Annotated in this window: 47 protein-coding genes, 1 tRNA gene and 7 pseudogenes (1 of these 55 running past the window's edge); 27 read left to right on the top strand and 28 right to left on the bottom strand. The window is 34.5% G+C overall.

The genetic code is table 11. The annotated features are described in order from the left end of the window. On the bottom strand, positions 1-1,003 hold the 5' end (the start) of the coding sequence (gene pheT / locus GO684_RS00265) for a phenylalanine--tRNA ligase subunit beta (protein ID WP_175938082.1). Its footprint begins 1,376 nt before the window's first position; the window shows 1,003 of its 2,379 coding nt (coding positions 1-1,003); its start codon is at positions 1,001-1,003; the stop codon falls past the left edge of the window. A gap of 128 nt (positions 1,004-1,131) precedes the next feature. Further along, positions 1,132-2,084: pseudogene (locus GO684_RS00260) on the bottom strand (IS630 family transposase). Between the two features lie 640 nt (positions 2,085-2,724). On the opposite strand from GO684_RS00260, the gene GO684_RS00255 reads away from it, so the two are divergent. The 7 genes from GO684_RS00255 (at position 2,725) to GO684_RS00230 (ending at position 7,175) form a co-directional block, all read left to right on the top strand. Continuing rightward, a complete protein-coding gene (locus GO684_RS00255; protein ID WP_175938081.1) occupies positions 2,725-3,450 on the top strand; it encodes a F0F1 ATP synthase subunit A in 726 nt (241 codons plus the stop codon). Between the two features lie 59 nt (positions 3,451-3,509). Then, positions 3,510-3,737, top strand: coding sequence for a F0F1 ATP synthase subunit C (locus tag GO684_RS00250; RefSeq protein WP_175838195.1), 228 nt, complete (start codon positions 3,510-3,512; stop codon positions 3,735-3,737). 3 nt (positions 3,738-3,740) lie between these two features. Then, positions 3,741-4,220 (top strand): F0F1 ATP synthase subunit B family protein, encoded by a 480-nt coding sequence (locus GO684_RS00245; RefSeq protein ID WP_175938080.1) that lies wholly within the window; start codon positions 3,741-3,743, stop codon positions 4,218-4,220. Positions 4,221-4,228: 8 nt separating this feature from the next. After that, positions 4,229-4,705, top strand: a complete 477-nt coding sequence (locus GO684_RS00240) for a hypothetical protein (RefSeq protein WP_175938079.1) — start codon at positions 4,229-4,231, stop codon at positions 4,703-4,705. Positions 4,706-5,150: 445 nt separating this feature from the next. Then, a complete protein-coding gene (locus GO684_RS05455; protein WP_255419628.1) occupies positions 5,151-5,282 on the top strand; it encodes a hypothetical protein in 132 nt (43 codons plus the stop codon). Between the two features lie 416 nt (positions 5,283-5,698). Beyond that, the gene (locus GO684_RS04975; protein ID WP_246228155.1) at positions 5,699-5,941 is read left to right on the top strand and encodes a hypothetical protein; all 243 of its coding nucleotides are present in this window, start codon (positions 5,699-5,701) and stop codon (positions 5,939-5,941) included. A 226-nt stretch (positions 5,942-6,167) separates the two neighbouring features. After that, complete coding sequence (locus GO684_RS00230) at positions 6,168-7,175, top strand: COX15/CtaA family protein (protein ID WP_175938078.1); 1,008 nt, start codon at positions 6,168-6,170, stop codon at positions 7,173-7,175. On the opposite strand, the gene GO684_RS00225 is transcribed toward GO684_RS00230, so the two are convergent. Both GO684_RS00225 and GO684_RS00220 read right to left on the bottom strand, forming a co-directional pair. Further along, on the bottom strand, positions 7,158-9,137 hold the full coding sequence (locus GO684_RS00225; RefSeq protein ID WP_175938077.1) for an ATP-binding protein: 1,980 nt from the start codon (positions 9,135-9,137) through the stop codon (positions 7,158-7,160). The genes GO684_RS00230 and GO684_RS00225 overlap by 18 nt on opposite strands. A 71-nt stretch (positions 9,138-9,208) precedes the next feature. Next, the gene (locus tag GO684_RS00220) at positions 9,209-9,946 is read right to left on the bottom strand and encodes a hypothetical protein (RefSeq protein ID WP_175938076.1); all 738 of its coding nucleotides are present in this window, start codon (positions 9,944-9,946) and stop codon (positions 9,209-9,211) included. Between the two features lie 157 nt (positions 9,947-10,103). On the opposite strand from GO684_RS00220, the gene gltX reads away from it, so the two are divergent. Further along, the gene (gene gltX, locus GO684_RS00215) at positions 10,104-11,465 is read left to right on the top strand and encodes a glutamate--tRNA ligase (protein ID WP_175938075.1); all 1,362 of its coding nucleotides are present in this window, start codon (positions 10,104-10,106) and stop codon (positions 11,463-11,465) included. Between the two features lie 353 nt (positions 11,466-11,818). On the opposite strand, the gene GO684_RS00210 is transcribed toward gltX, so the two are convergent. After that, positions 11,819-12,970, bottom strand: a complete 1,152-nt coding sequence (locus GO684_RS00210) for a class I SAM-dependent methyltransferase (protein WP_175938074.1) — start codon at positions 12,968-12,970, stop codon at positions 11,819-11,821. Between the two features lie 81 nt (positions 12,971-13,051). Here GO684_RS00210 and GO684_RS00205 point away from each other — a divergent pair, with 81 nt between their 5' ends. Together GO684_RS00205 and GO684_RS00200 are read left to right on the top strand one after the other, a co-directional pair. Beyond that, positions 13,052-13,435, top strand: a complete 384-nt coding sequence (locus tag GO684_RS00205) for a hypothetical protein (RefSeq protein ID WP_175938073.1) — start codon at positions 13,052-13,054, stop codon at positions 13,433-13,435. Beyond that, on the top strand, positions 13,436-13,720 hold the full coding sequence (locus GO684_RS00200; RefSeq protein WP_175938072.1) for a DUF2610 domain-containing protein: 285 nt from the start codon (positions 13,436-13,438) through the stop codon (positions 13,718-13,720). A 6-nt stretch (positions 13,721-13,726) separates the two neighbouring features. On the opposite strand, the gene dapD is transcribed toward GO684_RS00200, so the two are convergent. Then, positions 13,727-14,557, bottom strand: coding sequence for a 2,3,4,5-tetrahydropyridine-2,6-dicarboxylate N-succinyltransferase (dapD, locus tag GO684_RS00195; protein ID WP_175938071.1), 831 nt, complete (start codon positions 14,555-14,557; stop codon positions 13,727-13,729). Positions 14,558-15,206: 649 nt separating this feature from the next. Here dapD and sdhA point away from each other — a divergent pair. Beyond that, positions 15,207-17,012 carry a succinate dehydrogenase flavoprotein subunit gene (sdhA, locus tag GO684_RS00190; RefSeq protein ID WP_175938070.1) on the top strand — a complete coding sequence of 602 codons (1,806 nt, stop codon included), beginning with the start codon at positions 15,207-15,209 and terminating at the stop codon, positions 17,010-17,012. Here the strand turns inward: sdhA and GO684_RS00185 are convergent. Beyond that, on the bottom strand, positions 16,984-20,034 hold the full coding sequence (locus GO684_RS00185) for an ankyrin repeat domain-containing protein (protein ID WP_175938069.1): 3,051 nt from the start codon (positions 20,032-20,034) through the stop codon (positions 16,984-16,986). The genes sdhA and GO684_RS00185 overlap by 29 nt on opposite strands. 441 nt (positions 20,035-20,475) lie before the next feature. Here GO684_RS00185 and GO684_RS00180 point away from each other — a divergent pair, with 441 nt between their 5' ends. Next, on the top strand, positions 20,476-21,807 hold the full coding sequence (locus tag GO684_RS00180) for a dihydroorotase (RefSeq protein ID WP_175938068.1): 1,332 nt from the start codon (positions 20,476-20,478) through the stop codon (positions 21,805-21,807). An 11-nt stretch (positions 21,808-21,818) separates the two neighbouring features. On the opposite strand, the pseudogene GO684_RS00175 reads toward GO684_RS00180, so the two are convergent. Both GO684_RS00175 and GO684_RS00170 read right to left on the bottom strand, forming a co-directional pair. Then, a pseudogene (locus GO684_RS00175) lies at positions 21,819-21,929 on the bottom strand (PDDEXK nuclease domain-containing protein); the annotation flags it as partial. A gap of 47 nt (positions 21,930-21,976) precedes the next feature. Beyond that, a pseudogene (locus tag GO684_RS00170) lies at positions 21,977-22,953 on the bottom strand (IS630 family transposase). Between the two features lie 1,409 nt (positions 22,954-24,362). Here GO684_RS00170 and GO684_RS00165 point away from each other — a divergent pair. The 4 genes from GO684_RS00165 to GO684_RS00150 all read left to right on the top strand — a co-directional run bounded on the left by GO684_RS00165 (position 24,363) and on the right by GO684_RS00150 (position 27,321). Beyond that, the gene (locus GO684_RS00165) at positions 24,363-25,802 is read left to right on the top strand and encodes a hypothetical protein (RefSeq protein ID WP_175938133.1); all 1,440 of its coding nucleotides are present in this window, start codon (positions 24,363-24,365) and stop codon (positions 25,800-25,802) included. 4 nt (positions 25,803-25,806) lie between these two features. Next, positions 25,807-26,415 (top strand): hypothetical protein, encoded by a 609-nt coding sequence (locus tag GO684_RS00160; protein WP_175938067.1) that lies wholly within the window; start codon positions 25,807-25,809, stop codon positions 26,413-26,415. 4 nt (positions 26,416-26,419) lie between these two features. Then, complete coding sequence (locus tag GO684_RS00155; RefSeq protein WP_175938066.1) at positions 26,420-27,235, top strand: hypothetical protein; 816 nt, start codon at positions 26,420-26,422, stop codon at positions 27,233-27,235. A 12-nt stretch (positions 27,236-27,247) separates the two neighbouring features. Then, positions 27,248-27,321 (top strand) — tRNA-Arg (locus GO684_RS00150). 276 nt (positions 27,322-27,597) lie between these two features. Here GO684_RS00150 and GO684_RS00145 read toward each other — a convergent pair. From GO684_RS00145 to GO684_RS00140, 3 genes are all read right to left on the bottom strand, one after another. Beyond that, positions 27,598-27,750: a hypothetical protein gene (locus GO684_RS00145; RefSeq protein WP_175938065.1), complete on the bottom strand. Its 153-nt coding sequence runs from the start codon at positions 27,748-27,750 to the stop codon at positions 27,598-27,600. A gap of 100 nt (positions 27,751-27,850) precedes the next feature. After that, a complete protein-coding gene (locus GO684_RS05450; RefSeq protein ID WP_255419627.1) occupies positions 27,851-27,979 on the bottom strand; it encodes a hypothetical protein in 129 nt (42 codons plus the stop codon). Positions 27,980-28,088: 109 nt separating this feature from the next. Continuing rightward, the gene (locus GO684_RS00140; protein WP_175938064.1) at positions 28,089-28,319 is read right to left on the bottom strand and encodes a hypothetical protein; all 231 of its coding nucleotides are present in this window, start codon (positions 28,317-28,319) and stop codon (positions 28,089-28,091) included. Between the two features lie 9 nt (positions 28,320-28,328). Here GO684_RS00140 and ssb point away from each other — a divergent pair, with 9 nt between their 5' ends. Together ssb and dapA are read left to right on the top strand one after the other, a co-directional pair. Continuing rightward, on the top strand, positions 28,329-28,811 hold the full coding sequence (gene ssb / locus GO684_RS00135) for a single-stranded DNA-binding protein (RefSeq protein WP_175938063.1): 483 nt from the start codon (positions 28,329-28,331) through the stop codon (positions 28,809-28,811). A gap of 9 nt (positions 28,812-28,820) precedes the next feature. After that, on the top strand, positions 28,821-29,723 hold the full coding sequence (gene dapA, locus GO684_RS00130) for a 4-hydroxy-tetrahydrodipicolinate synthase (RefSeq protein WP_175938062.1): 903 nt from the start codon (positions 28,821-28,823) through the stop codon (positions 29,721-29,723). Between the two features lie 81 nt (positions 29,724-29,804). On the opposite strand, the pseudogene GO684_RS00125 reads toward dapA, so the two are convergent. The 5 genes and pseudogenes from GO684_RS00125 to GO684_RS00100 form a co-directional block, all read right to left on the bottom strand. Continuing rightward, a pseudogene (locus GO684_RS00125) lies at positions 29,805-30,796 on the bottom strand (IS630 family transposase). 222 nt (positions 30,797-31,018) lie between these two features. Further along, positions 31,019-32,761: a type I secretion system permease/ATPase gene (locus GO684_RS00120; protein WP_175938061.1), complete on the bottom strand. Its 1,743-nt coding sequence runs from the start codon at positions 32,759-32,761 to the stop codon at positions 31,019-31,021. Between the two features lie 186 nt (positions 32,762-32,947). Continuing rightward, positions 32,948-33,955, bottom strand: coding sequence for a tRNA (adenosine(37)-N6)-threonylcarbamoyltransferase complex transferase subunit TsaD (tsaD, locus tag GO684_RS00115; RefSeq protein ID WP_175938060.1), 1,008 nt, complete (start codon positions 33,953-33,955; stop codon positions 32,948-32,950). A gap of 564 nt (positions 33,956-34,519) precedes the next feature. Next, positions 34,520-35,488 (bottom strand): annotated as a pseudogene (locus GO684_RS05860) (transposase). Between the two features lie 271 nt (positions 35,489-35,759). Beyond that, a complete protein-coding gene (locus tag GO684_RS00100; protein ID WP_175938058.1) occupies positions 35,760-35,984 on the bottom strand; it encodes a hypothetical protein in 225 nt (74 codons plus the stop codon). Positions 35,985-36,202: 218 nt separating this feature from the next. Here GO684_RS00100 and nuoE point away from each other — a divergent pair, with 218 nt between their 5' ends. The 3 genes from nuoE to GO684_RS00085 are packed head-to-tail and all read left to right on the top strand — an operon-like array spanning position 36,203 to position 39,496. Next, on the top strand, positions 36,203-36,706 hold the full coding sequence (gene nuoE, locus GO684_RS00095) for an NADH-quinone oxidoreductase subunit NuoE (RefSeq protein WP_175938057.1): 504 nt from the start codon (positions 36,203-36,205) through the stop codon (positions 36,704-36,706). Then, on the top strand, positions 36,707-37,918 hold the full coding sequence (gene tgt / locus GO684_RS00090) for a tRNA guanosine(34) transglycosylase Tgt (protein WP_175938056.1): 1,212 nt from the start codon (positions 36,707-36,709) through the stop codon (positions 37,916-37,918). A 57-nt stretch (positions 37,919-37,975) separates the two neighbouring features. Further along, positions 37,976-39,496, top strand: a complete 1,521-nt coding sequence (locus GO684_RS00085) for a proton-conducting transporter transmembrane domain-containing protein (RefSeq protein WP_175938055.1) — start codon at positions 37,976-37,978, stop codon at positions 39,494-39,496. Between the two features lie 27 nt (positions 39,497-39,523). On the opposite strand, the gene virB9 is transcribed toward GO684_RS00085, so the two are convergent. Then, the gene (virB9, locus tag GO684_RS00080; protein WP_175938054.1) at positions 39,524-40,309 is read right to left on the bottom strand and encodes a P-type conjugative transfer protein VirB9; all 786 of its coding nucleotides are present in this window, start codon (positions 40,307-40,309) and stop codon (positions 39,524-39,526) included. Between the two features lie 170 nt (positions 40,310-40,479). On the opposite strand from virB9, the pseudogene GO684_RS00075 reads away from it, so the two are divergent. The 6 genes and pseudogenes from GO684_RS00075 (at position 40,480) to GO684_RS05855 (ending at position 47,307) form a co-directional block, all read left to right on the top strand. Continuing rightward, positions 40,480-41,470, top strand: a pseudogene (locus tag GO684_RS00075) (transposase). Between the two features lie 326 nt (positions 41,471-41,796). Further along, a complete protein-coding gene (gene nusA / locus GO684_RS00070) occupies positions 41,797-43,359 on the top strand; it encodes a transcription termination factor NusA (protein ID WP_175938053.1) in 1,563 nt (520 codons plus the stop codon). A 1-nt stretch (position 43,360) separates the two neighbouring features. Further along, positions 43,361-45,682, top strand: coding sequence for a translation initiation factor IF-2 (infB, locus tag GO684_RS00065; RefSeq protein WP_175938052.1), 2,322 nt, complete (start codon positions 43,361-43,363; stop codon positions 45,680-45,682). A gap of 9 nt (positions 45,683-45,691) precedes the next feature. Beyond that, complete coding sequence (locus GO684_RS00060) at positions 45,692-46,021, top strand: ribosome-binding factor A (protein WP_175938051.1); 330 nt, start codon at positions 45,692-45,694, stop codon at positions 46,019-46,021. 18 nt (positions 46,022-46,039) lie between these two features. After that, on the top strand, positions 46,040-46,906 hold the full coding sequence (gene ubiA, locus GO684_RS00055) for a 4-hydroxybenzoate octaprenyltransferase (RefSeq protein ID WP_175938050.1): 867 nt from the start codon (positions 46,040-46,042) through the stop codon (positions 46,904-46,906). 224 nt (positions 46,907-47,130) lie between these two features. Then, entirely contained in the window at positions 47,131-47,307 is a 177-nt protein-coding gene (locus tag GO684_RS05855) for a hypothetical protein (protein WP_410543299.1), read from the top strand. A 390-nt stretch (positions 47,308-47,697) separates the two neighbouring features. On the opposite strand, the gene GO684_RS05850 is transcribed toward GO684_RS05855, so the two are convergent. The 10 genes and pseudogenes from GO684_RS05850 to GO684_RS00005 all read right to left on the bottom strand — a co-directional run bounded on the left by GO684_RS05850 (position 47,698) and on the right by GO684_RS00005 (position 57,081). Beyond that, positions 47,698-47,874 (bottom strand): hypothetical protein, encoded by a 177-nt coding sequence (locus GO684_RS05850; protein ID WP_410543298.1) that lies wholly within the window; start codon positions 47,872-47,874, stop codon positions 47,698-47,700. Positions 47,875-48,343: 469 nt separating this feature from the next. Further along, positions 48,344-49,345 (bottom strand): LD-carboxypeptidase, encoded by a 1,002-nt coding sequence (locus GO684_RS00045; protein WP_410543297.1) that lies wholly within the window; start codon positions 49,343-49,345, stop codon positions 48,344-48,346. Next, positions 49,345-49,962 (bottom strand): lipoyl(octanoyl) transferase LipB, encoded by a 618-nt coding sequence (lipB, locus tag GO684_RS00040; RefSeq protein WP_175938049.1) that lies wholly within the window; start codon positions 49,960-49,962, stop codon positions 49,345-49,347. The genes GO684_RS00045 and lipB overlap by 1 nt, the downstream gene beginning before the upstream one ends. Positions 49,963-50,267: 305 nt before the next feature. Beyond that, positions 50,268-51,186 (bottom strand): annotated as a pseudogene (locus GO684_RS00035) (transposase). 279 nt (positions 51,187-51,465) lie between these two features. After that, positions 51,466-52,716 (bottom strand): citrate synthase, encoded by a 1,251-nt coding sequence (locus tag GO684_RS00030; RefSeq protein WP_175938130.1) that lies wholly within the window; start codon positions 52,714-52,716, stop codon positions 51,466-51,468. Between the two features lie 65 nt (positions 52,717-52,781). Next, positions 52,782-53,051 (bottom strand): 30S ribosomal protein S20, encoded by a 270-nt coding sequence (rpsT, locus tag GO684_RS00025; RefSeq protein WP_175938048.1) that lies wholly within the window; start codon positions 53,049-53,051, stop codon positions 52,782-52,784. A gap of 62 nt (positions 53,052-53,113) precedes the next feature. Further along, complete coding sequence (locus GO684_RS00020; protein WP_218939020.1) at positions 53,114-53,689, bottom strand: lysophospholipid acyltransferase family protein; 576 nt, start codon at positions 53,687-53,689, stop codon at positions 53,114-53,116. A gap of 201 nt (positions 53,690-53,890) precedes the next feature. Then, a complete protein-coding gene (locus GO684_RS00015) occupies positions 53,891-54,877 on the bottom strand; it encodes a tyrosine-type recombinase/integrase (protein WP_175938046.1) in 987 nt (328 codons plus the stop codon). A 371-nt stretch (positions 54,878-55,248) separates the two neighbouring features. Then, positions 55,249-55,884, bottom strand: coding sequence for an HdaA/DnaA family protein (locus tag GO684_RS00010; protein WP_175938129.1), 636 nt, complete (start codon positions 55,882-55,884; stop codon positions 55,249-55,251). A 123-nt stretch (positions 55,885-56,007) separates the two neighbouring features. Then, positions 56,008-57,081 (bottom strand): AI-2E family transporter, encoded by a 1,074-nt coding sequence (locus GO684_RS00005; protein WP_175938045.1) that lies wholly within the window; start codon positions 57,079-57,081, stop codon positions 56,008-56,010. Positions 57,082-57,671: the final 590 nt, after the last annotated feature.

The following is a 57,671-nucleotide window of genomic DNA, read 5'->3' as shown; positions in this document are numbered from 1 at the left end:
TTTCAAGTGTACATCTACTACACTCACCACCTATAATTCCAGCAATTGCATGAATATTCTCATCATCAGAAATAACGCTTATATCATTGCTTAATAAGTACTCTTTACCATTTAAACCAGTAAATTTTTCTCCGTTGTTTGCTTTGCGTACTATGAGTTCTCCTTCTATTTTTTTTGCATCATATGCATGCATCGGGCGACCAAAGGACATCATAATATAGTTAGTAATATCAACTATTGCAGAAACGGAACGCATTCCTATGGACTCCAATCTATCTTTTAACCATCTTGGGCTCTCCTTATTTCTCACATTGGAAATGTATACTCCACTAATAAAGCTCTCGCCGTCGATGACCTTAACATTTATAGAAGAGCTCATTGTCATTCCAGACTGGAATCTATCTTGGACTCTCGCATCATGCGCTGGAATAGCATTAAAATGAGTTAAGGAACTTAATGTTCCAATTCCAGTTGCTGCTAAATCTCGAGCTATCCCATGCACGCCCAGACAATCTCCACGATTTGCAGTAACATTTATATCAATCACAGAATCACAATTGAAAAACTTATCCCCCACTTTATAATCGTCAGAAAGCTCAATTATTCCTTCACTTTTCTCTTGAGCCAGCGCAAGCTCAGAAGCAGAACAGAGCATTCCTTCACTTAGCACCCCTCGTATTTTCATGGTCTTAATTGTGAGATTACTCTCTGGCAATGTGCTGCCAAGAGATGCAAGTACAGTCTTTAAGCCTTCTTTAACGTTATTTGCTCCACAGACTATTTGTAGAGTTTTACTTCCATCATCTACTTTACACAGCTTCAACTTATCAGCATTTGGATGAGGCATTACTTCCAACACTCTCACAACAATAAACCCCGCCAATTTGGTATTGTTGACCACATCTTCTACTTCTAACCCTATATGAGTTAACTTATCAGTAATTTCTTCTAAACTAGCATCGGTTTCTAAGTGCTCTAGTAACCAAGATAACGTAAACCTCATGAATCCTTAAAGAAACAAAGAAGTTATTGTAATATAAAATGTAATGCTTTTAAAGTTTGTTGTAGTAAATAGCTTCTCTATTACAAGAAACAACAGAGAAGTTCATGCTAATTCCTATTATTAACAGGTCAATAAGCGACATAGCAGAGTTGTTCAATTGTGGAGCAAGAAAAAGAGGTAATACATTTGCACAAAGCGCACTCAAGTAAAGTAATTATATTATAAACTTATTACGCAAAATGTTCTGTCTCATATGTAACCAAAGTCTCTCAACAGGATTGAACTCGGACGAGCATGGTGGTAAACATATAACCTTAATACTTTTAGGTATCTTTAAATTTTTTGACTTACGCTAACTAGCACAATCCACGATAAGAAAGGCTTCTCGTATTCTTAAACATTAAGACACCTGTTCAAGGAATATATCCATACAATCAGTGTTGATATTCGGTGCAAATAAGCTAGAGCTCTCTTTCCATTTCTAGAATTAACTGCATTGTAGAGATAAAATTTTGTCCACCTAATTTTACTTTCCCGTGTTCTAACGCCCTTTTTAGATCACCTGTCCAACTTCAAATGTATGCTAAATAGCAATTCATCAAAGATAAATAACTCTTATCCAGGATGCTTACCAATAGTCTTACTAAGTTTTTTAACTCTTCCTGTATACCTTTATCCCATTCATTGGAATTGGTCTTGGTATAATATACAAAAACTTCATTTTTTGCATATTATAAATGTACTATAGACTTGCTAACATTTGAGCTAAATTTTCTCCTGGATTCTTATTCTCTTTTCTCTAATGGTAATATTAATACTTTCTTATATCCACACTTCAAGTTGCTCAAATTGACTCTCATTCAATCTAGTTTTTCTACGACGTTAAGGGTGAGTAAACAATTTTACTTCTCTTCTAAGTTTTAGGTGCTTTATCCATGCAATTAGTGCTGTCCTTGAACAGCAACATATTTTTGCTATAATTATAGCATTCAGTTTTTTTGTAACATATGCGTTATTTCACACTTTTTTCAGCACTTTTTTTTCCTATTCCACAACCTTTATCCAATAATTTTGATTTCAACGCAGTTTAAAAACCTGCTATTTTACTTATTTCAGTATGGCTTCCTTTTCACTATTGCTTATCCATTCCTCGTATAGCAATATTAATATAAGCAGAAAAAAAGCCTTGGTTAATATCTATTAAAAAACATTGGCATTTTTTACATTTTAAATACTTAATAAACACAACTTAGTTGCTTTTTAATGCGACTAAACCCCTAGTCGTAAATATTTAAAAAACTTACTAGGCAGAAAAAAGGCAAAAAATATCTGTATTGGATAGTATTTACTCTCCAATCCTGCTGCAAATTAGCATACTATGTTGCCCAAACACTCTATAAGCGCGTTTCAGCTTATGTAGCTAAAACCTAGAAATGTTGTGAAGACAAAAGTACACATAGTGCAAAAAATTAAACATAAGATGCTAATTATGCAATACCTCGTTATTTAATCCACACAGATTGAAGACAACTGAATACCTCAAATCTACGGCAAGACTTGTGCCAAGTAGTTTTCTTGAGTTACCCAAATGATAGTAGGCAAAAACTATATAGTTTATAAGAAGTCTAGTGTTACATGGTCCTGTACTATCTTAACTCTTGACTTCGTCCCACAGAATTAATACTTTATTTACTGTTACAGTCTAAATCTATAGGGTAAAAATGGAGTTAAATCCGCTAGAACAGTTTAAAATACATACAATAGTAGAATTACCCAAACTATTCGGGCATGATATAAATTTTACCAACTCATCCCTTTTTATGATGATTTCAGTAGTATCGGTCATACTTTTCTTGCTCTTGGGGGTAAGGCAAGGCGCAATAATACCAGGCTATTTGCAAGCTGCAGTCGAGTGCGTATATGATTTTGTTATTTCCATAATAGAAAATAACACTGGAAGCAAAGGCTTAAAGCACATTCCGTTGGTATTTACAGTATTTATTTTCACTTTATCGTGTAATTTAGTTGGTGTGCTTCCTTATAGTTTTACGGTTACAAGTCATATGATAGTTACTTTCGCTCTATCAATGATAGTTTTCACTTATACAACAGTTGTTGGATTCAAAGAAAGAGGAATAAAATTTCTACGCATACTGTTACCGGAAGGCATTCCATCATGGCTTGCACCCATGATAATTTTTATTAAGCTATTTGCTTACTTGGCAAGGCCTATAAGCTTATCAATAAGGCTTGCTGCAAACATGATTGCGGGTCATACAATTATTAAAGTAGTAGCAGGGTTTATTATGAATATGCATTTGACTCTAATCCCTGTGCCGTTTTTGTTTATAATTGCACTAATAGGATTCGAAGTGTTTGTTGCAATTCTACAAGCTTATATATTTACCATATTAATGTGCATATATTTGTCAGATACGGTAAAGTAATTGACTTTTCTCTAGAGAGTTTTATAATTAATACATAAAAAAATAGTTAAAGGTAACATATGGAGTTAGTAGCTTTAAAGTTTATAGCGATTGGTTTAAGCGTACTTGGCATACTGGGAGCAGGCCTTGGTGTAGCAAGTATATTTTCTACTATGCTAAGTGGGCTTGCAAGAAACCCTGAATCGGAAAGTAAAATGAAAATTTACGTTTATGTTGGTGCCGGTATGGTTGAATTTACGGGGTTGCTCGCGTTTGTTCTTGCAATGCTATTGATGTTTGTTGCTTAACATATGCCACAGCTTGATGCTTCAACTTTCTTTTCTCAAGTTTTTTGGTTTTTAATTTTTTTTTCTTTACTGTTCTTTGTAGTACGTTATTTATTTCTGCCAAAGTTAGATAGAATAATAAACACTAGAAGTAAAAGGATATTGAATTCTTTTAATAGTTCTATTCACCTTCTAATGCTCATAGAAAATCAGACTATTAAATATAACGCAGCTTTAAATCAAGCTAGGGCGCGAGCTAAAAAAGTCATAGATGATGCACTAGTCCAAGTAGAAAAGATGAGGGCTGACGCAAAGAATATATTGGAAGAGAAAGACAAAGAAATAAGTAAGCTCGTTGAAGAAAAAGTTGCAAAGTTCAAGTCTGAGCACACTGATGAGTTAAGGCAAATGGCTACTAATATCGCCTTGATTTATTACAATAAGTTAACTAATTCTGAAATTGAAGAGGAATTTGTTGCTAATTTGGTATCCAAAGAATTTTAGGAGTTTTCATGTCTACGTCACTGATTATTAGTCTTGCTTTTTTTGTAGGCTTTATCCTTTCATATAAGTTATTAAAGAAAGTAGTAAAAAATGCTCTTAACAATAAGCGCAACAAGAGCAAACTTACGAATGAAGAGATTGAAAAATTCAGAAGAGATATGTTGGAGTATTACAAGAAATCCTCTGAAAAATACAAAAAATTAGATGAGGAAGTTAATAAAATGATGAATGAAGCGTTCGATAAGGCTGATAGTATCATTAAACGCAATAGAAAGCAGCTAGATCAGACGTTAGATAACAATGCACGTTCTCACCTGAAGAAAGTTACTGACCAAGTTGAAAAAGCCATCGGAGATTTGCAAGCTAACACAGCAAACATAGCTGCAGATGCTGTAAAGAAAATAATGCAAGAACATAAGGATAATAAGCGCAGTAGTGAGGTCATATCTTCATTCTCACGCAACCTAAATAAAAAACTACATTAGGTTTAACAAGGAAAACTCTTTTACTATAAATTCTACATAGCGCCCTGGTAAAAATTAAACAACACTACTTTTTTCATGGTTGAATACACAAGTTGAGATATCAACTATTGGATCAAGACCCGCCACGGTGATAGCTATGTATTAATGAAAGCGAATGGCGAACAAATTTTCTTAACTCGCACCTTGGTACTTCAGAATTTGCAAGCAACTATTTATACTACAAAACCTGACTTTTTAGTCAAGAAAACTAAGCTAAGCTCAGTATTTTTCACTTTTTTCTTTGTTGCAGCTTCAATTTTAACACTAACAGAGAAATACATACATTTCGCTTTGATGTTAATATTTATAGTTTGATGTTCTAGTTATTTGTTCAAACTTATAATTACGGTTTTTAGCTTATGCGAAATCTCCAACCAAAAAATGGATTAGAGTAGATGAATAAAGTATGTTAATAGAACAATTGATTGAAAGCATCAAAAGTTTGGATCACTTAAGATCAAAATTAGATGTAAAGTTTCTTATAGAAGGCAATGATCAGGAAATACTTGCAGCTATAGAAAAACATACTCTGCTATAATATTTTGAAGCGATAAAAGTGCCTCATTCTTTGCCTAAAATAAAGGCCAAGTTATGCAATTACGCTACGAGTTTCATAAGAGAAAAGTATGTGGTGACATATGATACAAATTACAACTTAGATCCATTGCAGTTTTAAAAAACACTGACTGAATTTGACCAGAGTGACGATAAGTTAGCTCGCGCGCAAATAAGACTGAATTGCTATAATTACAATCACAACTTTCTGACAAAATCCTTTTCTTTAGAATATATGAATTGGCTCCAGTGCTTATTGCCTGGATTTCAAAAAATGAACATGATGATACCTTTGGGTAATAGCAGTAACCACTTTTCAGTAGAGATTTCAAGGAAAGCGCTTTTCTGTGGTGTTTATAACGTTAGTGAATGTGCTAACTTAGGTTTGAGATTGCATAAATGGGACATCAAACTAAAATTATTGATCCGGAAACATTGGAAGAATCACCAATTACCGTGCCTGCTTGGATTAAGCAACAAGCACGTTGGATCAAGGACTACATGCAAACTTATATTGTTCGTTTTAAAAATATGAAGTTACTTTATAAATATACTGTACTTAAAGGAATTTTGCTATCGAACTTTATTGTCAGCTCTGCAGCTCTTGATCTTTTACTACTCAGTTTTTATTGCTTTCATTGATATTAATTCAAGTTTCAAACGAATTATTTTCGTCTTACTTTGTAGTGGCACACACTACTAATCTGATTCTTTTAACAATAGTCATAAGCAGCAAAAGATGCCTTTTCATTTTTATATAGCATCGACATTTTTTCCTGTCTATAATCTGCTGCATAGTGTTGCAGCTTTTCTCGCCTGTGGGAATTTATTACTGGCTCTCAACAATGGAATAAACTCAGCATAATTTATGGAACAAAAGCGACCAAAATCCGTAGCTATTTGGCTATTTCTCTGCTCTACCATGATAATCCTCATGGTAGGAATCGGTGGATTCACTAGACTTTCAAACGCAGGACTATCTATAACAGAGTGGGACCCAATTACTGGAGCACTTCCACCACTTAACAAGCAAAACTGGTTACAAGAAAAATCGAAATATGAGGCTACACCTGAATACAAAGCATTTAACTATGGTATGAGCATGGAGGAGTTTCGCACTCTATATTTAATAGAGTATATACATAGATTAGCTGCAAGGCTAACTGGGTTGATTTTCATTCTACCATTTATATATTTTACACTAAAAAAAAGAATATCTAAAAAGATAGTAACAAGGTTATCTATAGCACTATTATTCGGAGTCTTGCAAGCTTTTGCTGGTTGGTATATGGTTAAAAGCGGCTTAGTAGCTAAACCACATGTGAGCCACTATATGCTTGCGCTTCACCTGCTGTTAGCATTAGTTATTTTTGCATTATTATTATATCAATTTTTTGATTATCAAATTAGGCTAAAGCAAACTAAACTTAAGATTAGTGGCAACACTATACCCTACACAGGAATAATCCTGATCATGATTGTGGTACAGATGATTTTTGGAGCGTTTGTTGCAGGATTAAATGCTGGTTTAATTTACAACACCTTTCCACTAATGGATGGGCACATTATCCCAAAAGATTTATTTTTCTTACGGCCCATATGGTTAAATATCTTTGAAAACAGAGGAACAGTGCAATTTATACACCGAGCACTAGCATTGTTAATCTTGGCTATGATAACAATACTCACAATAAAAAACACAAGTGTAAAACCGGTGTATGCTATGCTGCTTTCCGTCATTATCCAGATAATTTTAGGAGTGGTCACTTTGTTGTTGCACATACCAATAACTACTGCTATAGCTCACCAAATGTCCTCATTTATCTTATTTGGGTCAGGTTTATATTTTCTATGTTATTTAAGAAAGCAGAGCTAACACTACATCATCAATCTGTACATTTTTTCCTTCTTGAATGAGAACGTTTTTTATCACCATTTCTGCTTCAGCACATATGATATTTTCCATTTTCATTGCTTCCACAACAAATAAAGGTTGCCCTATTTCTACCTGATCTCCTACATCTACGTGTAATTTAACTAACAAACCGGATATTGGAGATTTTACGACATCTACTGAGGCTTTTTCTGCTTCGTTATTTAACATGAACTTACTCAACTCAGCCACATAAGGTTTAAATATACAGCACTCGGCTTGCATTCCTGCATGCCCTATAAAGTATTTGCTGCCTTTTTTTTCTACTTTAAATGTTACATTAGTATCATCATTAATTGTAATACATAGTAACCTATAACTTGATTTCCACTTACCACTTACAGAATACATGTCATGATTGTATATTGTCGTTAAAACATTACCTTGGTACCTTGCATTTACAAGATATTCATTGCCATTTATTCTAACCACGAACACTTCATTGATCAACTTACCGTAATACCTTTCCTTACCTTCTAAATGAACATATAACCCAGCAAAAATAAACATTTTAATATATTCTTCTGTAACAAAATCACCATGAAATCCACTTGGGTAGTATTCTGGAATGAATCTTGTATGGAGCTTTGCTGCAATAAAATTTGGATGGTGGAAGATGGATTCTAGAAATTCTATATTACTTGTTACCCCTCCTATATAGCACTCAGACAATGCTTTTTGCATTCTGCTGATTGCTTCTATTCTATCTTTTCCATATGTTATTACTTTTGCAATCATTGAATCATAGAACATGCTGATTTCTGAGCCTGCAGCGACTCCATCGTCTATTCTTACATAATCATTTTCATTTGGTTTATCATAGTATTTTATTCTTCCGCTAGAAGGGAAAAACCTCTTTGATGGATCTTCAGCACAAATTCTACTTTCTATTGCAGAACCGATCAGTCTAATATCGCCTTGACTGAACCTTAATTTCTCTCCACAAGAAGTTCGTATCATTTCTTCTACTATATCTATTCCAGTTACAAATTCTGTTACTGGATGCTCAACTTGTAATCTCGTATTTACTTCAAGAAAATAGAAGTTTTGATCTTTATCCACAACAAACTCAACTGTACCTACTGAAAAATAGCCAACTTGCTTTGCCAGGGAAATACATTGGGTATACATCTCTTGTTTTACTTTCTCGCTAATGAATGGTCCTGGCGTTTCTTCTATTACTTTCTGATTATTCCTTTGTACTGAGCACTCCCTTTCTCCAAGGCACACTACATTGCCATATTTATCTGCTATGATCTGTATTTCAATGTGTCTTGGTAGCTCTATATATTTCTCTATAAAGATACTACCATCCTTAAAGCTCTTCTCCGCCTCGTTCACTGCTGACGTGAATGCTAGTTCAATTTCCCTTTTGGAGTTTACAACTCGCATACCTTTGCCACCACCACCTGATACTGCTTTTAGCATAACAGGAAAACCAATCTCCTCCGCAACCTGAGCTGCGTGGACAGTATCATCAATCTTACCCATATATCCTGGCACTACATTGACCCCAGCCTTTCTTGCAATTTCTTTTGCTGTTATTTTGTTAGCTGTAACTTCTATTATTTCTGCACTTGGCCCAATGAAATCTATATTGTGTTTTTGCAGAGCACATGGAAAATCTGGATTTTCTGCTAAAAACCCGTAGCCTGGATGCACAGCTTGTGCACCTGTTTCAACTGCTACTTCGCATATTTTTTCAATATTTAAGTAACTAAGATAAGCAGGCGAAGGACCAATGTACCTTGACTCATCTGCCTGCCTTACATGCACAGAATTTACATCTGCATCTGAGTACACACATACACAGGATATACCCATTTTACGGGCAGTTTTAATAATCCTGCAAGAGATTTCCCCTCTGTTTGCTATTAAAATCTTACTGTACTTCTTTTCTGTCATCGTATAAGTACACTTTATTTAACTTAAGAAAGTAAATTCCTATATCACCGTCTACAAGTAACTTCCTTTCTTCACATATAGGTACCAGGTGCTACTATTTTTGCAGCATCCTTAGCACTAATATTTTCCATTAGAGTGTTCACATCATTTGAGTCATATATTTCGCCGAATACCTTAAACGACAAACACGCAACCCCACCAGAAGCTATTGTCGCTACTGAAGCTAGTGCAAGCTCTTGAGAGCACAAGTATAGAAAATATAAAGATAAACACAAGGCAATAATACACGCTATAGTCCCTACTATATATAAGCACAGGCAAAATTTCTTATTACATAAAAGGCTCTCTTTTATACCTGCGATTTTTCTTATGTCTTCTTTATCTTCCCTACCAACCATATCAAGGGGAGTCCTTTTTGTGGAATCAGTTAACGCACATCTACTACTTAACGCACTTCTAACGTAATTCTTGAATTTTTCTAGCTTTTCTGGATCATACTGCAATTTAGCCTTTTCCGAATTTAAGTGCTCAAATATTCCTTCTACTACTTTTGGCAGTATTTGCATCCTTGCTGCTATATGAAATGGGTTTATGTTACTTTCACTATATCCTAACAAACGAACATCATTTTTAATACTTTTTCTAAAAATAGATAAAAAAGCTTCAACATTTCTTGTCCTTGCGGCTAAATGCAAGAGATTATCTCCATTCGCTATTAATTTTGCTTTGTCGGATGGACCTGTATAACACCAATCAAGTGCATCTGTATTGCTTGAAAGCAGGCTTTTTATATATTCAAGTTCTCCCATAATCACCTCGCTATATTTAACCGATATTAAACTATACACTACAATTTATGAAGAACAAATACAATTAATCCTCCATGACAAATAATTTATAGTAATTCTAAATTGTTATAAACATGGATTTTAGCTATCATCGTTTACATTGCTATAATGAACAAATATGCCAAACATAGTTACTAGATTTGCTCCATCACCAACAGGGTTTCTGCACATTGGTGGGGCTCGTACTGCCTTATTTAATTGGCTCTATGCAAAGTACCATGGTGGCAGATTTTTGCTTAGAATTGAGGACACTGACAGGAAACGTTCAACACAGGAAGCGATTGACGCAATAATAAATGGGCTAAAATGGCTCGGTTTGAGCTATGACGGAGAAATAGTATACCAATCAAAAAGAATAGAACGGCACATCGAAGTTGCAAATCTTCTTGTTAAGAAAGGCAAGGCGTACCGCTGTTATTGCCCTGAAGGTGAGGTTGCAGAAAAGAAAGCAAAAGCGAGAAAGGAAGGGAAAATATATAAGCACAAGTGTATTAGTATGATACCAAATGCAAGGCCAGTTCTCCGCTTTAGTGTGCCAGATTCACAGGAGATCGTCGTCGATGATAAAATATACGGTCAAATTAAAGTAAATAGCGACCAACTTGATGATATAGTGATCTTACGCTCTGACAATACTCCAACATATATTTTTGCAGTGGTAGTTGACGACTATGATGCAGGAATAACTGATATAATACGTGGTTCTGACCACCTCGCTAATACTTTCAAGCAAGTGCTAATATATCAGGCTCTTGATTTCGATATTCCACGTTTTACGCATGTACCGCTAATTCACGGGGAAGATGGAAATAAGCTGTCCAAAAGACACGGTGCAACAAGCATTTGCGACTACGAAAAGATGGGAATATTGCCAAAAGCGATGCGTAATTACTTACTGAGACTTGGGTGGAGCCACGGCAATGATGAGATTATTGGCGATGAACAAGCAATAGAGTGGTTTAATTTAGAAAGCATTGGTCGTTCGCCTGCACGGCTTGATTCCAAAAAATTGGAGCATTTGAATAACCATTATATTAATAATATGAGCAATGAAGATATTCTAACTCTGATACTTAAAGAAAATACTCTAGCTGACAAAAAAAAGGACTATTTATTACAGGGATTAACAGAACTAAAAAAAAGAGTAAATTATCTAACAGAATTGCTGGATTTAGCTGAGTTTTATATAAAAGATCCACCTTTTAGTTTAAGTGAAGAAGCTGAGCAAGTTGTCAGATCTAACTTTGATATAATCAAGTTACTTGCGTCATTTCTTTCAAATATCGGAGATGAAAGCTGGAACAAGGACTTTCTGTCCTCTCAGATCAAGGAGTTTTCAAAATTATATGATATCAAAATGAGCGATGTTTACCACTCATTACGAGCCCCTATAACTGGGGTGATGGATGCACCAGGAATCATTGATATCATGATAATTCTTGGCAAAGATGAGTGTATAAGGAGATTGCAAGCAGTTTAAATGAAATATAGAGAAAATTTACTTAACAAACTTTTGCAGCCCCTTAATTATAGTATTAAAGGTATTCAGTTATCTTCAATTTGTGCAGGTCAAACGATGAAGTAGCCACGTCGTCGGTATCTTGTATTTAATTTTTTGCACTACGTATACTTCATGCCTTCACAACATTTCTAGGTATCTTACTCATATAAGCTGAAACGCATCTACAAGCGTTTAAGGCAGTATAGAACGCCAATTTGCAGGATTAGAGAATAAACAACTCCCACTACGTGGTTGTTTTACCTTTTTCCACTTTAACAAATTTCTTAAAACATTTATAGCTAAAGCAGTTTAGTGTAAAGGCAAACACAAGATTATAAATGCTGAATCAGCATTGCTTTAAAGAGAGTGCCCATGTTTTCAGTCAACCTTAAGAATTCACTAAAGATCCTATCCTTTTGTTCATCACTTGTATTTTCCATTAAAGCCTGGGTTCTTTCTCTTATACCAAAAAGATGTAAAAATTCTCTCTGAGTTAAAATTTCACAGTCTATGTATCTTAATGAATCTCTTAACGCTTGAAAATTTACAAGCGCAGTAATATCACTATTACCGACATTTTCAAGAAAATTAACATACTTATGTTGTTTTACCGATTGCAAAGTGCTTTTGTGAGAAGGATATACATAGCCATAATCTATGATCAAAGCAGCTCCCCCGTTATTCATTATCTTATCCTCAAGCGTTTTTAACACTTCAATCCCAGCTAAACATACTTCCACTACTGCATCATCAAAACCCTTTATCGTTCCAGTGCACGATACTGAAATCCAGTCTCTTGGTAATTTCATCGAAAATGTTGAATAGCGTGCCTGTTTATGATCAATTTTTCTGGATTCCAGTGTCATGCGCTGGAATGATAAAGAAAGAGCACTAGGATAACAAGAAAGGGGCACTGAGATAACAAGAAAGGGGCACTGAGATGATGTCCCATCATTCTGCTTTGTTACTCTATTTTCATACCACTCTCCATTACGATATACAAACTGATCTATCGGAAGAGCATCGAAGAATTCATTCGCTAGAAAAATGGTTGGTTGTTCCGGTAGATTATAGATATTTTCATGCCAACTGACTCCTAAACCCTTTAACTTTTCCTTTTGTATTTTCTGCAAAGCAGGACTTATCTCAATCAGATGAATGGCCATTGAACTAAAAAAGCCGCAGTGCTTTTTAGTGGTTCTTATTATATCATGAATGAGTGTTCCTCTACCCGGCCCAAGTTCGACTAGAGAAAACCTTGATGGCTTGCCCAACTTTTTCCACGTATGGATTACCCAAACTGCAATTATTTCACCAAATAATTGACTGATTTCAGGTGCTGTGATAAAATCACCACTTTTACCAAGCGGTAATTTATTCATGTAATAGCCATACTCTTTATGATATAGAGCGGCATTCATAAAATCACTGATGGATATTGATCCTTGGCTTTTATCAATTAATTCATGTATATAAGTAAGCATATTATTAATAAATATTTAACTATAGCGCGTCACACTATAAATATAGTAGAACATTTATATATAGTATAAATTTAAAAGCTTATGAATGATAGTGCTTCAATTATGGACGAACAAAACGTTACCCTTATGTTTCAAGATGATAGTATTGAATACAAGCTTAAAGAAATTGTCAATTTTGCAGAAAATAAGGTTATAAGCCCTGATGGGCTAACTTTACTAGAAGTATTTCAAGCGCTAGTCCAAATGTTAAATGGTGATCTAGAATTAGTAAAAAAAGTGCTAGCATACGCTAATACTATGGCAAAGCATGGAATGAAGATAGCAAAAGAGTCGCAACTGAACAAAGCTGATGTTCACCGAGTTTTGGAAAGCAAAAAAATTATTCTTCAAAGACAAGACTTTATGAAGAAATCGCCTCCTCTATCTGCTATAAAGCAGATCAAAAAGAAAAGCAGAGGTCTTTAGATGGCTGACTCTATAAGAAAATTTACTGTGCAGTGTGATTTCAAAGGACAAAGCTCACCTTTTGCAATATATATAGGGGATCCAAAAAGCAACACTCATCCAATACATCATCAAGATCTATGGCTTGTGAAAGAACGTGGAGGGAATATCCCTAATAAAGTCAAAGAAAGTCTGCAGAAGTTATATAAGTTATCTCAAGAAAATGGAATTCCCTTTTCAGAGTTATGCACCTATGCCATTACTATAGTTAATAATAATAACAAAAAAAGTAACAACAAGAAATGAGATAGTTTAATCTCTTAATATTTCATTAATGGAAGTCTTCAATCTTGTCTTTTTATCCACTTTTTTTACTATAATTGCACAATAGACTGAAATGTTATTTTTGGATAAAGTAGATCCTGGTACCACCACAGAATAAGGCGGCACTTCGCCGTAAAATACCTCATTAGTTTCCCTATCAATAATCTTTGTTGATGCTCCGATGAAAACTCCCATGCCCAAAACAGACCCTTCTCTTATTAGAACACCTTCAGCTATTTCGCTACGTGCGCCGATGAAGCAATTATCCTCTATAATAACTGGAGAAGCCTGAATAGGTTCTAAAACTCCACCGATTCCCACTCCTCCAGAAATATGGCAATTTTTCCCTACCTGTGCGCAGCTACCAATTGTTGACCAAGTGTCTATCATTGTACCAGAACTAATATATGCACCAACATTAATAAAACTTGGCATAAGAACAACGTTCGCACCTATGTAAGCAGATCGGCGAACAAAACATCCGGGAACTGCTCTAATTTTTGACTGGTGAAACTCTTTTTCATTCCATTTATCAAACTTATTATTGACTTTATCAAACCACCAACCGGTATAACCTAACATTTTGCTCTCTTCAGTAAGAAAATGTAATGATATTGCCTGCTTTATCCATGTATGCACTATCCACCCCCCATCTGACAGCCTTTCCGCTACTCTAATTTTGCCACTATCTAAGAGCTTAATTACTTCTCCAATTATTACTCTTGCTGCTCCCTTCACACTGCGATCGCTAAGTTCACTCCTATTTTCCCAAATATCCTCTATATCATTCTGTATTTTTTCTAGTTGCAAGTCTCCCATTTATTATATATTAATAATAAATTATAGCTTCGTATAACCCGAGTTTGTTACTGCTTCACGTACAAGTGCTGTGAAAATACAATGTAATAATTGCACTAAAATCTACTTAGTACTTCCCGAACAAATAGGTAAGTCTAGGAAAAAAGCAAAGTACACAAACTGTAATTACACATAACATGAATCTTACAAGAACTTGACAAGGTATACACTGCTAGTATGCAAGAAAAAAGAATTGATGGAAGGAACTTTTTACAAAACTTAATGTCTGCTACCTTAGCCTTTGCTATAGTAATAGGGTTATGCATCGCAATAGCTAATATTCTCAAAGAGATGAATAGAGTATATAAAACAACAAGCTATAAACTAGGATACAAAAAAAGCAAACTGATAGCCCAAATATAAAAAGGCTTGCTGCAAGTAAATTTTATTAAGACTATCTTTTTTTTATCTAATTTAAGATCTAGCCAAACAGGAGTCAACCACCAGGCGTCATCCAAATAGCTGATACTAAGACCCAGTTTCCATGACACAATTCCATCACACAAATTTTCCAGTTCTTTATTTAATAAGATTCATCGCATTTAGAAAACTTATATAGACTCTTTCCACTTTTGTGATACCATAAGCCTGTAGTCATGAATAAGCACATATGAATAAATCAGCGTATGAGATCATAGAACATGAATATGATATAGTGGTAGTGGGTGCAGGTGGAGCAGGGCTCAGGGCAACACTTGGAATGGCTGCTACTAATTTCTCAGTTGCCTGCATTTCTAAAATTTTTCCTACACGCAGTCATACAGTTGCGGCACAAGGTGGAATTAGTGCAGCCCTAGGTAATATTGCTGAAGATGATTGGCGCTGGCATGCGTATGACACAATAAAAGGCTCAGACTGGCTTGGTGATCAAGACGCAATAGAATATATGTGTAAAAATGCTGCTAAAGCTGTTATTGAACTTGAAAATTTCGGTGTACCTTTTTCTCGTACAGAAAGTGGTAAAATATATCAGCGTCCCTTTGGTGGAATGACAACTCACTTTGGCAAAGGAAAATCAGCCCAGCGTACTTGCGCAGCAGCAGACAAAACTGGGCACGCAATCCTTCACACTCTATATCAGCAGTGTCTTAAATTCAATGCTGAATTTTTTGTCGAATATTTTGTGATCGATTTAATCATGGATAACGAAACTGGAGCATGTTGTGGAGTTCTTGCTTGGTCGCTATGCGACGGCACATTACATAAATTTCGTGCACATTCGGTGGTATTAGCAACAGGTGGATATGGACGTGTTTATTTCTCTACGACAAGTGCACATACCTGCACAGGTGATGGTAATGGAATGGTAGTAAGAGCTGGATTACCACTTGAAGATATGGAGTTTGTGCAATTTCATCCAACAGGGACATATGGTTCAGGGTGCTTGATGACAGAAGGGTGCCGTGGTGAAGGCGGATATCTTGTTAATTCTCAAGGCGAAAGGTTTATGGAACGTTACGCGCCAAAAGCAAAGGATTTAGCTTCTCGTGACGTGGTAAGTCGTGCAATAACAATTGAAATCAGAGAGGGAAGAGGTGTAGGACCGAAAAAAGACCACATATACTTAACTATAGCACACCTCGATCCAGAAGTAATAAAACTAAGACTTCCAGGAATTAGCGAAACCGCAAGGACTTTTGCAGGAGTTGACGTTACTAAAGATCCGATACCTGTTATTCCAACTGTGCACTACAATATGGGCGGCATTCCAACTAATTACCATGGAGAAGTGATCACATTGAAGAAAGGCAAGGAAGAAGTAGTAGAAGGATTATTTGCAATCGGAGAAGCAGCGTGTGTCTCTGTGCATGGTGCAAATCGACTTGGTTCCAACTCGCTTCTTGATCTTGTAGTTTTTGGTAGAGCTGCAGCATTCAGAGCAAAAGAGAAACTAAAGCCTAACACACCACATAAAAGATTACACTCAACTTGTATAGATTGGATAGTAGATAGATTCAATAAGATACGGTTCGCTTCCGGAGGGCTTAGAGTATCGAAAATACGCAGCGAAATGCAGCACACTATGCAAAAATATGCATCAGTGTTCCGTGTTGCCGAGGTTTTAGAAGAAGGTAAAAAAGCTATAAAAGGAGTAGTAAAAATGATGCCTGATATCGCAGTTGAAGACCGCAGCATGGTATGGAACAGTAACTTAGTCGAAGCTTTGGAGCTTGCTAACATGATTCCACAAGCAGTTATTACTATGGAATGTGCAGCAAATCGCAAGGAAAGTAGAGGTGCCCATGCTCGTGAAGATTTTCCTGAACGTAACGACAAAAACTGGATGAAGCACACTATAGCATGGCTCGAGGAAAAGAAAGGGCAAATCAATATAAAAATTGATTACAAGAAAGTTGCTGAAGACACTCTGAGTGACGAGATTGATTTCATCGCGCCAGAGAAGAGGGTTTATTGATTTGCTTGTTGAAGCTTAACAACCCCTTAATAATTCGAAATATTGATATATTATATATTTCAGAACTAGGAAGGCTTTTAGTGCCTTTTGACTTGTCTGATGATTTTTGTGTTTCTTCTTTCTCTGAATTTTTGTGTTTATTTTCCACATTCTGTTGAGCAGCTCTTTTGGAAGCTTTGCCTTGTCCTATAGCTGGGTGATCATCTTTACTTTTAGGCACACTCTGTTCATCAGTGGCAAGTTCTTTCACAGACTTCTTAATACCACTAAACCCTAAAGTGAATATTATGCATAACACTCCAGTAATAGCTATAGTAGGCAACGCCGCTACGATTGCAATTTGCCCTTGGAAGCAAGAAAGTGTTACCATTGTAATAATAGTGGCTGCTACTGCAATTGCTAACAACATACTAGCTCTCCTGCAAGGATTAACACACTTCCGTACAATTTTGAAAGCACGTCCTATTTTTTTCATAGTGCTCTTCAATCTATCTGCAGCAGCCCCGCTTTGAGAATTAAACCATTTAGAAATGGTGCATACACCATATTTTGCTTCAAGCTTTTCTTTTAATTCTTTAGCTTTATCCCGTGCTTTTTGTGGTATCGTTTTATCATTCTTTGCATTTCGTAGAGCCAGATAGTACTTTTTAGTATGAAATTTCTCATCTTCTAACCATAAAGAATGAGGGTTAGCATTGTCTTTTAATAATATTGCACAAAATTTTGTTGTGTTGCCACCACCATACTTTCCGGAAGCAATTTTTTTATGTTGAGAAAGGTGTTCAAATTTTCCTTTCATTGCTCTCCTCTTCAACGCCTCTTGTATAAGAGTACTTTTGTCACCGGTGACTGCCTTAGCCTCACTTAATTCACTTCTGCTTGATATTAGATCCAAACATGCAACCTTTTGCTTGCCTTTAGATGACACAATATAGTGCAGAGCATCATTTCCCTCTTTATCCTGAACAGTAATATCAGCACCATTTTGTAGGAATAGTGCTAGAGTTCGATATCTACTAGTAGCGTTAAATTCTCTTTTAACTATATTTTGTATTTTATTTCCCAATGAAGATTTTTTACCCTTTTCCTGTATACGCTGAAGTACTTGATGAAGTGGCGTTTGTTTTGCTGTATTTTCAGTGTCCACAGCTTTTTTAAACTGTGTTTTAAGTTGCTCTTTTCCTTTCTCCTCGCTTACATTCAATACTATATTTAAAAATTCAAGCTTTTGTTCTTTTTTTGATTTTGCAACTATTAGATGTAAAGCATTGTTGTCACTTGCACCCTTAATACTAATATTCGCTCCTTTTCGTAATAGTTCTTTAAAAAGTTTCTCATTCTTATTTTTAATTGCTGAATGTAATAGATAATTATCATTACCATTTCGAGTATTTATAATATGCGCTACAATTTCTTTAATTTTTGTTTTTATCTCTAGTTCTAACTCAGGTTTCTTTACTGACTCTGCTAGCTTTTCCAGGAAACCAAGATAATATATCTTTTGCTTTTCACTTAAACTTTGTAGCGCTTCTTGAGGTAATTTTAACTGGTCTAGTTTAATCTCATGCTCTAACAATGTAACAGAAAACTTAAGTGTGTTGTCATCAGCCCGGATTATGTGAAGCCCATGTCTCCCTTTTGTTATCTTGTCAATAAGTGCCACCTGAAGAGGAGTTTTTTCACCCTGATTTTTACTATCAATAAGTCGTGCTAGATCTTCCTTAGAAATTACTTCCATTAGGATATTTAAAGATTTGCGTTTCTGTTCTTTCTTTAGCAGCGCAATAAGGTGTAAAATATTATTTCCATTTTCATCTTTTAGGTTAATATCCGCCCCTTTTTGCAGTAGCTTTTTAAAAAGTTCTTTATCACAATCGTCAATTGTCGAATGTAATAAATGATTACCATTAGCATCCGGGATATTTATAATACACGCTGTAACATCTTTAATTCTGTCTTCTATATTGATTCTCTGCTCTAATGTAGATTGCCTTACCGACTCTGCCAATTTTTCTAAGAGTTTAAAATGATATTTCCTGTGCTCTTTATCTAAGTTTTGTAACTCCTCTTTAGATAACTGCAAATCATTCACGTTAGCTCCTAGCTTAAACAAGCTTATAGCAGACTCTATCGTATGATCATCATATTGCGTAAACGGCCTTTTTAGAAATTTTCCAATTTTTTTAGGTATATTTTCAGAGCTATGCCTTCCCTTAGTTATCTTACTAAACAGCAATTTTTGTAATGGTGTTCGCCCTTCTCTAGGATTTATAGCCTTACTAAGCTTATCTTGAGATATTCTTCCTTTTTTCACTAAACTTAATATTAGATTTAAGCATGCAACTCTTTGCTTTCCTTGCGACAAAGCAATAACATAGTGTAAAGTGTTGTTATCGTCACCGTCTTTTGTGCTAATGTCTGCACCTTTTTGCACAAGTTTCTCAATTTGTTTCTTATTACCTAGTTTTGCTGCTTTCAGTAAATGATTATCAGTATTTTCATCTGCAAATACATCAAGAATTCTTTCCACATTTTCAGGCCCTTTATTATTGATTTGATGTCCACGATCGCTATCACTTCCACTACCTTCACTGTTCCTATGGTCATTTTGATTACGGGTAATACTATTAAAACAATATTTGCTATTACAAGTAATTTCAGAAATTACCTGTCCTATTTTCTCTTTTTTTATATAGTTTAATTCTTTCGATATTTTTCTACTCAATACCAGAAGAAAATACTGGACATAATACCTATAATACTTTTCTTGTTTCCCAAGTGATTCTTCCAATATAGTCAATACCTCAGGGCTAGCACCTTCCTTGAATAACCTTGTACACTTCTCGATGATTACATCTCGACCTCTTACCTTTTTACGCTTGTGCCCTTCTTTTTTTACCTTTCTCTCTACAGCGCCATACAATTGTTCATCCTTTTTATCCCGCTCTTGTTTTTCATTTCTATCTATACATTCACCTAATTTATCTGCATTAGTAGTTAGTGCAGTTATATCTATACCCATACTAAAACCCCACTATTAAAGCTATGTATCTTCTCAGCCATCAGCGCTGGAACCCTTTTCGCTTAAACTAAATAACCCATTGAATTAGACCTTTAAATTGAGCTAGATGTTGTATGTGTAGTCGAAATATAGGTAGAAAGGTTGAAAAATTAGTTTTTATTAGAAAACTTACCATTATGGTTAAACCCCACTTTAACATTTATCTACTATTTTAACCATTTAATCTTAAAAAATAATAAATATAGCTAAAATAGGTCAGGCACCTCCTGTAAAACATGACATTGCTATTAGCTCTCCGTCATACTGCTGCAGCATCTCACATGCTAACAGGTATAGACAACAAAATCGCCAGATCACTTTAGCTATAGTCTGCATCTTAATTTAGTTGTGCTTTATTAAAAAAAACTTTAGATTAATTCTATAATCAACACTCACAACTTAATGACTCAAACTTGGAATTTACTGCAAGCAGGGCAGAAGGAGAACTACAAGATAGCATATATAAATGCTCGTATTATTGACCCAGAAACTAAGCTTGATATAAATGGTTCACTACTGACTGAAGGAAATAAAATCATTGATTTTGGCGAATCATTACTTTCAAACGGGATACCAAGTGAAGTTGACGAGACAATAAACTGTAAAGGACTTGTTTTAATGCCAGGCCTTGTTGACATTCACGTGCATTTTCGCGAGCCAGGCCAGGAACACAAAGAAACTATATATACAGGCAGCAAATCTGCAGCCGCAGGAGGCATTACAACTGTAGTTTGTCAACCAAACACTACTCCAGCAATAGATAGTGTAATTTTGGCTAAGTATTTAAAATATAGAGCACTTGAAACTTCACATGTGAACATTGAATTTTATGCTAAAATCACTAGTTCAGAGAAAAAGCTAACTGAAATGGCACTTTTAAAAGAAGCAGGTGCAGTTGGGTTTACTGACGATGGCATGCCCGTCATGAATCCAATGATTATGAGACAGGCATTACTTTACTCAAGTATGCTGAATGTTCCTATTGCCCAACATGCCGAAGACCTAAATTTATCAGCAGGCGGCGCAATCAACGAAGGTAAAATTTCTGAAGCATTAGGAGTAAAGGGAATCTTAAGTGCATCAGAGTCAGTCATGGTAAGCCGTGATATACTGCTTATGAAAGACATAGAGAACGTACACTATCATATTTTACACATCTCTTCAAAAGACTCACTTAACGCTGTCAAACGTGCAAAAGATTTAGGGTTGAACGTCACATGCGAAGTAACCCCTCATCACTTCACTTTAACTGAAGACATGGTAAAACAACACGGAGCAATTGCAAAAATGAATCCGCCGCTTCGTACCGAAGAAGATCGTTTGGCTATGGTTGAAGGTTTAAAAACAGGTGTGGTTGACTGCATCGCAACCGACCATGCGCCACATGATCGTAGTTCTAAAGACCTGCCACTTGAGAGTGCCGCATTTGGTGTTGTAGGCCTCGAAACAATACTACCCCTTTCACTTGAACTTTACCACAATGGACAGATGGACCTATTTGATGTACTTGCAAAACTGACATACAAGCCTGCGGATATAATACACGTACCACGTGGTCGTATACAGAAGAACTTTGTCGCAGACCTAACTTTAGTTGATTTGAATCATGAGTGGGAAGTTAAAATTGACAGCTTTGCTAGCAAGTCAAAGAATTCTCCTTTTGGCGGGCGCAAAGTAAAAGGGCGCGTAGTACGCACTGTTGTGTCTGGCAAAACTGTGTATTCACAAAAATGATTTTCGTAGAATCACTTTTCCTTATCTGGAGTTTTTGATGACTTGGCTTCCAATTCTTCTATTGTTCGCAGAGCTGTCTTTATGTTTTTCGGTAAATTTTCAGTTATTTGATACTCTGCTAACCTACATTGATTTGGTTGTGCTTTGAAGAGCATATCCATACCAATTCTTATTGTTCGTGGGTCAAATAAGTAACATTGCAGAATTGTTTAATTGCGGAGTGAGAAATAGGGTAATAAATTTGCACAAAGAGCTCTCAAGAAAGCAATTGCATTATAGACTTTAGTTATATAAAATGTTCTGTTTTACAAGTCTTTCAACAGGACTAAGCTCGGGTGAGTATGGTGGTAGGTATATGTACCTTAAATTTTTTGACTTATACCAGCTAGTCAATCCATGACAAGAAAGGCTTCTCATGTTCTTAAATATTGCAACATTCGTTCAAAAAAATATTCATACAATCAGTGTTGACATTCGGTGCAAATAAGTTAGAACTCTCTCCATTTCAAGGATTAATTGCACTGTAGAGATAAAATTTTTCTACCTAATTTTACTTCAACTTATGCTCTAACGCCCTTTTTAAACTATCCGTGTCCAACTCTTGAATGTGTGCCAAACCATGATTCATAAAAGATGAATAACTCTTGTACAGGATACTCATCAACAGCCTCATTAAGTTTTTTTTAAACTCTTCCTGTCTACCTTTATCTTGTTCATCGCGAATTAGTTTAGTGTAATACGCGAAAACTTCATTTTTTGCATGTTACAGATGCACTGTAGACTTGCTGACATTCAAGCCAAATTTTTTCTGATTCTTATTCTCATTTCTTCAATGGTAATATTATGGTTTTCTTGTATCCATACTTCAACTTGTTCAAATTGAACCTGACTCAATTTAATTTTTCTACAACGTTGAGGGTGAGTAAACAATTCCTCTTCTCTTACAAATTTTAGATGCTTATCCATGCAGTTAGTGCTGCTTTTGAAATGCAACACATTTTCGCTACGCTGTTATACTGTACTTTTTCGCTGCAACTACAGCATTTAGTTTTTTTGTAACATATGTATTATTTCGCACTTCTCTCAGCACTTTTTTTTTACTGATCCCATAACTTTTTCATCCAATAATTTTGATTGCAACGCCATTTAAACTTCGCTATTTTACTCACTTTAGTATAGCTTCTCTTCCATGATTATCTATCTGTTCCTCATATAGTGAAAATTAGTAGCACTACCTCACGTTTCGAATTTTTATAAATCCGCTAAGTGCCACAATTATCGACTTAACCTTTGGCCCAAATGCGTCTGATGTAGCACCTTCTAGTAATCTGCTTCTTCCTTTTCCTGCATCTTCGACAACGGCTATGCCTTAGTTAATGTCCCATTACATAAGACTCAACTTTCAGGAGATCAACCTTTTGCTAAATACATGGTTCACCACACATTGTAATTTCTCCCCATATTTACAAGTATGAGGCAATTCTACTTTTATTACCTCATTTACGCACTCATTTTAGCAAGACAGTTACCCTTGCCCAATTTAATTGCAATATCCCTTTCGCTTTTTGCCTTACTCTTTTTTACTTTATCCAGCTTTCTGGGCTTAGTATTGATGAATTCTTAAATTTAAACCAAGCTTTTCCTTTATTTCCCATCTTCAAAGCCTTACTTCCTTAGCTTTGAGGCTTTAGACTTTTATTATCTCTCCAACCTTTCTATTCTGGTTTTAACTCCGCTATTTTCCACTTTAGGCTTTTACAGAGTTTTAAAAGATTCACCACATTATCTCACTTTTACCTTACCATTACCTTTGCACTACCTTATCTCTCTTACCTTACCACACCTCTAAACGGATATATGCATTAAGATGTTTTTTATTCTTCCTGCCTTTTACGTCTCTTGAAAACCTTGATCAAGAGGAACAGGCTTTTTACTCTATTATCTACTGGAAACAATTCACCTTTACTTTGACCTAGCAGAGGAGATAAAGGTAGTACGGCTGTAGGAGATGGCCAATAGAAGCAGGGTTGGTACCAGAGGCGTCTAAGAAGGCATTGTTCCCATCCGTGCGCTGACATCACTATCCAAAGCTATCACTGTTGCTTGTATGCTGACGTTATTGCATAAAGTTATCACACTATCATCTATAGCATTAAGGTATATTTTTTTCTTATCGCTTAACTAGAAAGCGCCAGAACCATAGGATAAAGAAATACCCTAGCTACAAGCCTAGATGTACATAGTGAAAAAGTAGAGATTAAATGCTTTAATAGAGATAAAACCGATGACGATACTTCAGAAGTACTTACTTCTTTTACCTCACATATTAATACAATATTGATAATAATCATGTTAATGGTTTATGTCAATTAAAATTGTAGAATAAATTTCCTTAATTTTGTTATATGGGTAGATTAACATCAGTAATAAGCTTGTTAAGAAATTATAATGCAAATAACGTTGCCGTGGAAATCTGTAACAATACTTCTCGATAACGTTTAACTAATTTCAATAAATTATCTTTTAAATTCTAGATGGATATACACTTTGTTAACATGTTTAGTTCAAAATCCAAAAGTAAGTTCATGCTTTCCATTGGAGAAGAAGGCACAATATTGCTGTATTTTAAAAATAACACCTTAAATAAAAGGTATTTTGTTAAGGACAAAAATGATAAAGCAGTGTTTGACTTAAATTCATGTCTTTCATCCGATAAAAAATCACCTTTATACTTGGTATTAAACCATGCAGATCAAAATTACTCGCTACAGTTCATTCCAAGAGTAAATAGAATTAGCGCTTATCTATCGGCAAAAACGAAGATGGAACATTTCACTCGCAATAATGGTATAAGCTCAGCTCTTCTAGTTGAAAAGCCAAACAAACTCAATCAAAACTGGTGTTACCTTCTTGTTTCATCTAAAGCAAAGCATTTAGTAGAATATTGGCTGAGTGTACTTATTAAAATAGGCTCTAACTTTAAGGGAATATTAATGTTTCCCATAGAAATAAATAACATAGCAAAAAAGGTTTTTTATAATGATCCTGATAATTGGAAAATTATAGTGGTCGCAACTAAAACTGGAGGCTATAGACAAGTAGTTTTTAAAGAAAATAAAATGGTATTTACACGCCTAGTTCCATTTACCAATGATAATTTACCAGGAATTATTGCTGGTGGAATATATCAGGAAGTGCAAAATACCATTCGACACTTAACTAAGTTTGGTTTTAAAAGAAACGACCCAATTGATCTTTGTATGGTAGTACAAGAAGATATTAAGGCTAGCTTATCAGTTATAAATTTTTTAGAGAAAAGTGTAAATATATTAACTCCATATGAGTTGGGCAGGTTATTAGGGTCAGAATTAGCTATCAGTGCAAAAGATAGTTTTTGTGATACTATAATTCTATTTCACAGTTCTAAGAATAAGCCAACAGCTGTTTTTTACACAAAAGAAACTAAAGAATTTTACTTATTAAATTACTTCTATCTGAACTCTCCTCGAATCTTTCTATATTTCGCCTTAATTCTAATTGCAATCAACATTCTTTGTTTGCTAAATTTGCATTCAAATTTTAATGTTGCTGCTAATCTATTAGCAAAAAAGGAGGCTTTAGATAATCAATTAGCAAAACTAAGTCAAAGCTACAACATGAAAAAAATAGATGAAGTTTACGACTTTATCAATATCAATAATATTCTATTAAAGATAGAGTATTCTCCCCTTACACAGGTTAAATATGCAGAAAAGTTGAAAGTACCAGATGCAAAGCTTCAATCGTTCGAGTGGAATTATAATGAGGCAAAAAATTACATTACCACGATTTTAAGGTTTAATTTGCAACCTGGTAAAAATGTTTCCTACCAATATAAGGAATTACAAAAAAAATTAAACAATAACTTTCATACCTATGATATTAGTATTTCTAGCTTGCCCGCTACTGAAGGGCAAAATATACCTATTAATGTTAAAATAGGAGAGGCTATGTAAGCTAATGAACGTTTTTCAGTTAAAAAGAAGAGTTGCAATTCAACTTATATTATATCTGTTATTATCTATTGGATTAATAGGATTACTAATGTATGCTATTATTTATAACAGACAAGTCTATAATAAAAACCAGAGTGCCATTGATGAAATACGTTCTATTAATTTGCAAATCACTGATGTTCAAAAAAGGAAAGTTGCTTTAGATAAAAACCTAGATTTATGGCAAAAAATTTCCTCTTCAAATTTACATAGTAGCAGATACATTGCAAATTTAAATTTTGAGCTTGGCAAATTATATAAAAAGTACTGCATATTAGAACCTGAAATATCAATCTCTATACCTGAGGAAATTGAACTATATAACAAAAGTGAACACATAAAAGTAATCAAGAGTAAAGTAACCCTAAATTTAAGTTCAATCAGCGATAAGCACATTTTTTTATTTTTACAATCTGTTCCAAGCTTGCCTGGCTATGTTATGATCAAATCTCTTGTCTTGAACAAAGAGAGAAATATTGATGCTGCAACTATGAATCAGATTTTAAATGGCAATATGATAGAAATAGTAAGCGCCAACATGGTCTTTGACTGGTATACTATACTAAGTAGATGAAATAATGAAAATAAAGCTGCTTTTTATTTTTACTCTACTTTTCCTCGATGCTAGTACATACTGTAGTTGTGGAGATATTATAGAAAGCATAGAAATCTGCAAAGAATATACTTGTCGACAATATATTGATAATGAAGACTTTATCGAGCATAAAATATTAGGATTAAACAGTAAAGATTTATGTGTATATACGGAAAAACAGGATAATGATGAAGTGATTTGCCACCATTCCAAGCATGGAATGATGATGGAGAAAAAATATCTTGAAAGCATTTTCAAAGTTGGCAATCAAGAAATCAATAATTTCACTGATATAGTAAAACTGCGTGCAAAGGAATGTTTTTTCACAAGTAATCAAAAGGCAAGCTATATAAATCACGATGATATAATAAAGGAAGCAGTAGAGAGTGAATTTGATATTTTACCACGATACAATGATATAAAAAGCATTTTCTTTGACAAGGAATCAGTCAATAAAATGGTTAGTGAAATGGAAAAATTTAACCTACGATCCTCAAGAGCTACACAAGAAGAGATATTAAGTAATTTCAACAGCAAGGTAGTAAACTTAGACTCAATTTTATACCTTTCCCCTGATACATGGAAAATATGGGTAAATAGAAAACTGTTTACGAACACTAAGGATTTAAAAGTCCACTCAGTAACCGAAAACTATGTAACTTTTATATGGATTGTAGATCAAAAAATGACAAAAAAACAACCCAATGATTCCAAAAATGTACACCTTGGACATGGGAACGTTATGTTCACACTTTATCCGAAACAAAAATTTGACTTAGATAACTTATCTATTAAATAATTTAATAGTTGCGCGCTTGTAGCTTAGCTGGATAGAGCATTGCCCTCCGGAGGCAAAGGTCGCGGGTTCGAATCCCCCCAAGCGCATTATAACTTGATCAAGAAAAAGCCTGCCTTCATAGAAGGCTTGAGCCACTCATGAAGTGTAGGATAGTATATCATGTCTGCAGCACATTACCACGCGTTTCTTACTTTTTCATATCAGTCCAACATAACAGGTAACTATGCAATAAAACCTGCTAGATTAACGGTTTGGTGACTTGCTACTACCGTCAGAACATAAAGAATGCCCTCACGGACTGGTTACATGATATTGGCTACACCTCACCCAACTTACTACCTGGAGTTTTTTTCTTGATTTAATTACTCCAATATGCCTCTTTTCCATTTCTCTATTACGTTTCTTTCCAATAAAGTAAGAATAGCTTTACTAGCTAATTTGCCACCAATGTTGTTACCATGTAAATTAAGTTCAGTAAGATTTAAAAGATTATCATTAGCTAAATCCTTTGTCATAAATTCTGTTCACACTTAGATCAAGCACAGTAAGCTATGCAAGCTCAGCTAACTTTTTTGCACCTTTAATCATTAATTCTTACATATTTTAAACTAAGTTTTACAATATGCTTATTGCTTTTAAAAAACTTACTAGCTTGTTTATATCGACTGTAGCACCCAACACTTTTAAAGCACTAGCTTCTACATATTGGTTAAAGTTTACTTTACCCTCCCATGATATATGCATATTAATAACTTAACTGGCACTTCAGTAACTGTCAACCACTTTATACAATGTTCAAAATCATATAAGGTTTACATGTAAAAGATAAGACCTAGCTTCACATACCTTTTCTTTAATCAGCTTTTTCTATTGACCAGTAAAATTTTTTCAGTTGCTCACTCCATAGTAACGGTATCTCATTCTTCCTGAAGTCTATCACTTTCAGATGACCTAGTTGGATCTCATCTAAAACATCTTCTTTTACTTTTGGTGCTAGATAATTTAAACGCAAGACGTGTAATGTACTTCTTATTAAATTTGACAATATTATTTTTACATAAGATAATATAAAGAGTTTATTCAAAGCACAATTATGTCCAACGGTACTGTAAACAAAGTCATATTAGTTGGTAATTTAGGAAGGGATCCTGAAATTAGAACTATGCAAAATGGAAAAGAGATGGCGAATTTTTCAATAGCTACATCTGAAGGTTGGATTGATAAACTTTCCGGCGTGCGCTCTGAAAAGACAGAATGGCATAATATTGTAATTTTTAGCGAAGGATTAGTAAAAATCGTAAAAGATTTTGCACGCAAAGGCAGTAAAGTTTACATTGAAGGCTCTTTGAAAACTAGAAAATGGACTGACCAAAATGGTAGTGAAAGATATATAACAGAAGTAGTACTACAGAATTTTAATGGTACTCTTATACTTTTAGACTCACGAAATAATGCACCAAGCTTTGACTATAAATCAAACGAATACAAGCAAGACGAAATAGATCAAAAAAATCAGTATGAAAATTTCGATAGTGAGGCAAAAGAAGAGCTAATCGACGATGAAATACCATTTTAATAACTGCAATTGAAACCATTATCTACATTTTTATGGACTGCTTGCATCACTCCCTTTAATTACAACGGAGATAGTATAGACTATTGCAGCTTACAGCACTTGCTGGCAATGCAAGCTAAAGCTAAAAATGGTGTAGTGCTGCTAGGTAGTACAGGTGAAGGTCTATCGCTCACTAATTCTGAAAAACGCACATTAGTTAAATTTGTATGTAAGCTGAAATTAAACACGAAAATCATAATTGGTGTGCCGGGAATAAATTTACATCAAACTCTTGAATGGCTTAACTTTTGCAAGGATATACCCATTCATGGTTACTTAATGACAACTCCCATTTACACAAAGCCTGGCGTTATAGGACAAACTTTATGGTTTGAAAAGCTGCTTGAAAAGGCTCACGTGCCAGCTATGTTTTATAACATCCCATCAAGAGCAGGAGTCAGCCTTCACACTGAAACTGTATGCAACTTATCTAGCCACGAAAGATTTTGGGCTATTAAAGACTCAAGCGGAACCGTTGATACTTTAATTAAGTATAAGAAAGTCGCACCAAATATCGAGGTTTTTTGCGGAGATGATGATATGATGCATGACATGGCTACCCACGGTACAGCCGGCCTAGTTTCCGTTGCTTCCAATGTCTGGCCACACGTAGCACATGAATATGTTAAGCAATGCCTTAATGGTAAGAGTCTTCATACAGATGTCTGGCAACAAGCTTGTAAAGCTCTATTTATTGCTAGCAACCCAATACCCACTAAAGCACTGCTACATGATATTGGACTTATAGAACATAGAACTGTCCGCCTACCACTCAGTACACAAGACTTACCTTCTGTTAATGAGATAAAAAAAGCAACTGAAATAATTCTAAATTTAGAAAAAGTCAATCATTTTTATCATCCTACCGCTTGACCGTAGGATTCAGTCTGGATTACAGCGTCACACACTGGAATGACACTATTTTCCGTCTACTCCTAATAAAATCCTCATTTGTTAGTAAGTAAAATAAGCAACATCGCAGAGTTGTTTAATTGCAGAGTGAGAAAGAGAGGTAATAAATTTGCACAAAGCGCCCTCAAACAATGCAATTGTATTATAGATTTTACCATGCAAAATGCTCTGTTTTATATATAACAAAAGTTTCTCAATAAGATTGAGCTCAGGTGAGTATGGTGGTGGGTTATAACCTCGATATTTTTAGGTACCTTTAAATTTTTTGACTTACACTAACTAGCATAACCCGTGACAAGAAAGGCTTCTTGTATTTCTAAATATTATGACATTTATTCAAGAAATATATTCATACAATCAGTGTTGACATTCAGTGCAACAAGCTGGAACCCTCTCCATTTCTAGGATCAACTGCACTGTAAAGATAAAAATTTTGTTTACCTAATTTTACTTTAACTTGTATTTTAATATCCTTTTTAAACCACTCGTGTCTAACTTTCGAATATATGCTAAACCGCCAATTCATCAAAGAAAAGCTCTTGTTCAGGAATACTTTCAATAGCCTCATTAAGTTTTCTTTTAAACTTTTCCTATCTACCTTTATCTTGTTCATTGTAAATTGGCCTTGACGTAATATATGAAAACTTCACTTTCTGCATATTGCAATATACTGTAGACTTCTGACGTTCAAGCTAAATTTTTCCTAGATTTTTATCCTCATTCCTTTAGTAGTAATATTAGCTTTTTTGTACCATGCTTCAACCAGTTCAAACTGGCTCTAATTCAATCTAGTTTTTCACCGTCAAGGGGGAGCAAATAATTTTTCCTTTCTTCCAAATTTTAGCGCTTCATCTATGTAGCTAGTGCTGTTTTTGAAACGCAACATATTCTTCTATAGCTGCTATACTGTGTTTTCTTGCTACAATTACAGTATCTAGTTTTTTTTGCAACACATGCATTATTTTATAATTCTTTTAGCATTCTTTTTGTTGATTTCACGACTTTTCATCCAATAATTTTGATTTCAACACTATTTAAACCCCGCTATTTTACTTGCTTCAGCATGGCCTCTTTCCCACTGTTGCCCACCTGTTCCTTATATAGTAGGAATTAGTATAACATGAAAACAAAATAGAGCTAAACTCTTTTTACAACGCCTATCTACCGTCTCTCACACCACTTGGCCGAATGGATACGAATACCTTAGTAAATAAGTGGATTATTAAGGTAAAAGAAAGTAACAAACACTGCTCTCATTAACTACTTGCCGAAGAACGCTTATCTTCTGCATCACCTAATGATGAAGCAACTAATTTACTCAAAATCTCATCTTTCGGTCCCATAGCATAAATAACACCGTCTGACATGAGTATTACTTTATCAACCACAGATAACAATGTTAGTTTGTGAGTTACGATAACGGTAGTTGTATTCTGCTTTCTTGCAACACTGATTGCATTAATTAAGCATGCTTCTCCATTGCTATCTAAGTTGGCATTTGGCTCATCGAGCACCAAAAGTTTTGTATTCCCATAAAAAGCTCTTGCAAGACCGAGCAGCTGTTTCTGCCCACCAGAAAGTGTTACTCCAAAACTCCCTATCGTTGTATCGTACCCATTTGGTAGACTTAGTATCAGTTCATGTATTCCTGTGATTTTTGCTGCTTTGACTATTTCTTCAGGATCTGGATCTAATCTCATGCGAGCAATATTGGCTTTAACACTGGTATTAAATAATTCAACATCTTGAGGTAAGTAACCAACATAATTACCGAAATTTTCTCGATTCCAAGTGTACACATCAGCGCCGTCCAGTCTTACTACGCCAGATATAGGTTTCCACACACCAACAGTTAGTTTTGCTATGGTTGACTTACCAGAAGCACTTGCACCAATAACACCAACTACATCGCCTGGTTCTATTACAAATGATATACCCTTTATTGTCGGTCTGCTGCTTCCATAAGGAGTAAAAAACACTCTATCAAATTCCAATTTTCCTGTAGGTTCTGGTAGAGCCATAGTTTGCTCTCTCTTTGGTGACGTTAATATAAGTCTTTGTAGCCTTTCATATGACATTCTTGCCTGATTTAAGAATTTCCAAGTATGAACCGCTGCATCAAATGGAGCTAATACTCTACCCATTAAAATCGAAGCAGCGATAATACTACCGGCAGTCTTATGAGCTGTAATCGCAAGTAATGCACCTGTTCCAATTACCGATATTTGCAGAGTTGAGCGTAAAAACTTGGTGATACCAGTAATTACATTAGAACGATTTTGTGCTTTGATTTGCATCGCCCGATTTCGGTCATTTCGTTTACACCAATCAGAGACTATGGATTCTGACATACCCATAGCTTCAACTACTTCTGCATTTCTCGTTGCAACGTCTATAGCGTTGATGTTACGTATAGTTTCTTCGTTAGTTTCTTGTAATATACGTTTAGTAGCAAGCTCATTCCATACTGCCATAGAGACTAATATAATAATTCCGGTAACAGCTATGAATCCCGTGGAAGCATGTATCATAAAGATCACAACAAGGTAAATTAAAGACCATGGAGTGTCAAATAGTGAAAATATTCCATTTCCTGTAATGAAATTTTTTATCAGTCCAAGATCTCGTATTGCTTCACCACTGGAAGTTGAGCTCTGCACTGATGTTAGCCTAATTGATCTTACTATCAGGTCTGGTGTTACAGCTTTATCAATCCAATCACCAATTTTTGCCATGGTTAAATATCGGCAAGTTTCAAGCATTGCAGAGCACGCAAACGCGGATAAAGTGATAATTGTCAGCATAGTTAGTGTTGATACGCTTCCGCTTGATAGCACTCGGTCGAGCACTTGAGAGGTGTAAAGTGGCAGAAATAACATTAACAAATTGATTCCTGAACTAAACCAAAAAATAAACCAAAATGTACCTTTGCATTTTTCTAAGCAGACATACAGTGCGCTTTGCCTCAATTCTTTTTTTATTGATGGAGTAATTTCCACAATTTCTTTCTCAATCTAATTCATGCACCGCATATAATTTTTATTATAAAAATATTAACAACGGTAGTTAGCTTATTCTAAGTTAATAGAATAAAATATTAACACATGTAAACAAGAAATATAAACGATAACAAAAAGAAATAAAATTGATATTTTCTGCATTACTTAACCTAGAGCTAAAAATTTTTAATAACTTTCCAATTCCCACCTTGGCCTTGGTGCAAAATTGAGGGAGTTTATGTAATCCTTCTGTAATATTTCAACTCCTGTCCACCCAACCATTACTGCATTATCTGTACATAAGTTACTTGGAGGAAAAAACATGTTTAAGTTTATGTGTTTTTTCAATTTTCCTCTCAGGAAACTATTTGCTGCAACCCCACCAGTAATCACAAAGTCTTTGATCTTAATATTTAAAGATTCAGCCATAATAACTGCATTTTTGACTCTATCCAATAATATTTCACTAATACACTCTTGAAACGAAGCGCATACATCGCACACGTCTTGTTCACTCATTTCAAGTTCCCGCACTAGGTTCTTTACTACAGTTTTGATCCCAGAAAATGAAAAATTGCATCCAGGACGTTTTTTCATTGCCCTTGGGAACCTAAACCTTGCGCCATTGCCCTTTTTAGCTAGCTTCTCAATTAATGGACCTCCTGGATAGCTTAATCCCAACATTCTAGCAACTTTATCAAATGCTTCACCTAACGAGTCATCAAGCGTTTCTCCAAGTTTAATATATTTACCTACATTCTGTGCAATTAAAAATTGGCAGTGACCACCTGATATTAACAGGACTAAAAACGGAAATTTGACTTCATATAGTAACCTAATAACCAATATATGCGCTTCTAGATGGTTAACAGCAATGAATGGTTTCTGTGTCACGTGTGCAATTGCTTTGGCCATCATTGTACCAACTATTAACCCACCTATAAGCCCTGGTCCTGACGTTGCCGCAGTCGCATCCAGATCACAAAAATTGAGGTTGGATTTTTCCATAGCGTTTCTTATCAGACTGCCTAGATGCTCCATATGAGCACGTGATGCTATCTCAGGAATTACACCGCCGTGTTTTTTGTGTTCTGCTTGAGAAAGAATTTCATGAGCAAGGATTTGCTTGTCACTATTTACAATCGCCACTGCAGTTTCATCACAGCTTGTTTCAACGGCCAAAATGGTTTTCATTTATATCTAGTTATGTACACTGAAACTATACTTTAAAACACTGCGAAAGTTAACTGTGTTCTACTCATACTAGTTCCCACTATACTAAGAAACGGACGGATAATAATTGAAAGGAAGCTTTACGTAAGTAAAACAACGAGGTTTAAATAGCATTGAAATCAAGATTATTGGATAAAAATGCTATAATTACAGCAAAAAAGTACAGTATAACAGCCTTAGCAAAATATGCTGCATTTTAAAAACAGCATCAACTACATAGATATAAAGTACCTAAAACTTGGAAGTAAAATTATTTACTCCCCTCAACGTCATAGAAAAACTAGATTGAATCAGAGTTAATTTGAATAAGTTAAAGTATGGATGCAAGAAAGGCCCAATCTTTTATTAAAGAAATGAGTAAGAATCCAGGAAAAATTTGACTTGAATGTCAGCAAGCTTATAGTACACTATAATACACAAAAATAAAGTTTCCACATATTACGCTAAGGCCAATTTATAAACAAGATAAAACGTAGATAGGAAGAATTAAAAAAACTTAATTGAAATTACTGGTAATGTCAGCTCTTATTTCCAGTGTGTCAAGTAAGTGACATTGCAGAGTTGTTTAATTGCGAAGCAAATTAAAGAGGGTCATAAGTTTGCATAAAGCACTCTCAAGCAAGATAATTGCATCATAGACTTTTACAAAATGTTCTGTTTTATATACAACCAAAATCTCTCAATAGGATTGAGCTCTAGTAAGCATGGTGGTAGGTATATAATCTCGATATTTTTAGTACCTTCAAATTTTTTGACTTATGCCAACTAGCATAACCCATGATAAGAAAGGCGTCTCGTATTTTTAAAATGATTGCAACACTTGTTCAAGAAATATATTCATATAATCAGTGTTGACATCAGGTACAAATACGCTAGAACTCTCTATATTTTTAGAATTACTCACTTTAATTTTACTTTAATCTGTGTTCTCACGCCCTTTTCAAATCACCCGTATCCAATTTTTAAACGTACGCCAAATCGCGATTCATTAAAGATGAACAACTCTTGTTCAGGATACTTACCAATAATCTAATTAAGTTTTTCTTAAACTCTTCTGCCCACCCTTATCCTGTCCATTGTGAATTGTTCTTGACATAATATGCAAAAACTCATTTTTTGCACACTACGGTGCACTATAGACTTGTGACATTCAAGCTAAATTTTCCTTAGATTCTTATTTTCAATGATAATATTAGGATTTCTTTGCATCCATACTTCAACTTGTTCAAATTGACTCTGATTTAATCTAGTTTTCTTATGACGTTGAAGGGAGCAAACAATCTTTCTTCTCTTCCAAATCTCAGGTGCTTTATTCATATAGTTAGTGCTGTTCTTGAAATGCAGCATACTTTACTACGGCTGTTATACTGTACTTTTTGTTGCAATTACAGCATTTAGTTTTTTTACAACATGTGTGCTATTTAGCACTTTCTTCAGCATTTCTTTTTCCGATTCCACAACTTTTTTATCCAATAATTTTGATTTCAGCGCCATCTAAACCTTGCTATCTTACTTACTTTAGTATTGCTTCTTTTCCATTAGCCTATCCGTTCCCTGCACAGCAGGAATTGGTATTAGAACACAGGTTAAAGTGAAATTAGGTAGACAAAATTTTTGTCTCTATAGTGCAGTTAATTCCAAAAATATTAGAGAGTTCTAACATACTTACACTGAATGTCAACATTGATTATATGAATACATCTCTTGAATAAATGTTGCAACACTTAAAAACACAAGAAGCTTTTCTTGTCATTGATTATACTAATTAGCATAAGCCAAAAAATTTAAAGGTACCTAAAAATATCGGGATTATACATCTACCACCATACGCACCTGAGCTCAATCTTATCGAGGACTTTAGTTGTATATAAAACATAATACTTTGCATAATAAAGTCTATAATACAATTGCTTCGCTTGAGAGTGCTTTGTGCAAACTTATTATCCCTCTTTCTCACTCCACAATTAAACAACTCTGCAATGTCATTCATTTAACCCACTAACAATGAGAATTAGTATAAGCAACATCATGACCTGCAAAATGAAATATAGAAAATGAGTAGAAACAAAGAGCTCATAGACTGGATAAATAAGTAATATCACTCTTGCAGATAGTATGATGCTATAGGACGCTATTTCTTAGAAAACCAGCAATTGCAATTGTTAGCTCTTCAAGTATAATCTATTGAGGTTTACATGAGTCTTGCAAATGAAAGAAAAAAAAGAAGAGCAGTTTAGTTTTACATTAGAGAACCTCAAGAAAGCAAAAAAATTTATAGAGGTGTACCCAAAAGGCAAGGAAGGCAGCGCTGTTATGCCCTTACTATATCTCGTTCAAGAGCAATGTGGATGGGTTCCTGAACCCGCTATGCGCTACGTTGCTAATATGCTACATATTCCACATATTCGTGTATATGAAGTGGCAAGTTTTTATGCCATGTATAATTTAAAACAGGTGGGTAAATATCTGATACAAGTTTGCAGGACAACTCCTTGCTGGTTATGCAGTAGTGAAGAAATTTTAAATACTCTTAAAAAGAAACTCGAAATTAACATAGGTGAGACTACTAAGGATAATCTGTTTACTCTAAAAGAAGTTGAGTGCCTTGGTGCGTGTGTTAATGCTCCTGTTGTGCAGGTCAACAATGATTTTTATGAAAACCTTACCCCTAAAAGGGTAGAAAACATTCTAGCAGAACTTTCTAATAAATAGATGAGGGAAAACTTTACATTCAAGATAATTAAACAATCAGACTCTGCAAGAACTGGAACAATTAAAACTCCAAATGGAAACATAGAAACACCAGCATTTATATTCTGTGCAACAAAAGCTGCAATTAAAGCTGCAGATATCGAAAGGATCAGTGAAGCAGGTACTCAAATAATACTTTCTAACACTTATCATCTAATGCTCCAACCAGGAGAAAATATTGTTGCAAAACTTGGTGGTCTACACAAGATGATGGGATGGAATGGGCCAATGCTAACTGACTCAGGTGGATATCAGACATTTAGTTTGGGACATGGATCAGTTTCTGAAGAGGTAAAGGGAATAGGAAAAAAACAAAAAACTCTGATTAAAATTGATGAGGATGGGGCGATTTTTCGTTCTTACATTAATGGTAAAACTTATTGTTTAACCCCTGAGAGATCTATACAAATTCAACAGAAATTAGGTGCAGATTTAATCCTAGTTTTAGATGAATGCACCCCATTTCACGTCAGCAAAGAATACACAAGAAAGTCAATGCTCATGAGCCTCAAGTGGGCTGAGCGTTCTTTAAATGAATTTGGAAGAGATGATAATGGCAAACAAGCACTGTATGGAATTAGCCAAGGTGGAGTGTACCAAGATTTGCGTAGAGAAAGTTGCAGTTTTATTAACAACTTACCATTTTTTGGTCAAGCAATAGGTGGGTCACTTGGTCAAAGCAAGGAACAGATGTACGATGTAGTTTCTTTTACTATAGAACACTTAAAAAAAGACAGGCCCACCCATTTGCTTGGCATTGGTGGGATTGCAGATATTTTTCGCACAGTAGAGCTTGGAATTGACACATTTGATTGCGTACATCCAACCCGCTTGGCAAGGCATGGCAGCGCGCTTATTAAGGTGAAAAATAAAAATTCTGTTTCCTCAGGGTGTAAAGAGCATATTAATTTGCGAAACCAACAATTTGAACTAGACGATAATCCAATTGAGAGTGACTGTTTATGTTTTACCTGCAGAAAACATTCGAGAGCTTATATACATCATTTGTTGAAAGCCAAAGAACTTCTAGCCTATACTCTCATTACCATTCACAATGTTTTCTTTATGAACAAACTGATGAAGTCGATAAGACAAGCAATATTAGATGATAGGCTGGATCAGGAAAAAAGTAATTGGGTTAGTGAAATACAGTTAGTTAACTATGAAGTATAAAAACATAGCAGTTTTTTTGTGATTTGAGTATAATTCTAGCTTTACCTAAGTAGAAAGATGAATTATTTAGTAGACTATATTTTAGCATCTCCTTCTTTACCATTTTTTATTACTAAAAGCTATTTGTTAATCACTGCACTGGTTCCGTTCTTAAATGCAGTAGTTATTCTTTTTACTGGCAAGTGGCCTAAGGTAAGTAATGGCATTACTGTTGCTTCTTCTATATTTCTATTTGCATATACATGTTTAAGCACTTTATGTTGGGCATATGGCGATCATTCTCAGTTTATCCTCATGGATTTTGGTAAGGGTTTGCATATTAGTTTAAAGCTAGAATCTACTGGAGTAGTATTTAGTTTATTAATATCATTTTTATGGATATTAACTAGTATATACGCAATATATTATATGCAGAACAACTATCCTGACAGTAATTACTCAAGCTTCCTATGTTTTCTTTTGGTATCAATCAGCTGTACAATGTTTATTGCTTTTTCCGGCGATTTGCTTACTACGTTTGTCTTCTATGAGCTCTTGACTATCAGTACCTATCCTCTTGTTACTTATAACGCAACAAATGAGTCAATAATAGCTGGACGTTATTATTTTGGTGTGTTGTTTTTTTCTTCCTTAGTATTGTTTTTTCCAGTTCTTGGTCTCTTGTATAATGAATTTCACACTTTGGACTTTGTAAGTGGTGGAATATTTAAATTTGATACCTCACTCATTACCTTCACTGCAGTGTGTTTTGCCATGCTAATTTATGGCTTAGGCAAGGCTGCATTAATGCCAATGCATTTTTGGTTACCAAGAGCAATGGTTGCCCCAACTCCTGTAAGTGCATTGCTACATGCTGTTGCTGTTGTAAAATCCGGAGTTTTCATCATTATAAAAGTCATATTATACACTTTCGGTATCGACAACCTGCAGCGCTTTGCACAACAAAATTGGCTTGCTGGAGGTTGGTTGCCATATGTTGCAGGATTTACCATCATTGCTGCTTCATTCATTGCATTAGAACAGAAAGAATTGAAAAAATTGCTTGCTTACTCTACTGTTTCCCAACTGTCATATATTATACTATTTGCTTCAATTTTTAGCGACCTCGGTGCAAGAGTAGCAATTTTTCAATTAGTTTGTCACGCATTTGCAAAAATCACTTTATTTTTTATTGCAGGTAGTATAATAACGAAAACAGGTGAAGAATATATAGATAGAATTCGCGGCATAGGACGAAGCATGCCAATTACCATGGCAGCATTTGCCATAGGTGCACTATCTATGATAGGAGTACCACCTGCTCCAACTTTCTGGAGTAAGTTTCTCATTTTTCAAGCTGTTTTTAACACTGGCAGTATAACGCTTTCTGTATTTGTCACTCTAGTATTAATTGCAAGCACTATACTTAATGCTATGTACTTTTTGCCAATAATTTACAACGCTTTTTTCTCAAAATCTTCCAAGAATTTTTTTATTAAAAAAACACCAATTTTTCTAATTTTACCACCAGTTATCACTGCGATGTGTACTTTTGCTATTTTTCTCCTTGTGATACCATTTGTTTTGCCACTTTACTGAACAGATGCACATTTGAGTTTATATTAGTCACTTACTCTTTGTAAAAGGCATATTTTCATTAAATAAACAGACTGTACTTGATCCGTTTCTTAAGGTAAATACCGAGCCTACTCTTTCAATTATAAGATAATCATCAACTGTACGGAAATTTACTAAAGACTCATACCCCGCAGAATCAACCATAAAAACTGCTGGAAAATCAGAATTTACCTTATTAAATTGCAGATATGTAAACCTCCCGTCATCAAAAGCTTTAGTTGGTATTATTGACTGGCTGCCCTTAACATGTGAGATGGAATAATTAAAATTTATGCCCTTCTTTACAATCTCAATATCATTTATGTCAGGAATAGTGGTGGGATTAGCTTGTTTAAGAATATCACCATTATTGGTTGTGTAAATTTCATCACTGCTGAATAGTGGATAAAGAAATCTTACTTCATATGCTAATCTCGGATCGTCTAACCCGGTTGCCTCCTCAGCATGAAGTTCAAAGTAATAGACTCTTTTATTAGTAATTACAGTTGCGTTAGTGTCAGCAATATCATCTATAGGCTTGATAAACAACCTGTTACCTTGAGGAATAAGCTGCCAACCAGTTGGATCACCCATTGAAAGATTTTGTATTGTTTCACCTGGTTCAAATAATATACTGGATTGGTAACCATAAAAACCAGTGTACTTATGTATAGCCTGTGGATTATAGTTTATTACCTTTATGTGACTTCCTGCAGCTATTGAACGTGGTTCTTGTTTTGCAAATGCATCACCACCACAAAAAAACAACAGTACAACAAACAGTAAGCTAACCATAATATTAAAACTATATACCAATCCTCATTTTACCATTGAGAGATACAAACTGCAACTGCTAAGACATCAGCTTCTTGCTTACTACTTATACCAATTTCCACTGTACAAGGAACGGATAGACAATAATGAAAACGAAGCTATACTAAAGTAAGTAAAATAGCAAGGGTTAAATGGCGTTGAAATCAAAATTATTGGATGAAAAAGTCGTGGAATCAGCAAAGAAATGCCGAAGAAAGCGCTAAATAACGCATATGTTACAAAAAAAATAAATGCTGTAATTGCAGCAAAAAAGCACAGTACAACAGCCGTAACAAAAATATGTTGCACTTTAAGAACAGTATTGACTACATGGATAAAGCACCTAAAATTTGGAAGAGAAGAAAATTTTTTTGCTCCCCGCTAACGTAGCAGAAAAACTAGATTGAACAGAGTTAATTTGAATAAGTTGAAGTATGAATACAAGCAAGTCTTAATATCATCTAAAAAGATGAGAATAAGAATCCAGGAAAAATTTATCTTGAATGTCAGCAAGTTTAGAGCAATATGCAGAAAATGAAGTTTTTCTATACTATACCAAGACCAATTTACAATGAACAAGATAAAGGTAGACAGGAAGAGTTTAAAAAAACTAATGAGACTATTTTGGTAAGCACCCTGAACAAGAGTTATTTTCCTTTAATGAGTTGCGGTTTGTACGCATTTGAAAGTTGGACACAGGTAATTTAAAAAGGGCGTTAGACATGGACTAAAGTAAAATTAGGTAGACAAAATTTTTACCTCTACAGTGCAGTTAATCCTAGAAATGGAGAAGATTCTAGCTTATTTGTACTGAATGTCAACACTAATTGTATGAATATATTTCTTGGATAAATGTCATAATATTTAAGAACACGAGAAGCCTTTCGTGTCATGGGTTGTGCTAGTTAGCATAAGTCAAAAATTTAAAGGTACCTGAAAATATCGAGATCATATATCTACCACCATAACTTACACGAGCTTAATCCTATTGAGAGACTTTAGCTATATATAAAACAGAATATTTTGCGCAATAAAGCTATGATATAATCGTGCCTGGAGCGCTTCGTACAAATTTATTGCCTCTTTTTCTCATTCCGCTCTGCAATTAAACAACTTTGCAATGTCACTTATTTGATTCATTAACAACGAGAATTAGTATTAGACTAATATTGCTTACCATTGTAACCACAGTCCTTGTACTGATACCGTGATTACTAGGTCAAACATAAATTTTTTTGCTTTGCAAAGCCCATATAACGCCCCACCAACCAGTGGTGAGTTGATATTTCAACACCTATAGTAGGTGGAATACTAGCTACAATGGCTTTAACTTTATTTTTTACCCTGTATTGCTTGCAATGCAAAAATATGAAAAAACTTGACTTAAGTTAGTAGTCACTTAATATTGAGAATAGCGTTCTTTGCCTGTTGAAGCTATAGTTATAACTAATTGCATAGGATTTATTTGTATGATTGCTAATCGTAAAAGAAGTGTAAAACAGAAAAGTGACAAAAATAACTTAGTAGGAAGTCTTGACATAATAAAGACAGCAGGGGAGATTTCACTTCAGAAAGGTCTAGATTTCGAAGTTATAATGAAGGCATTAGAAAGTGCTATAGAAGCAGTGGCTCATCAAAAGTACGGTAGCAAAAGTAAGGTTGTGGTCAATATAGATAGAAGCACAGGTGAAGTTATTTCATACAGAGAATTAAAGGTCATTGATGATGAACCAAATAGAGAAGAGAATATCGGATATGAGTCAATCACGCTTGCACAAGCCAAATTAATAAAAGAAGATGCAAAAGTTGGAGACACTATTAATGAATTGCTCTCTCTTAATACTGATCTTGCCTCAGCAAGAATTGCCCAGCAAAGGATTGCTCAAGTAATTAAATATGAAGAATTAAAGAAACAATATGAAGAATTCAAGGATAAAGTAGGAGAAATAAGGTATGGTATTGTTAAACAAGTAGAATATTCAGATCTGATTATAGACATGAATGGCACTAAGGCATACCTTCCATTGCGAAATTTAATCGGTGGTGAATCCTTTCACGAAGGTGATAAGATTAAAGCTTACATACAAACTGTTAAGCGTTCTGACGATGGACGTCAAATTATTCTTTCCCGGGCAAATGAGGGCTTCTTAGAGGCATTGCTAAATCAAGAGATACCGGAGATTGCTGATGGGTTAGTGACCATTAAGGGTATAGCTAGAGATGCTGGTTCAAGGTCCAAAGTTGCCGTTTTCTCTCCCGATAAGAACATTGATCCAGTAGGCGCATGTGTTGGAGTTAAGGGAGAGAGAATAAAAACCATCATACACGAATTAAATGGCGAAAAAATTGATGTTATACATTATTCTTCTGACTTGGGCCAATTTGTTATTAAAGCAATCACTCCTGCAGAAGTATCAAAGGTTATTATTGATGAAAATGAGAATTGCGTAGAACTAATAGTTGCTGAAGATCAATTGAGTCTAGCGATAGGAAAAAAGGGTCAGAATGTAAGGCTAGCTTCTGAGCTTGTTGGGTGGAAGATTGAGATACTAAGCACTCAGCAAGAGTCGGAAAGGCGCAGTAGAGAGCTTAGTCAGTGTTCAGCTCTATTCGCTGAAGCTTTAAACCTAGAGGAGATTATGGGCCAATTGTTAGTCACAGAAGGCTTTGCAAACGTAGAGGATATATCAAATGCTTCCATTAAAGAGCTTGCCTCAATAGAAGGCTTTAACGAAGATATTGCAAATGAACTGCATAACAGGGCAAATAGATATCTAAAAGCAGAAAACGATAGAAAAATAGAAGAGTTAAAAAGCTTAGGTATAGAAGATGATGTAATTAATTTACCTTTATCAATAGATGATAAAATTGCTCTCAGCAAACACGGTATTAAAACTTTAGAAAACATAGCAGACTTGTCAAATTATGAATTTTGCAGTATACTTTCTTCTTCAGCGAGTGATAAAGAAAATTTAAAAGATACAGTGGACTCAATGATTATGGAAGCACGTAAAAAGCTTGGTGTAATATAACATGAATAATGAAGATATCAGTAGCAAAAAATTAACACTTCAAGGCTTTAGTAAGCTTAAATTGGACCTCAATTTGAGCTCTTCAGCAAGTCCAAGTATGGGAGCCACAATAGTAAAAAAAAGAAGAGGAAAAGCTCGTAACACAGAAGAGCAAGATGAAAATAAACTATTAAGTTCTTTAACAGAAAAAGAGCAAATCTCTCGTATCAATGCTGTACAGAACGCTACTTTGCTAAAAGAAAGAAATCTAAAAGAAGAAAAAGAAGTCGTAGTAAAAAAAGATAGTAATGAGAAGGCTAACAATGAAGATAGCATCACGTGCACTTCATTTAAAGAAACCGAAAAGGAAGTTCTAAACGACGTTAGCTTAGTCAAGCTAATGGAGAATAACACTGACAACAAAGATAATAATAAAAAATCTTTAAGGATTAACAAAGATATATGTTTTAAGCATTCTAAACGGATAATTGCACAGTCAATAGATGACAAAATTGAACAACCTTCTGCGTTTAAGCAAAGATTTGGTATAAGAAATAGAAAGTTAGAATTCACTAAGGGTAAAAATATCTCAAGGGAAGTTATTATACCAGATGAGATCACAATCAAGGAACTATCTATCCGCATGGCAGAAGATAGCAAAAGTGTGCTAAAAACGTTAAAGGAAGAAGTGGGTGAGAATTATGGAGTGGATGATTTAGTAGATCCAGAAATAGCATGCGAAATAGTGGAGAAATTCAATCATACGGTTAAACGAGTGAGCGATGCTAACAAAGAAAAGGATTTATTTTTCATAGAAGAGAGAGAAAGCTTACCCAAAAAACCTAGACCACCAATTGTCACCTTTATGGGACATGTTGATCATGGCAAAACTTCACTGCTCGATGCATTTCGTGAATCTAATGTTGCAGAAAGAGAGTCGGGTGGGATAACTCAGCACATAGGTGCTTATCAGATAATTACAAAAAATAAGCAAAAAATTACTTTCATTGACACGCCAGGGCATGAAGCTTTCACTGCAATGCGTGCGTGTGGCGCTAACATCACTAATATAGTTGTAATAGTAGTTGCGGTTGGTGACGGAGTCATGAAACAAACAATTGAAGCAATAAACCATGCAAAAGCGGCAAATGTTTCTATTATAGTTGCTATTAATAAAATTGACAGGTCACAACCTGGTGATGTAGAGAGGATAATTAGCAGTTTACCTCAATATGATCTCATTCCTGAAGAGCTCGGTGGCGATATTATAGTTGTGCCAGTCTCAGCAAAAAAGAAAATTAACTTAGATAAGCTAGAAGAGGCAATTTTGTTGATTGCTGAATTAATGAAGCTAGAAGTAATAGAAGATTGTAGAGCACTTGGGTGGGTAATAGAATCTAAAATAGATAAAGCCAAGGGAATATCAGCTACATTGATAGTTGAGGAAGGAACATTAAAAGTTGGTGATATGTTGGTGGTTGGCACAACATATGGCAAAGTACGCAGTATGGTTAATCACCTTGGCCAAAGAGAAAAGATGGCACTACCATCCTCTCCAATTGAGATCACTGGTCTAAATGGTGTACCAAATGCTGGGGATAAATTTGTTGTAGTAAATTCTGAAAAACAGGCACGTGAAGTTGCTGGGTATAGGTTAGAGTTAATTAAGGAAAAGAAAGAAGATTTAAGCAACAATAATTTAGACATGTTCAGTCGCAACAATAGTGAAATAGAAGAACTATCTATAGTTTTAAAGTGCGATGTAACTGGTTCTATTGAAGCAATATCGAATTCAATTGATAAGCTCGGTGGAGATCAAGTGAAGTTGAATATTCTACACAAAGCAGTAGGAGGAATAACAGATTCAGATGTGCTGCTTGCAGAAGCATCAAGTGCAGTAATTTTAGCGTTTAATGTTAAAGTAGATTCAAAAATAAGGGATTTAGCAAAAAGAAAAGGTGTAGAAATACACACTTATAATATAATATATGAGCTTATCGACGACATGAAAATGTATTTGACTAAAATGTTAAAGCCTGTGACACGAGAAGTGCGTATTGGCTCTGCATCTGTGAGGCAGATATTTAATGTATCTAAAGCAGGAAATATTATTGGATGTTATGTAAGTGATGGAGTTGTAAAAAAAGATTCTCTAATTAAGGTAATGCGCAATAATAAATTGATATATGAAGGAAAGTTGAAAGCTTTGCGTAGATTTAAGGATGACATTAAGGAAGTATGTACAAACTTTGAATGTGGAGTATCTCTAGACGGTAATGCTGATATTAAAGTTGGAGATATTCTTGAAGCTTATCAATTAGTGCAAGAAGAAAGGGTGTTGTAGTAGTTTAATATGAAAAAGAAAATCAGAAACCTAAAAATAGCATCTGTATTGCGTAGAGCAATATCCAAAGTTTTAATGGAAGGTAGGGTGTTCAATAAAAATGTAGTGATATCTGATGTAAAATTAAGTGAAGATTTAAAAAAAGCAGATGTATATGTTGTGTTATCTTCGTTAAACAAAAAAGATTATAATACTAACACTATTGTTAAGGAAATTAATCAATCTGCATGGTTAATACGCAAATCTATGCTGAGTTATGTTAATTTGCGATTTATACCAAAGTTAGTTTTCAAAGCTGATTTAGCGTTCGATAATTTTGTTAACATAAGCAAAGGCTAAGTTAATCATACTTAATAAATGTATTTCAATCATTACTTTTCATTGATGAGGTTGCACAGTTTAACAGGTTTGTGGCTTGTGTTATTCCCTGGTTTAAGTGGTATTGTCCTAGCCTCAACCTCTCTATCTTGGCAGACTTTTCTTCCCCTTATTTTATTTACTATAGGTGCATTCTTAATGAGACCTGCAGGTTGCATAATTAATGATATTTTCGATAGAGAAATAGATGTGCATGTTGAACGAACAAAATATAGACCACTCGCAAGTGGTAAATTAAACATAAAGCAAGCTTTGATTTTACTTTCTCTGTTACTGTCTATTGCCCTAGTAGTTCTATTGTTTACTAATGAAACTACACTTATACTTGGAATAGTCTCAATGTGTATGGTAACTATTTATCCCTTATTAAAGCGTTATGTTTGGTGGCCACAACTGTTTTTAGGGTTTACTTTCAACATGGGATCACTCATGGGTTGGGCAGCAGTGAAGAACCAGATCAGCATAGAACCTATGCTCTTTTATGTAGGATGCATCTTTTGGACACTGAGCTATGACACCATATACGCCCACCAGGATAAAAAGGATGATGAAAAACTCGGAATGAAATCAACTGCATTATATTTTGGTGATAAAACAAAATCTTGGCTAAAAAGGTTTTACTTAATATCTCTTATGGCGTGGCTATATACCGGTATTTTATCATCATTGAACAACATTTTTTACATTGCTCTGCTAGCTGTAGGATTTATATTCTATCGCCAGTACAAACATTTCAATCCTGACAACTCCAGTCAATGCATGTCCATGTTTAAAAATAACTCCTATATAGGACTACTGCTTTTTTTCGGTATCTTTTTAGATAGAGTTATAAACTTTGCCAATTAGATTGCAAAGTCTGCATACTAATAAAATCAAACCGCTTAAACTCACTCAATAGAACTTAATCTATGTCCCATGAGTCATACAAACGATATTTACTAGATCTTAGTTTTTAAGTCTATATTTTAATAAATGGTGAGTCGTAACTATACCAATTCCTACTATATAAGGAATGGACAGGCAATAATGGAAAAGAAACCATACTAAAGTAAGCAAAATAGCAGGGTTAAATGGCGTTGAAATCAAAATTATTGGATGAAAAAGTCGTGGAATCAGCAAAAGAAATGTTGAAGGAAGTGCGAAATAACGCACATGTTGCAAAAAAAACTAAATGCTATAATTGCAGCAAAAAGCATAGTACAACAGCCTCAGCAAAAATGTATTGCATTTCAAAAGCAGCACTATGAACAAGATAAAGGTAGATAGGAAGAGTTAAAAAAACTTAATGAGACTTCGGCAAGTATCCTGAATAAGAGTTATTTTCCTTTGATGAATCGAGGTTTATCACACATTTGAAAGTTAGACACTGGTGATCTAAAAAGGGCACCAGAATAGGTTAAAGCAAAATTAGGTAAACAAAATTTTTATCTCTACAGTACAGTTAATCCTAGAAGTAGAGAAGTTCTAGCCTATTTACACTGAAGTCAAACACTCTGATTGTATAAATATATTTCTTGAACAAATGCCACAATATCTAAAAACACAAGAAGCCTTTCTTGTCATGAATTATGCTAGTTGGCATAAGTCAAAAATTTAAAGGTACCTAAAAATATCTAGATTATATACTTACACCATGCTCACCCAAGCTCAATCCTATTGAGAGACTTTGGTTGTATATGAAACAGAACATTTTGTGCAATAAAGTCTATAATACAATTGCTTTGCTTGAGAGCATTCTGTGCAAATTTGTTACCCCTCTTTTTCACTCCGCAATTAAATAACTCTGCAATGTCACTTATTTTATCTACTAACAATGAGAACTGGTATTACCGTCTCATTAAGGTTCTTTTTAAACTCTTCCTGTTTACCTTTATCTTATTCATTATGAATTGATCTTGGCATAATATACAAAAACTTCATTTTTTGCATATTACTGCAGACTTACTGATATTCAAGCCAAGTTTTTCCTGGATCATTATTCTCATTTCTTTAATGGTTAATATTAGGGTTTTCTTGTATCCATACTTTAACTTGTTAAAATTGACTCTGATTCAATCTAGTTTTTCTACGATGTTGATGGGCAATAATCTTCCTTCTCTTCCAAATCTTAGGTGCTTTCTTCACACAGTTAGTGCTATTCTTAAAATACAATACATTTTTGCTACGGCTGTTATACTATGCTTTACCATAACCCTGCTATTTTACTTACCTTAGCATGGTTTCTTTTCCATTATTGCCTATCCGTTCCTTGTAGAGTGGAAATTGGCATTAGTGCAATATAGATTAATTCATAAAGCCAATATTCTGTACATCTATAAAAAATAAACCTTCTTTTTCGTCCTGAACACCAACAGCAGCATGGGTATTGAGAGGCAAAGGGTCATTTACGTATCCATGGCCTATCCCTTGGACTGTGAACACTGGAAAATTAACACTCTTTGCAAATCTCTCCTTTACAACTTCAACAAGATTATCGTTACCGGAGTTAATAAAGTTTCCAAAAATTACTGCGTGTACTTCATCAAAAATATGGGCTTGTTTTAGATGATCTAAACTGCGCTCTATTGCATATGGATAGACTCTTACATCTTCTAAAAATAGAATTTTCCCCTTTGCATTTATTTGCCAAGCAGTCCCTATACTATTTTCAACCAAAATCATGTTACCACCAACAATTTTAGATTCTAACCTGCCATTTTTTAGTTTGATGTCGTCATTAATCATTTTTAGGTTATTAAACCTAATAGAGCTCTGCTGATTTAGGATTAACCTTTTTAATTTTTCAACAGAACTTTCAGAAACGAAATTATTTACTATCATTTCTAACGTAGTACCGTGAAGAGTTTGCCAATCGTATTTGACTTGTAAGTAAATGTGCAAGGCAGTTATATCGCTATAGCCTATAAGAGTTTTTTTGTTCTTATTTTGAGCAATTCTTGCTTTTTTATCGTTGGGTAACCTTTCTAGATAGGGAATTAATCGGGAAGCTCCTGTTCCTCCTCTTATGCACCAAATTATTTTGTTATCATTAATTAGAGCATTAATTAAATCGCTTGCTCTAAATTCATCAGAGTTGGAGTAAAATGGATTATCATTGCTATATATTTTCTCTGAAATATGGGAGCTAAAACCCAAAGTTTCTACATATTCTTTTATAGTAGTTAGATCTTGCTCTTTTCCCTTAGAAGAAGGAGCAACAATATCAATTCGATTAACTGTATAAGCACCCGTGTTAGTACATAAAGTGAAAATAAAATATAAGAAGTAAATTATAATAGAGTACACTAAAATATCTTATAAAACTCTTCTTTTAGTATGTCATCTAATTTAGAGAGTGGAGCTTTAACACCTAGTTCTTTCATTGATGTAACACCATAACCCTCCAACCCGCAAGGAATAATACCTTTGTAGTGGGAAAGATCTGGGGAGACATTAAGCGCTATGCCATGGTAAGTTATCCATTTTCTTAAGCGAATGCCAAAAGCTGCTATTTTTTCTTCTACTCCATTATTATCTACCCAAACACCCACTCTATCTTCTTTGAATTCTCCAAATATATTAAAGTACTTTAAAACATTTATTATCCAATTACCAAGGTCTCTAATATAGAGTTTTATATCACATTTATTTCTTTTTTTAAGATTCAGCATTAGATACACAATACGTTGCCCTGGCCCATGGTATGTGTATTTACCACCCCTACCCGTTTTATGTATAGGAAATAATTTTTTGACAACATCATTATCTGCTGCACTGATTCCTGCTGTGTACAGTGGGGGGTGCTGGAGTAGCCATACTAATTCATCAGATGAGTTATTGTGGATTTGTTGAATTTTTTTTTCCATGAATTTTACAGCGTAGTTATAATCAATAAGTCGATCAGATACTAGCCACTCTACCATGTTCAATCTCTTCTCTTTTTAGTTTATAGAATAAGCTAAGGATAGCAAAAATATATATTACCACAACTTTACGGACGTTTTTGACTTGACCCACCGGGACGGTTATCACTCAAGTAGGTAACACTTGCATCCAGAATTTTTTTTACTGATGAACGACGGGAATGGTTTATGTTCGGCAATAGGATTACAATGACAGACTTTTAAAATTATTTACTGCTCTCTTCATATCTTTAGCTCTAAATATTGCCGATCCAGCGACAAACTAATTCTCATTGTTAATGGATCAAATAAGTAACATTGCAGAGTTATTTAATTGTGGAATAAGAAAGAAGGTAATAAATTTGCACAAAGCGCTTCCAAGCAAAGCAATTGTGTATTATAGACTTTATTAAGCAAAATATTTTTTTATATGCAACATAGCATTGAGCCCAGGAGTACGGTGGCAGTGCCTTTAAATTTTTCAACTTATGTTAACTTGTACAATTTACGACAAGAAAGGCTTCTCGCATTCTTAAATATTACGACATTTATTCAAGAAATATATTCATACAGTTAGTGTTGACACTCAGTGCAAATAAGCTAGAATCTTTTCTATTCCTAGGATTAACTGCACTGTAGAGGTAAAATTTTGCCTGCCTAATTTTACTTTAACTATGTCTAATGCCCCTTTTAAATCACCCGCGTCCAGCTTTCAAATGCGCACAAACCGCAACTCATCAAAGGAAAATAACTCTTGTTCAGGGCACTTGCCAAAATAGCCTCATTAGTTTTTTTTAACTCTTCCTGCCTACCTTCATCTTGTTGATTGTAAATTGGTCTTGGTATAGTATAGAAGAACTTCATTTTCTGCATATTACTGTAGACTTGCTGACATTCAAGCAAATTTTTCCTGGATTCTTATTCTCATCTTTTTAGGTAGTATTAAGGCCTGCTTGTATTTATATTTCAACTTATTTAAATTAACTCTGTTCAATCTAGTTTTTCTACTACGTTAGTGGGGAGCAAAAAATTTTTCTTCTCTTCCAAATTTTAGGTGCTTTATCCCTGTAGTCAATACTGTTCTTAAAGTACAACATATTTTTGTTGCGGCTGTTATACTGTACTTTTTTGCTGCAATTACAGCATTTGTTTTTTTTATAACATATACGTTATTTAGCACTTTCTTCGGCATTTCTTTGCTGATTCCACGACTTTTTCATCCAATAATTTCGATTTTAACGCCATTTAACCCTCGCTATTTTACTTACTTTAGTATAGCTTCGTTTTCATTATTGTCTATCCGCTCCTTGTACAGTGGAAATTAGTATAAAATAAAGATTAAAGATAAATTTCAGGCCTAAAGCACTACCACAGCAAGGGAATCGGCAAGGTTTGTCAAGTAATTTTTATGTTTAATTCACAAACACGTCTCTATCATTGCATGGCTACATTTAATCTACCTCAATTTAATGGTTGTACTTGCTTGAAATTTTTTCTGTTACACCACCGCCTGCAAATGAAGGCTTACTTACCAACATAGAGCTGCCTTGGCCTGCAAATCTTAGTTTCCTTATCATTTACCATTTCATACCACTGAGTAACCCAACCAGTAGTTCTTGCAAGTGCAAAAATAGGTGTGAACATAGTTGAAGGAATATTGATGGCATTCATTATTATACCTGAATAGAAATCAACATTTGGATATAACTTACGCACAACAAAATACTTATCTTTTAAAGCTATTTCTTCAAGTTCTTTTGCAATCTTGAGCAGTTTACTATTTTGTCCTAGCTTATTTAAAACCTCATCACAAGCATCTTTCAATATGCGCGCACGCGGATCGTAATTTTTATAAATACGATGCCCAAATCCCATCAATTTAAACGGGTCCTTGTCATCTTTAGCTTTTTCAATAAATTTATCTACATTCCCGCTTTGTTCTATCTCCTTTAACATATTTACAACTGCCTCGTTAGCTCCACCATGTGCAGGCCCCCAAAGTGCAGCAACCCCTGCAGAAAGGCATGCAAATAAATTGGAACCAGCCGATCCTACTACCCTGACAGCTGCTGTTGACGCATTCTGCTCATGATCAGCATGAAGAGTAAATATTTTGTCTAAGGCTTTAGCAAAAAGGGTGCTTTTATCGTTATCAAGAGCATCACCAAACATCATCCTTAAGAAATTTTTGCTATAGCTTAATTCATTATCAGTATCTATGAATTCCTGATCATCGGTATGCCTATAGATCATTGCAATAATTGCAGGAACCTGCGCTATTGCAGAGATTCCAAAATCTAGGTTTTCATTACTGACATTGTTACCATATTTCTCATGGTAAAGCGCTGACAAACTTGCAAAACACGCAATCAAAATTGACATAGGGTGAGCAGCTTTGGGAAATGCTTTAATTACATTTACAACCTGCCCTGGCACTTTAGATAATTCTTGTATTTTTAGGAAAAACTTTTTGTGTTGTTCTAGATTGGGCAACTTGCCATAGAGTAGCAAATAAATTACAGCGGTAAAATCATTGCTTTTTGCTAAATCAGCTATATCATGCCCTCTATACCTAAGAATTCCTTTATCTCCATCAATGAACGTAATTGCAGAAGAACATGAGGCTGTGGAAACAAACCCTGGGTCGTAGGTAAGTAACCTTGTGGCCCTGTATAAACCTTTAATATTTAACACATCAAAACCCATTGTTCCGCTTAATACAGGTAACTCAATTTTTAGCCCATTGTTTAGTTCCAATAACGCCTTTTTATTCATCATTTAAGCTACTTGAATTTTGCGTAAAGCATATAAATTGAACGGTTAACTTTGCACTAATCACATTAAGCGGTCATCAATGCTTTTACTTTTGCATTCAAGCGACTTATTTTGCGTGCAGCAGCGTTTTTATGGATAACACCTTTATTAACACACTTGTGTAAATTAGACTCGGCGTCTCGAAACGCTGGAATGATATTTTCTTTATTGCCAGACTTAATTATATCAACTAATTTTCTAACAGCAGTGCGAGTTTTACTTTTACGCATTTTATTTATTAAAGTGCGCTTTGTTATTACCTTTATCATCTTCTTAGCATTCTTATGATTTGCCATGTATTAATACCTAAAACACTGTACCCTCTTTTATTATAGAATTTTCTTACTGATTTGCAATACTAGTTTTTCTCTGCAGTTAGTTTGTTACTTCTCTCTTCAATAGTTTTTTCCAAATTTTCCAAAAACTCATCTTTATTTAACCCATGATATATTGGAGGCAACACCTCTATTACCGCTTTCCCAGGATTCCTTCTCATAGCAAGTATGCCCTTTGGCCAAAATAAACCGGTATTTAAAGCGACCGGTAATACAGGAACAGATAATACACTATACAAAGCAGCAATACCTGGTTGATATTTTGTTTTTTGCTTTGCAGCTGTCCTAGTACCTTCAGGAAATATTATTATGCTCCTATTTTCTGCTATACACATTCTTGCTAGCTTGATGATATGGCGCATAGCATTGACACCATTCGAACGGTTAATAAAAATCATTCTAAGCGCCACAAGATGCAAGCCAATGAAGGGAACCCATTTCAGTTCACGTTTCAAAACAAAAACTGCGTTTCTAAATAAAAGTATAAAGATAAACGTTTCAAGTGGAGATTGGTGCTTAGAGGCAATTACAAAAGGATATTTTGGAATATTTTCCATCCCCCTAACCTCGTATTCAATTCCACATAGCAGACGAAGCATGAGTAATACAACCCTTACTGAGCAAGCAAGAAAAATGGTTATCACATGTGCAGGAAAGAGAATCACAGGAAGGGCAACCAAAGTATAGAACACTTCCCATAGTATAAGAAAAAAATTAAACAATAAACTTGAAATCACAAAAGCCTATTCCCAAATGAACTTATTTGAATTTAACTTTGCTATAAATTAAAAACAACAAATTTAACTATTGATTACCTGAGTGATAAGATGCGAATCAACTAATTTATCCTTTAATTTTTTGTTAGCAATATGAGTGTATATTTGTGTTGTAGAAAGGTTAGTATGTCCAAGAATTTTCTGTATCAACATAATACTTGCTCCACTATCTAGTAGATGAGTCGCAAAGGAATGCCTAATCACATGTGGGGAGATTTTATTCTTATCAATATTGCATTTTTTCGCTAGTTCCTTAATCAACTGACCGATTCTCTGTCTTGTAACTGGCTTATTAGGCTTATTGCCTGGAAATAACCAATCAGATTCCTTTCCGTCGGAAATTAGATTATTGCGAGCTAACAAATAATTTCTAAGGCTCTGCAATGCTTGCTCATTAAAGAAGACTTGCCTTTCTTTACTGCTCTTTCCTTTTATTATTATATAACATTCCTTGTCACTACTGTTCAATAAATGTGACACTTCATATAATTTTATACTAATTAGTTCAGAGATGCGTACGCCAGAAGAGTATAAGATGTCTAAAATAGCGCATAACCTTCTGCTATTTATCTCTTTATTCGATTCATTTGCTGATTTTCTAACTGTGTCCATCAGCAAAAGCATTTCTTTAACGCTTAAATGCTTAGGCAAAGGACGAAAAACCTTCGGATTTTTCAACTCGTCATCATTAGCTGGAGCTGGATTAGAATCTATTATTCCATCATTGAATAGGCACCTATAAAAATTTCTCATAGCAGATACCTTTCTTGATATAGAACTGCTTTTGTATTTTTTCTGTGTGCATAGAAACCTGACATAATCTTTAACGTTAGTTTTGCCCGCACCAACCAAAGTAGTACCACTTTTTAGCAGAAAATCTTCAAGTTGATGTAAATCTGAACGATAACTTTCCAAAGTATTTTGTGTAGCGGACCTTTCTGATACTAAAGCACCTATGTAATATGTGATGTAAAGATTTTCTTTTTTATCATGTAACTGCCTATTTTTCATTATCAGCTCCTATATTTATTTCTTTTACTATCATCTGACTGGAAATACTATCCGTATTCCTTATTAAAAAATACGAAATAAATAAAGCATTTACCAATAGGACAAGTATAACAAACTTTCGTCTTAACCTTTTTTTTAGATTTAATCTTGTTCTTACCATAATTAAATTATAACATCAAATCTCCAGAAAACATCTTACAAAGTAAGCCCTACTATAATATACTGCCTCTTAACCATATCCATTAATACTTAATTATAGCATAATATTTTTTATAGCCCTAGCATAAATAAGCGGAGACTTCAGTGACATTAGTGTCACGAATGTCAACAAATTTTCAGTATATGCAAAAAATACTCTGCAAAAAAAGGAATTACATAGTATCCTTTTTTAGTAAAGTGCTAACAAAAGGAATGGTAACATTTGATCCCATAGATCTATCATCCATTTTCTCTATAATCTTAGTAACGCTACAAAAAGAACGCTCTATTCTTGCTAAAATGTAATTAATCACTTTCAAATTAATTTTCAACTGCTTGTCTGAAAATCTTTTCATTAACATAATCCGTAATAATTCCTCGCTTGCAGACGGAATTTTTACGCTGATGGTTGATAATATGCGAGAGCTTAAGTCTTTCAATTTAAAATTAAGCCTTTTGAGTGAAGTTGAGGAAGTAATTAGCAACCTCTTGTTATTTTCTTTCATGTAGTTATAACAGTGTAATAGCATTGCTTCATCTTGGATGTCTTGCATATCTTCTAAAATAAAAGCATCGCTATTCCCAATCTCACCTATAAAGTCGTTTACATTAATAAAAATCGCATTGTTTATCGACTGCCAAATGTGAGCAAGGTGAGTTTTGCCAGAGCCTTTAGGCCCAAAGAGAAGTAGGCATTTCCAAGATAAATCATTAATTACTGCATTATATATACGCTTATTCTCATCTAAAACAATATAATTTTGCCGACTATAATCAACGTGATTGTTGTTAAATAAATTAAGTTGCATGTTAAACATCTTGTGCCTCTAATTAGTAATCTTTTTGTCAAAATTTGCTCGCCTTCTTCAAGCACTTCAGGCATTCTATGATCCATCTTTTCATTATCATAAGTTGATTATGCAAAAAATCTATTAGCCGCTCTTATAAAACTCACTTTTAAGATAAAGATCAATTGTATACCTTACTGATACATTAAACATTGCTATTATTGGAACAAAAAGTAATATCCCCATGAACCCAAAATATGAGGCACATACAGTAATTCCAATAATGATTATAGCTGGATGTATATGAACCTTTCTTCCTACTAATAAAGGAACCAATATATTTACATCTATTAACTGCCCGACACCAAATAACAGTAGAACAGCAATACTTTCAAACCATTCACTAAATTGAGTAACGGCGCTCAAAAATCCAATCACAGTATATAGCAATGGCCCTATATAAGGTATAAACGTCAGTGCCCCTGATAAAATTCCAATAGCAATAGGATATTTTAATCCAATCATACCAAGGCCTATAGAATAAAAAGCTGTCATAACAACACACACATTTGCCTGCCCTTTCAAGTAATTAGATATAATAAAATCCACTTTTAAAAAATAATCTGCAACTCTTTTTCTATAAGGAATAGGAACTAATTGATTAACTTTTTCTACAATGAGAGGCCAATCACGCAATATATAGAAGAATATTACCGGAGTAATCACTACTAATGATACTATATGAATTAAGCTGAAGCTTGAGCTCAATACCTGAATTATAAAGTTACTGGCAATATTAAAAGCATTTATGAAATAAGATACATAATTGCTGTAATTTTCTGCTAAATTTTTAGACAGGTGATCAAACAAACCATTGTCAATTTTTATATTAAGAAACTCTAGTATAGATGGGATAATTTTAAGGTTTAATGAAGGTACTTTACTTACTAAAAAATTTAATATTGAGGTAATTTGAACATATGTAATAGGTAAAACAAACGTAATAGTTAGTATGAAAATCATTAGTAGAACAAATATTATGAAAATTACAGAATATAGGCGTGGTATTCCATACTTTCCAAACTTTATTACTAGCGGATTAAATAGATATGCAACGACGATAGACATTAAGCACGGAAAAATCATAGGGCGTACTAAGAATAACATGCCCATTACGAGAAGTAGTATAAGACAAATGGTTATATGACGTTTTTGCATGTCTTTAGCATAGTCAATTTATTGAAAAAATACACAGTTTATTTTGCTTATATTTTATATTATAGAGGCACTTAGTAGCTCATAGAAACGAAAAACGCCTGACAAGCTTTTTCCATCCCCCTTAATCATATGAAGCTAACGAAGTGCCACGCAATTGGCGTCTTATATTTAATCTTTTTGCACTATGTATACCTTATATCTCTACAACATTTCTAGGGTTTTTTACTATATAAGCTAAAACACGTTTACAAAGCGTTAGAGAGTTAAACACTATCTACCACAGAATATTTTTTGCCTTTTTTCCTGCTTAGTAAATTTCTTTAACATTTATGATCAAAGACCAGCTACGATAAAAAGCAGCCAAGTCGCACTTGTTAAGTGTTTAAAACATAAAAAAACGCCAATGTTTTTAAACGGATATCAACCAAGGGTTCTTTTGCCTTTTTCCCATTGAGCAAATTTCTTAAAATTTAAGGCTAAAGGTCATATCAATTCCTATTATACAAGGAACTGATAGACAATAATGGAAAAGGAGCCTTACTGAAGTAAGTAAAAAGCAATGTTTAATGATGTTGGAATCAATAATTGTT

The organism is Wolbachia endosymbiont of Litomosoides brasiliensis (genome assembly GCF_013366805.1).
Lineage (GTDB): Bacteria > Pseudomonadota > Alphaproteobacteria > Rickettsiales > Anaplasmataceae > Wolbachia.
This window is presented reverse-complemented; position numbering and strand designations above follow the sequence as displayed.

Coding starts and splice junctions, on each gene's coding strand:
- GO684_RS00255 (WP_175938081.1), top strand. CDS start 2,725: ATGGAGTTAAATCCGCTAGAACAGTTTAAAATACATACAATAGTAGAA.
- GO684_RS00250 (WP_175838195.1), top strand. CDS start 3,510: ATGGAGTTAGTAGCTTTAAAGTTTATAGCGATTGGTTTAAGCGTACTT.
- GO684_RS00245 (WP_175938080.1), top strand. CDS start 3,741: ATGCCACAGCTTGATGCTTCAACTTTCTTTTCTCAAGTTTTTTGGTTT.
- GO684_RS00240 (WP_175938079.1), top strand. CDS start 4,229: ATGTCTACGTCACTGATTATTAGTCTTGCTTTTTTTGTAGGCTTTATC.
- GO684_RS05455 (WP_255419628.1), top strand. CDS start 5,151: ATGTTAATAGAACAATTGATTGAAAGCATCAAAAGTTTGGATCACTTA.
- GO684_RS04975 (WP_246228155.1), top strand. CDS start 5,699: ATGGGACATCAAACTAAAATTATTGATCCGGAAACATTGGAAGAATCA.
- GO684_RS00230 (WP_175938078.1), top strand. CDS start 6,168: ATGGAACAAAAGCGACCAAAATCCGTAGCTATTTGGCTATTTCTCTGC.
- GO684_RS00225 (WP_175938077.1), bottom strand. CDS start 9,137: ATGACAGAAAAGAAGTACAGTAAGATTTTAATAGCAAACAGAGGGGAA.
- GO684_RS00220 (WP_175938076.1), bottom strand. CDS start 9,946: ATGGGAGAACTTGAATATATAAAAAGCCTGCTTTCAAGCAATACAGAT.
- gltX (WP_175938075.1), top strand. CDS start 10,104: ATGCCAAACATAGTTACTAGATTTGCTCCATCACCAACAGGGTTTCTG.
- GO684_RS00210 (WP_175938074.1), bottom strand. CDS start 12,970: ATGCTTACTTATATACATGAATTAATTGATAAAAGCCAAGGATCAATA.
- GO684_RS00205 (WP_175938073.1), top strand. CDS start 13,052: ATGAATGATAGTGCTTCAATTATGGACGAACAAAACGTTACCCTTATG.
- GO684_RS00200 (WP_175938072.1), top strand. CDS start 13,436: ATGGCTGACTCTATAAGAAAATTTACTGTGCAGTGTGATTTCAAAGGA.
- dapD (WP_175938071.1), bottom strand. CDS start 14,557: ATGGGAGACTTGCAACTAGAAAAAATACAGAATGATATAGAGGATATT.
- sdhA (WP_175938070.1), top strand. CDS start 15,207: ATGAATAAATCAGCGTATGAGATCATAGAACATGAATATGATATAGTG.
- GO684_RS00185 (WP_175938069.1), bottom strand. CDS start 20,034: ATGGGTATAGATATAACTGCACTAACTACTAATGCAGATAAATTAGGT.
- GO684_RS00180 (WP_175938068.1), top strand. CDS start 20,476: ATGACTCAAACTTGGAATTTACTGCAAGCAGGGCAGAAGGAGAACTAC.
- GO684_RS00165 (WP_175938133.1), top strand. CDS start 24,363: ATGTTTAGTTCAAAATCCAAAAGTAAGTTCATGCTTTCCATTGGAGAA.
- GO684_RS00160 (WP_175938067.1), top strand. CDS start 25,807: ATGAACGTTTTTCAGTTAAAAAGAAGAGTTGCAATTCAACTTATATTA.
- GO684_RS00155 (WP_175938066.1), top strand. CDS start 26,420: ATGAAAATAAAGCTGCTTTTTATTTTTACTCTACTTTTCCTCGATGCT.
- GO684_RS00145 (WP_175938065.1), bottom strand. CDS start 27,750: ATGACAAAGGATTTAGCTAATGATAATCTTTTAAATCTTACTGAACTT.
- GO684_RS05450 (WP_255419627.1), bottom strand. CDS start 27,979: ATGCATATATCATGGGAGGGTAAAGTAAACTTTAACCAATATGTAGAA.
- ssb (WP_175938063.1), top strand. CDS start 28,329: ATGTCCAACGGTACTGTAAACAAAGTCATATTAGTTGGTAATTTAGGA.
- tsaD (WP_175938060.1), bottom strand. CDS start 33,955: ATGAAAACCATTTTGGCCGTTGAAACAAGCTGTGATGAAACTGCAGTG.
- GO684_RS00100 (WP_175938058.1), bottom strand. CDS start 35,984: ATGAATGACATTGCAGAGTTGTTTAATTGTGGAGTGAGAAAGAGGGAT.
- nuoE (WP_175938057.1), top strand. CDS start 36,203: ATGAAAGAAAAAAAAGAAGAGCAGTTTAGTTTTACATTAGAGAACCTC.
- tgt (WP_175938056.1), top strand. CDS start 36,707: ATGAGGGAAAACTTTACATTCAAGATAATTAAACAATCAGACTCTGCA.
- GO684_RS00085 (WP_175938055.1), top strand. CDS start 37,976: ATGAATTATTTAGTAGACTATATTTTAGCATCTCCTTCTTTACCATTT.
- virB9 (WP_175938054.1), bottom strand. CDS start 40,309: ATGGTTAGCTTACTGTTTGTTGTACTGTTGTTTTTTTGTGGTGGTGAT.
- nusA (WP_175938053.1), top strand. CDS start 41,797: ATGATTGCTAATCGTAAAAGAAGTGTAAAACAGAAAAGTGACAAAAAT.
- infB (WP_175938052.1), top strand. CDS start 43,361: ATGAATAATGAAGATATCAGTAGCAAAAAATTAACACTTCAAGGCTTT.
- GO684_RS00060 (WP_175938051.1), top strand. CDS start 45,692: ATGAAAAAGAAAATCAGAAACCTAAAAATAGCATCTGTATTGCGTAGA.
- ubiA (WP_175938050.1), top strand. CDS start 46,040: ATGTATTTCAATCATTACTTTTCATTGATGAGGTTGCACAGTTTAACA.
- GO684_RS05855 (WP_410543299.1), top strand. CDS start 47,131: ATGGCGTTGAAATCAAAATTATTGGATGAAAAAGTCGTGGAATCAGCA.
- lipB (WP_175938049.1), bottom strand. CDS start 49,962: ATGGTAGAGTGGCTAGTATCTGATCGACTTATTGATTATAACTACGCT.
- GO684_RS00030 (WP_175938130.1), bottom strand. CDS start 52,716: ATGAATAAAAAGGCGTTATTGGAACTAAACAATGGGCTAAAAATTGAG.
- rpsT (WP_175938048.1), bottom strand. CDS start 53,051: ATGGCAAATCATAAGAATGCTAAGAAGATGATAAAGGTAATAACAAAG.
- GO684_RS00020 (WP_218939020.1), bottom strand. CDS start 53,689: ATGCTTCGTCTGCTATGTGGAATTGAATACGAGGTTAGGGGGATGGAA.
- GO684_RS00015 (WP_175938046.1), bottom strand. CDS start 54,877: ATGAAAAATAGGCAGTTACATGATAAAAAAGAAAATCTTTACATCACA.
- GO684_RS00010 (WP_175938129.1), bottom strand. CDS start 55,884: ATGCAACTTAATTTATTTAACAACAATCACGTTGATTATAGTCGGCAA.
- GO684_RS00005 (WP_175938045.1), bottom strand. CDS start 57,081: ATGCAAAAACGTCATATAACCATTTGTCTTATACTACTTCTCGTAATG.